The sequence below is a fragment of the Magnetospirillum molischianum DSM 120 genome, assembly GCF_000294655.1.
GTDB lineage: Bacteria > Pseudomonadota > Alphaproteobacteria > Rhodospirillales > Magnetospirillaceae > Phaeospirillum > Phaeospirillum molischianum.
The window spans coordinates 50,395-104,460 of sequence record NZ_CAHP01000060.1; the positions used below are offsets into that span (position 1 = coordinate 50,395).

Annotated in this window: 70 protein-coding genes (2 of these 70 cut by a window edge); 67 read left to right on the forward strand and 3 right to left on the reverse strand. The window is 59.5% G+C overall.

Annotation, left to right across the window (positions count from 1 at the left end; genetic code table 11):
• The 21 genes from PHAMO_RS17770 to PHAMO_RS17865 all read left to right on the forward strand — a co-directional run.
• On the forward strand, positions 1-2,327 hold the 3' portion of the coding sequence (locus PHAMO_RS17770) for a host specificity factor TipJ family phage tail protein (RefSeq protein ID WP_002731379.1). 1,936 nt of this gene lie to the left of the window's left edge; only the last 2,327 of its 4,263 coding nucleotides appear in the window; its start codon lies off the left edge, out of view; its stop codon occupies positions 2,325-2,327.
• An 82-nt stretch (positions 2,328-2,409) separates the two neighbouring features.
• Entirely contained in the window at positions 2,410-2,853 is a 444-nt protein-coding gene (locus PHAMO_RS17775) for a hypothetical protein (RefSeq protein WP_002731381.1), read from the forward strand.
• A 33-nt stretch (positions 2,854-2,886) separates the two neighbouring features.
• Positions 2,887-4,434 carry a hypothetical protein gene (locus PHAMO_RS17780; protein ID WP_002731383.1) on the forward strand — a complete coding sequence of 516 codons (1,548 nt, stop codon included), beginning with the start codon at positions 2,887-2,889 and terminating at the stop codon, positions 4,432-4,434.
• 63 nt (positions 4,435-4,497) lie between these two features.
• Positions 4,498-5,460, forward strand: coding sequence for a hypothetical protein (locus PHAMO_RS17785; protein WP_002731384.1), 963 nt, complete (start codon positions 4,498-4,500; stop codon positions 5,458-5,460).
• Position 5,461: 1 nt separating this feature from the next.
• Positions 5,462-6,202 carry a hypothetical protein gene (locus PHAMO_RS17790; RefSeq protein ID WP_002731385.1) on the forward strand — a complete coding sequence of 247 codons (741 nt, stop codon included), beginning with the start codon at positions 5,462-5,464 and terminating at the stop codon, positions 6,200-6,202.
• Positions 6,203-6,204: 2 nt separating this feature from the next.
• The gene (locus tag PHAMO_RS17795) at positions 6,205-7,497 is read left to right on the forward strand and encodes a radical SAM/SPASM domain-containing protein (protein WP_002731386.1); all 1,293 of its coding nucleotides are present in this window, start codon (positions 6,205-6,207) and stop codon (positions 7,495-7,497) included.
• Positions 7,498-7,588: 91 nt separating this feature from the next.
• Positions 7,589-7,945: a hypothetical protein gene (locus PHAMO_RS17800; RefSeq protein WP_002731387.1), complete on the forward strand. Its 357-nt coding sequence runs from the start codon at positions 7,589-7,591 to the stop codon at positions 7,943-7,945.
• 17 nt (positions 7,946-7,962) lie between these two features.
• A complete protein-coding gene (locus PHAMO_RS17805; RefSeq protein ID WP_002731388.1) occupies positions 7,963-8,493 on the forward strand; it encodes a glycoside hydrolase family 108 protein in 531 nt (176 codons plus the stop codon).
• Positions 8,494-8,559: 66 nt separating this feature from the next.
• Complete coding sequence (locus tag PHAMO_RS17810) at positions 8,560-9,105, forward strand: 3TM-type holin (protein ID WP_162136979.1); 546 nt, start codon at positions 8,560-8,562, stop codon at positions 9,103-9,105.
• A gap of 82 nt (positions 9,106-9,187) precedes the next feature.
• A complete protein-coding gene (locus PHAMO_RS17815) occupies positions 9,188-9,913 on the forward strand; it encodes a PhoH family protein (protein WP_162136980.1) in 726 nt (241 codons plus the stop codon).
• A gap of 71 nt (positions 9,914-9,984) precedes the next feature.
• Positions 9,985-10,785: a hypothetical protein gene (locus tag PHAMO_RS17820; protein WP_002731394.1), complete on the forward strand. Its 801-nt coding sequence runs from the start codon at positions 9,985-9,987 to the stop codon at positions 10,783-10,785.
• Between the two features lie 56 nt (positions 10,786-10,841).
• A complete protein-coding gene (locus PHAMO_RS17825; protein WP_002731396.1) occupies positions 10,842-11,108 on the forward strand; it encodes an LSm family protein in 267 nt (88 codons plus the stop codon).
• A 2-nt stretch (positions 11,109-11,110) separates the two neighbouring features.
• On the forward strand, positions 11,111-12,475 hold the full coding sequence (locus PHAMO_RS17830) for a DnaB-like helicase C-terminal domain-containing protein (protein ID WP_002731397.1): 1,365 nt from the start codon (positions 11,111-11,113) through the stop codon (positions 12,473-12,475).
• Between the two features lie 2 nt (positions 12,476-12,477).
• On the forward strand, positions 12,478-12,867 hold the full coding sequence (locus PHAMO_RS17835; RefSeq protein ID WP_002731398.1) for a hypothetical protein: 390 nt from the start codon (positions 12,478-12,480) through the stop codon (positions 12,865-12,867).
• The gene (locus PHAMO_RS17840; protein WP_002731399.1) at positions 12,867-13,250 is read left to right on the forward strand and encodes a hypothetical protein; all 384 of its coding nucleotides are present in this window, start codon (positions 12,867-12,869) and stop codon (positions 13,248-13,250) included. Before PHAMO_RS17835 ends, PHAMO_RS17840 begins: the two co-directional genes overlap by 1 nt.
• A gap of 70 nt (positions 13,251-13,320) precedes the next feature.
• The gene (locus PHAMO_RS17845; RefSeq protein WP_002731400.1) at positions 13,321-13,656 is read left to right on the forward strand and encodes a hypothetical protein; all 336 of its coding nucleotides are present in this window, start codon (positions 13,321-13,323) and stop codon (positions 13,654-13,656) included.
• The gene (locus PHAMO_RS19655) at positions 13,653-13,895 is read left to right on the forward strand and encodes a hypothetical protein (protein ID WP_155801878.1); all 243 of its coding nucleotides are present in this window, start codon (positions 13,653-13,655) and stop codon (positions 13,893-13,895) included. Before PHAMO_RS17845 ends, PHAMO_RS19655 begins: the two co-directional genes overlap by 4 nt.
• Positions 13,892-14,995, forward strand: coding sequence for a hypothetical protein (locus PHAMO_RS17850; protein ID WP_002731401.1), 1,104 nt, complete (start codon positions 13,892-13,894; stop codon positions 14,993-14,995). Before PHAMO_RS19655 ends, PHAMO_RS17850 begins: the two co-directional genes overlap by 4 nt.
• An 84-nt stretch (positions 14,996-15,079) precedes the next feature.
• Positions 15,080-15,535 carry a hypothetical protein gene (locus PHAMO_RS17855; protein ID WP_002731402.1) on the forward strand — a complete coding sequence of 152 codons (456 nt, stop codon included), beginning with the start codon at positions 15,080-15,082 and terminating at the stop codon, positions 15,533-15,535.
• 9 nt (positions 15,536-15,544) lie between these two features.
• The gene (locus PHAMO_RS17860) at positions 15,545-16,312 is read left to right on the forward strand and encodes a hypothetical protein (protein WP_002731403.1); all 768 of its coding nucleotides are present in this window, start codon (positions 15,545-15,547) and stop codon (positions 16,310-16,312) included.
• 19 nt (positions 16,313-16,331) lie between these two features.
• The gene (locus tag PHAMO_RS17865) at positions 16,332-17,783 is read left to right on the forward strand and encodes an ATP-dependent DNA ligase (RefSeq protein WP_002731404.1); all 1,452 of its coding nucleotides are present in this window, start codon (positions 16,332-16,334) and stop codon (positions 17,781-17,783) included.
• 236 nt (positions 17,784-18,019) lie between these two features.
• Here PHAMO_RS17865 and PHAMO_RS17870 read toward each other — a convergent pair whose 3' ends face one another.
• From PHAMO_RS17870 to PHAMO_RS17880, 3 genes are all read right to left on the reverse strand, one after another.
• Positions 18,020-18,922 (reverse strand): replication initiator protein A, encoded by a 903-nt coding sequence (locus PHAMO_RS17870; protein ID WP_162136981.1) that lies wholly within the window; start codon positions 18,920-18,922, stop codon positions 18,020-18,022.
• Positions 18,923-19,085: 163 nt separating this feature from the next.
• A complete protein-coding gene (locus tag PHAMO_RS17875) occupies positions 19,086-19,718 on the reverse strand; it encodes a tyrosine-type recombinase/integrase (RefSeq protein WP_002731406.1) in 633 nt (210 codons plus the stop codon).
• A gap of 297 nt (positions 19,719-20,015) precedes the next feature.
• Positions 20,016-20,429 carry a helix-turn-helix domain-containing protein gene (locus PHAMO_RS17880; RefSeq protein WP_051002477.1) on the reverse strand — a complete coding sequence of 138 codons (414 nt, stop codon included), beginning with the start codon at positions 20,427-20,429 and terminating at the stop codon, positions 20,016-20,018.
• Positions 20,430-20,907: 478 nt separating this feature from the next.
• Here PHAMO_RS17880 and PHAMO_RS17885 point away from each other — a divergent pair, with 478 nt between their 5' ends.
• The 46 genes from PHAMO_RS17885 to PHAMO_RS18105 form a co-directional block, all read left to right on the forward strand.
• Positions 20,908-21,135, forward strand: a complete 228-nt coding sequence (locus PHAMO_RS17885) for a hypothetical protein (RefSeq protein ID WP_002731408.1) — start codon at positions 20,908-20,910, stop codon at positions 21,133-21,135.
• A 108-nt stretch (positions 21,136-21,243) separates the two neighbouring features.
• Positions 21,244-23,355 carry a cobaltochelatase CobT-related protein gene (locus tag PHAMO_RS17890; protein WP_002731409.1) on the forward strand — a complete coding sequence of 704 codons (2,112 nt, stop codon included), beginning with the start codon at positions 21,244-21,246 and terminating at the stop codon, positions 23,353-23,355.
• Positions 23,356-23,474: 119 nt separating this feature from the next.
• Positions 23,475-24,650: an AAA family ATPase gene (locus PHAMO_RS17895; protein ID WP_002731410.1), complete on the forward strand. Its 1,176-nt coding sequence runs from the start codon at positions 23,475-23,477 to the stop codon at positions 24,648-24,650.
• A 10-nt stretch (positions 24,651-24,660) separates the two neighbouring features.
• On the forward strand, positions 24,661-25,290 hold the full coding sequence (locus tag PHAMO_RS17900; RefSeq protein WP_002731411.1) for a sigma factor: 630 nt from the start codon (positions 24,661-24,663) through the stop codon (positions 25,288-25,290).
• Complete coding sequence (locus tag PHAMO_RS17905; RefSeq protein ID WP_002731412.1) at positions 25,287-25,898, forward strand: hypothetical protein; 612 nt, start codon at positions 25,287-25,289, stop codon at positions 25,896-25,898. Before PHAMO_RS17900 ends, PHAMO_RS17905 begins: the two co-directional genes overlap by 4 nt.
• Positions 25,899-25,902: 4 nt before the next feature.
• The gene (dnaE, locus tag PHAMO_RS17910; protein WP_002731413.1) at positions 25,903-29,274 is read left to right on the forward strand and encodes a DNA polymerase III subunit alpha; all 3,372 of its coding nucleotides are present in this window, start codon (positions 25,903-25,905) and stop codon (positions 29,272-29,274) included.
• Between the two features lie 88 nt (positions 29,275-29,362).
• Positions 29,363-29,560, forward strand: a complete 198-nt coding sequence (locus PHAMO_RS17915; RefSeq protein ID WP_002731414.1) for a hypothetical protein — start codon at positions 29,363-29,365, stop codon at positions 29,558-29,560.
• Positions 29,561-29,573: 13 nt separating this feature from the next.
• A complete protein-coding gene (locus PHAMO_RS17920; protein ID WP_002731415.1) occupies positions 29,574-29,759 on the forward strand; it encodes a hypothetical protein in 186 nt (61 codons plus the stop codon).
• Between the two features lie 128 nt (positions 29,760-29,887).
• Positions 29,888-30,424, forward strand: coding sequence for a hypothetical protein (locus PHAMO_RS17925; RefSeq protein WP_002731416.1), 537 nt, complete (start codon positions 29,888-29,890; stop codon positions 30,422-30,424).
• A 123-nt stretch (positions 30,425-30,547) separates the two neighbouring features.
• Complete coding sequence (locus tag PHAMO_RS19770) at positions 30,548-31,453, forward strand: hypothetical protein (protein ID WP_002731417.1); 906 nt, start codon at positions 30,548-30,550, stop codon at positions 31,451-31,453.
• A 64-nt stretch (positions 31,454-31,517) separates the two neighbouring features.
• Positions 31,518-32,459: a 5'-3' exonuclease H3TH domain-containing protein gene (locus PHAMO_RS17935; protein ID WP_002731418.1), complete on the forward strand. Its 942-nt coding sequence runs from the start codon at positions 31,518-31,520 to the stop codon at positions 32,457-32,459.
• The gene (locus tag PHAMO_RS17940) at positions 32,446-32,856 is read left to right on the forward strand and encodes a hypothetical protein (protein ID WP_002731419.1); all 411 of its coding nucleotides are present in this window, start codon (positions 32,446-32,448) and stop codon (positions 32,854-32,856) included. Before PHAMO_RS17935 ends, PHAMO_RS17940 begins: the two co-directional genes overlap by 14 nt.
• A 43-nt stretch (positions 32,857-32,899) precedes the next feature.
• Positions 32,900-33,085, forward strand: coding sequence for a hypothetical protein (locus tag PHAMO_RS17945; protein ID WP_002731421.1), 186 nt, complete (start codon positions 32,900-32,902; stop codon positions 33,083-33,085).
• Between the two features lie 48 nt (positions 33,086-33,133).
• Entirely contained in the window at positions 33,134-34,189 is a 1,056-nt protein-coding gene (locus PHAMO_RS17950; RefSeq protein WP_002731423.1) for a RecA family protein, read from the forward strand.
• A gap of 45 nt (positions 34,190-34,234) precedes the next feature.
• Entirely contained in the window at positions 34,235-34,600 is a 366-nt protein-coding gene (locus tag PHAMO_RS18775; protein ID WP_002731424.1) for a DUF1653 domain-containing protein, read from the forward strand.
• Positions 34,600-35,007 (forward strand): hypothetical protein, encoded by a 408-nt coding sequence (locus PHAMO_RS17960; protein ID WP_002731425.1) that lies wholly within the window; start codon positions 34,600-34,602, stop codon positions 35,005-35,007. Before PHAMO_RS18775 ends, PHAMO_RS17960 begins: the two co-directional genes overlap by 1 nt.
• A gap of 67 nt (positions 35,008-35,074) precedes the next feature.
• Positions 35,075-35,536, forward strand: a complete 462-nt coding sequence (locus PHAMO_RS17965; RefSeq protein ID WP_002731426.1) for an ASCH domain-containing protein — start codon at positions 35,075-35,077, stop codon at positions 35,534-35,536.
• A 43-nt stretch (positions 35,537-35,579) separates the two neighbouring features.
• Complete coding sequence (locus PHAMO_RS17970) at positions 35,580-35,921, forward strand: hypothetical protein (protein ID WP_155801879.1); 342 nt, start codon at positions 35,580-35,582, stop codon at positions 35,919-35,921.
• 159 nt (positions 35,922-36,080) lie between these two features.
• Positions 36,081-36,632 (forward strand): hypothetical protein, encoded by a 552-nt coding sequence (locus tag PHAMO_RS17975; RefSeq protein ID WP_002731429.1) that lies wholly within the window; start codon positions 36,081-36,083, stop codon positions 36,630-36,632.
• 196 nt (positions 36,633-36,828) lie between these two features.
• Complete coding sequence (locus PHAMO_RS17980) at positions 36,829-37,545, forward strand: hypothetical protein (protein ID WP_002731430.1); 717 nt, start codon at positions 36,829-36,831, stop codon at positions 37,543-37,545.
• A 314-nt stretch (positions 37,546-37,859) separates the two neighbouring features.
• Positions 37,860-38,903: a metallophosphoesterase gene (locus PHAMO_RS17985; protein ID WP_002731432.1), complete on the forward strand. Its 1,044-nt coding sequence runs from the start codon at positions 37,860-37,862 to the stop codon at positions 38,901-38,903.
• Positions 38,903-39,142 carry a hypothetical protein gene (locus PHAMO_RS17990; RefSeq protein ID WP_040567801.1) on the forward strand — a complete coding sequence of 80 codons (240 nt, stop codon included), beginning with the start codon at positions 38,903-38,905 and terminating at the stop codon, positions 39,140-39,142. Before PHAMO_RS17985 ends, PHAMO_RS17990 begins: the two co-directional genes overlap by 1 nt.
• Positions 39,142-39,354 carry a hypothetical protein gene (locus PHAMO_RS17995; protein WP_002731437.1) on the forward strand — a complete coding sequence of 71 codons (213 nt, stop codon included), beginning with the start codon at positions 39,142-39,144 and terminating at the stop codon, positions 39,352-39,354. The genes PHAMO_RS17990 and PHAMO_RS17995 overlap by 1 nt, the downstream gene beginning before the upstream one ends.
• Positions 39,344-41,281 carry an AAA family ATPase gene (locus PHAMO_RS18000; protein WP_002731438.1) on the forward strand — a complete coding sequence of 646 codons (1,938 nt, stop codon included), beginning with the start codon at positions 39,344-39,346 and terminating at the stop codon, positions 41,279-41,281. Before PHAMO_RS17995 ends, PHAMO_RS18000 begins: the two co-directional genes overlap by 11 nt.
• The gene (locus tag PHAMO_RS19660; protein ID WP_002731439.1) at positions 41,274-41,444 is read left to right on the forward strand and encodes a hypothetical protein; all 171 of its coding nucleotides are present in this window, start codon (positions 41,274-41,276) and stop codon (positions 41,442-41,444) included. The genes PHAMO_RS18000 and PHAMO_RS19660 overlap by 8 nt, the downstream gene beginning before the upstream one ends.
• Complete coding sequence (locus PHAMO_RS18005) at positions 41,437-41,808, forward strand: ProQ/FINO family protein (RefSeq protein WP_002731440.1); 372 nt, start codon at positions 41,437-41,439, stop codon at positions 41,806-41,808. Before PHAMO_RS19660 ends, PHAMO_RS18005 begins: the two co-directional genes overlap by 8 nt.
• Positions 41,805-42,071 (forward strand): hypothetical protein, encoded by a 267-nt coding sequence (locus PHAMO_RS18010; RefSeq protein WP_002731441.1) that lies wholly within the window; start codon positions 41,805-41,807, stop codon positions 42,069-42,071. The genes PHAMO_RS18005 and PHAMO_RS18010 overlap by 4 nt, the downstream gene beginning before the upstream one ends.
• Entirely contained in the window at positions 42,064-42,495 is a 432-nt protein-coding gene (locus PHAMO_RS18015) for a hypothetical protein (RefSeq protein ID WP_002731442.1), read from the forward strand. The genes PHAMO_RS18010 and PHAMO_RS18015 overlap by 8 nt, the downstream gene beginning before the upstream one ends.
• On the forward strand, positions 42,495-43,082 hold the full coding sequence (locus PHAMO_RS18020) for a hypothetical protein (protein ID WP_002731443.1): 588 nt from the start codon (positions 42,495-42,497) through the stop codon (positions 43,080-43,082). The genes PHAMO_RS18015 and PHAMO_RS18020 overlap by 1 nt, the downstream gene beginning before the upstream one ends.
• A 70-nt stretch (positions 43,083-43,152) precedes the next feature.
• Positions 43,153-46,641, forward strand: a complete 3,489-nt coding sequence (locus tag PHAMO_RS18780; protein ID WP_002731445.1) for a putative ribonucleoside-triphosphate reductase (modular protein) — start codon at positions 43,153-43,155, stop codon at positions 46,639-46,641.
• Positions 46,642-46,811: 170 nt separating this feature from the next.
• On the forward strand, positions 46,812-47,030 hold the full coding sequence (locus tag PHAMO_RS18030) for a hypothetical protein (RefSeq protein WP_002731446.1): 219 nt from the start codon (positions 46,812-46,814) through the stop codon (positions 47,028-47,030).
• Positions 47,031-47,032: 2 nt separating this feature from the next.
• Entirely contained in the window at positions 47,033-47,236 is a 204-nt protein-coding gene (locus PHAMO_RS18035) for a hypothetical protein (protein WP_002731448.1), read from the forward strand.
• A gap of 3 nt (positions 47,237-47,239) precedes the next feature.
• Positions 47,240-48,160, forward strand: a complete 921-nt coding sequence (gene thyA / locus PHAMO_RS18040) for a thymidylate synthase (protein WP_002731449.1) — start codon at positions 47,240-47,242, stop codon at positions 48,158-48,160.
• Positions 48,161-48,176: 16 nt separating this feature from the next.
• Positions 48,177-48,692: a dihydrofolate reductase gene (locus tag PHAMO_RS18045; protein ID WP_407635478.1), complete on the forward strand. Its 516-nt coding sequence runs from the start codon at positions 48,177-48,179 to the stop codon at positions 48,690-48,692.
• An 11-nt stretch (positions 48,693-48,703) separates the two neighbouring features.
• Positions 48,704-49,006, forward strand: a complete 303-nt coding sequence (locus PHAMO_RS18050) for a hypothetical protein (protein WP_002731452.1) — start codon at positions 48,704-48,706, stop codon at positions 49,004-49,006.
• Positions 49,006-49,431, forward strand: coding sequence for a dUTP diphosphatase (gene dut / locus PHAMO_RS18055; protein ID WP_051002479.1), 426 nt, complete (start codon positions 49,006-49,008; stop codon positions 49,429-49,431). The genes PHAMO_RS18050 and dut overlap by 1 nt, the downstream gene beginning before the upstream one ends.
• 2 nt (positions 49,432-49,433) lie before the next feature.
• Complete coding sequence (locus PHAMO_RS18060; RefSeq protein WP_002731454.1) at positions 49,434-49,736, forward strand: hypothetical protein; 303 nt, start codon at positions 49,434-49,436, stop codon at positions 49,734-49,736.
• Positions 49,736-50,344: an AAA family ATPase gene (locus PHAMO_RS18065; protein ID WP_002731455.1), complete on the forward strand. Its 609-nt coding sequence runs from the start codon at positions 49,736-49,738 to the stop codon at positions 50,342-50,344. Before PHAMO_RS18060 ends, PHAMO_RS18065 begins: the two co-directional genes overlap by 1 nt.
• Positions 50,345-50,443: 99 nt before the next feature.
• On the forward strand, positions 50,444-50,986 hold the full coding sequence (locus tag PHAMO_RS18785) for an Nmad5 family putative nucleotide modification protein (RefSeq protein ID WP_002731456.1): 543 nt from the start codon (positions 50,444-50,446) through the stop codon (positions 50,984-50,986).
• Positions 50,986-51,294 carry a hypothetical protein gene (locus tag PHAMO_RS18075; RefSeq protein WP_002731457.1) on the forward strand — a complete coding sequence of 103 codons (309 nt, stop codon included), beginning with the start codon at positions 50,986-50,988 and terminating at the stop codon, positions 51,292-51,294. The genes PHAMO_RS18785 and PHAMO_RS18075 overlap by 1 nt, the downstream gene beginning before the upstream one ends.
• On the forward strand, positions 51,291-51,746 hold the full coding sequence (locus tag PHAMO_RS18080) for a hypothetical protein (RefSeq protein WP_162136982.1): 456 nt from the start codon (positions 51,291-51,293) through the stop codon (positions 51,744-51,746). Before PHAMO_RS18075 ends, PHAMO_RS18080 begins: the two co-directional genes overlap by 4 nt.
• Positions 51,737-52,294 (forward strand): 3'-5' exonuclease, encoded by a 558-nt coding sequence (locus PHAMO_RS18085; protein WP_002731459.1) that lies wholly within the window; start codon positions 51,737-51,739, stop codon positions 52,292-52,294. Before PHAMO_RS18080 ends, PHAMO_RS18085 begins: the two co-directional genes overlap by 10 nt.
• Positions 52,291-52,494, forward strand: coding sequence for a hypothetical protein (locus PHAMO_RS18090; RefSeq protein WP_002731460.1), 204 nt, complete (start codon positions 52,291-52,293; stop codon positions 52,492-52,494). Before PHAMO_RS18085 ends, PHAMO_RS18090 begins: the two co-directional genes overlap by 4 nt.
• Complete coding sequence (locus PHAMO_RS18095) at positions 52,491-52,943, forward strand: hypothetical protein (protein ID WP_002731461.1); 453 nt, start codon at positions 52,491-52,493, stop codon at positions 52,941-52,943. Before PHAMO_RS18090 ends, PHAMO_RS18095 begins: the two co-directional genes overlap by 4 nt.
• 350 nt (positions 52,944-53,293) lie before the next feature.
• Positions 53,294-53,680 (forward strand): hypothetical protein, encoded by a 387-nt coding sequence (locus PHAMO_RS18100; protein WP_002731464.1) that lies wholly within the window; start codon positions 53,294-53,296, stop codon positions 53,678-53,680.
• Positions 53,677-54,066, forward strand: the 5' portion of a protein-coding gene (locus tag PHAMO_RS18105) for a hypothetical protein (protein ID WP_002731466.1). 39 nt of this gene lie beyond the right edge of the window; 390 of the gene's 429 nt are visible here — the first part of the coding sequence; it begins with the start codon at positions 53,677-53,679; the stop codon falls past the right edge of the window. The genes PHAMO_RS18100 and PHAMO_RS18105 overlap by 4 nt, the downstream gene beginning before the upstream one ends.

Here is a 54,066-nt window from a genome sequence, read left to right on the forward strand (position 1 = left end):
TGAGCGCCATCGCCTGCACCGTCGGCGACCTGGTGTTTGTGCAGCACGACATGCCGAAGTGGGGCGACGCTGGCAAGGTCGAGGCCGGCTGCACGTCTAGCTTGATCAAGCTAGACCGCCCAGTCACGATGGTCGCCGGGCGGCAATATAAGTGCCTGATCCACTTTGATGCCCTGAAGCGCTACACCGGCATCGTGCATCACATTGTCGGCACTTCGGTTTTCGTGTCCGGGATCGACGACGCCACCTTGAAGCACTGCCGGCGGTTCGTCAGCAATGGGCATGATATCGCCGTTCTAGGGTTGGTGAAGCAGAACCCCTATGTCGAGGTTATCCTCGACACCACGAGCGGGTTGGCCACCGGCGCGTCGTTCGAGCTGTGGGATACCGACGTTCTCGAGGATCGCTCGGTCGTCGGCGCCGCCGCAAGCGGGGAGGTGACAGAGATCACCCTCGCCACGCCGCTGAGCCAGGCGCCAGCCCAGTTCGCCAACTGGATGTTCGGCGAGAACACCAAGATCAAGAAGCCATTCCGCGTGCTTTTGATCGCCGGCCAGGGCGAATACACGCGGACACTGAGCTGCCTCGAATACAACGAGTCGGTCTACCAGGACCCCGAGCACGCCACGCCGACGCCGAACTATTCAGCGCTGCGCGGGGGCATCGGGCACGTTCTCGACCTAGCTGCCGTCGAGGAGCTTTATCAGGTCGGCAGTGCCGTCAGGACGCGCCTGAACATTGGCTGGACACAGCCGTTGACCGGGCTCTATGGCGGTGCCGACATCTACCTGTCGATCAACAATGGCGAATATCGCCTGATCGACAGCGTGGTCGGCACGGTCTATTCGATGGATGTCACCGACGGCGATCGGATGTCGTTCGTCGTGGTGGCCAAGGATGCGCTTGGCGTGCGCGCCGAGCGCATCACGGCCCCGAGTGTCTGGCATCTGGTGCTCGGAAAGACCACCCCGCCGGCGGACGTGACCAACTTCTCCGTTCGGAAGGTGCCGGGCGGCATCGAGTTCACCTGGAGCCCGATCCCCGACATCGACCTTCGGGGATATGAGATCCGCGAGGGCCTGTCCTGGGATGATGGCGTCGTGATCATGCACGACTTCATGGGAACCCAGTTCACCGCCGCGAAGGCGGCCGCCGGCGCCTTCGCCTGGCACATTCGGGCGAAGGACACCAACGGGAACTACTCGAACGGCGTCGCCACCTGCCGTCTCAACGTGCCAGCACCGAGGTCGGTGCGCGGCTTCAACGTGGTCAAGAACATCGACACCCTTCATTTCGTGTGGCTGCCGAACAGCGAGGTGGACATCAGCCACTATGAGATCCGCGAGGGCGCGACGTGGGCTTCCGGCATCGTCATCGGCCGCATTCAGGGCGCCCAGCACACGGTCCCGGCGGCGACCGGCGGAAATCGTTCGTTCTGGATCAAGGCGGTGGATAGCGCTGGCATCTACAGTGATCAGGCTGCGTTCACGATGACCACGGTGGCGATCAGTGATGACCACAATCTGATCCTGGCCAAGAATGAGTCGGCTAACAGCTACCCCGGCACCAGGCTGAACATGGACACGAACGGTAGCGATCTCGTCATGAGCGTTGGTGCTCAGCACGGCGAATATATCCACAAGATCGAGTTGGCGACGCAGAATACCGGGCGGGTGATCATCAACGACGCTTTCGACGCTATCATTGTGGATGGGAAGACCTGGGGCGACGCCGGGTTTAATTGGGCAAGCGCGGACTCGAACGTGCCGTGGATCAGACCGGGCATCCTCGACACCATCTCGATCGAGCGGCAGATCGCCATCTGGAGCGGGTTGCAGGCGGGCGAGATCGAAGCGTGGTCGATGAACGGGATGGTTGTCGGCATGAAGGGGACAGCCGCCGTGACGAACTCGAAGATCACCTTCGAGCAGGGTCGCTTCAACCAGGGCGCCCTGATCGGGGATACCTCGGCTCTGAAATACGACTACACGGTGCCGGACGCCTTCAACATGACGTTCTGGATGAAGCCGAAGCAGACCAGCGTGGGCAATAGCTTCCGCGTCGTCACCCTGTCGAAGACGGCAGGCTACATGCGTCTGGAGTATGACGATCAGCTCCGGTGCTTTGTGCTGGACTGCTCTGACGGGGTTCTGCTGCGCACAGATGCCCTTGATTTCGGGCCGGGGGACTTCCTGTTGTTCGCCCTTGTTCAGACCCCCGCGGCCCGCAGAGTGCATGTCGGGCGGGCGCGGGGGAGGGCAATCGTTACCGGGTCGGTAACGAAGCCGGCGATCACCGGGTTCGACACGATCCAGTTCGCCGCGTAGGTTGTAAAGTCAGCGCTGACTTGCTAACACCCCTTCGATAGCGCATAATAGGGGGCAGCGCTGACTTGCCAAGGAGACATTGATGAACGACACCCTGAAGATGCACGGCGCGATGGAAGCTGTGCTCGTCCGCGCCAACGGCGATGTGGAAGTGATCCGCAAGGACAACATCATCGTGGATGTGGGCTTCGATTTCATCGCCGACGCCATCGGGAAGGTCGCCAGCCGCCCGAACGTGATGGGCTACATCGCCGTCGGGACCGGCTCGACCGCGCCCGCCACCTCTCAGACCGCCCTGGTTACGGAGCTGGCCCGCGCCGCCGCCACCTATTCCCACACGACCGGCACCAAGACCTTCACCTTCACCACCACTTTCGCCGCCGGCACCGCTACCGGCGCCATTCAGGAGGCTGGAGTGTTCAATGCGTCCTCGTCCGGCATCATATTTGATCGCGTGACCTTCTCGGTGGTCAACAAGGGCGCGGACGACAGTCTGACCATCACCTTCACCTTCACCATGTCGTAATCGTCAAGTCCGCGCTGACTTGAAAGGATAGACATGACGACGACCGAAAAGACGCTCGGCGCCAGCTATACTTGGTCCTCCGCAGATTTCGACTACAATGATCTGCGGAGTTCGACCAAGACCTGGGCCGAAGCAGCGGCGTGGAACAGCAGCGTGACCGAGACGCAAGCGTTCGCTATTGCGGAGCTTGGTTCCCGTGGCGTCACGAAGCCATTCTATCGCTCGCTTTCGGTCGTCGATGCTTTAAATCGGCTGACCGCCTTCGATCGCAAGTTCAGCGAAGCCTTCACCACGGCCTCTGCGGTGGCGAAGGCTTTTGGACTTGCGATCTCGCAGGTTCTTGCTGTCGCCGAGATTGCCGCTAAGACGCCGCTGAAGCCGTTCGTCGAAACCTTCGGCGTGGTCGTTAGCTACTGGAAAAGCATCGGCGTGAACCCGATCGAGATGATCCGGGTGGCGGACTCTATCGCCATGCTGCGGGTCTATTCCCGCGTCTTCGACGAGACATTGGCACTGGCCGAACTCGGCTCTCGCGGCGTCACCCGGCCCATTCGGGAGGCTTTTCGCGTCGTTGATCAGGCGCCGGCCAAGAGCTTCTCGAAGGTCAATCTGGAAACACTCGGGTTCGCCGAAACCTACACCGACATTATTGCCTTCATCGTGAAGGTGATTGAGTCAATTACCATCTCGGAGACACCTGGGAAGACCTGGAGTCATCCCGTAACCGAGAGTTTTGGCGTCTCCGACACAAAGGTTACCAAGATAGCCGGTCTGGTAAAAAACGAGACCCTGACTGTCGCTGAGGCATTCAGGTCACTGAAGACGTTCTATAGGGCGCTGCTGGAGAATTTAGGCGTCACAGACGCGCGCTCCAGCGGCGTCTACAAGCCGATCCACGAGACGATCGAGGTGGGCGAGGGTGTTGGCAAGAGCGCCGCCCTGTCGAAGGCCGAAGCGCTGGCAATTGCCGATTTGGCGACGCGAGCGTCGGTGTTTCAGCGTGAGTTTCAGCGCACCTTCAGCGTGTCGGAGGCTGTCAGGAAGACGGCAAGCCTTCGCTTCAGCGAGGTTTGGCGGATCTACGATCGTCTGGTGCGAAACGCAAACGCAGTTCTGTCCGACGTGAAGATGACCAACGCGGCTGACATCTCAGTGGATGACTTCGACGATTTGCTGGATCGTCTGGCCCCGCCTGGCTACCAGAGCTTCAACACGTTCGTCGCTGGCGACTACACCTTCCAGAAGGCATTGGTGCGGCACGTTCTGCGCACCGAGTCGAGCGATCGGCCGCGGATCACGACGCTGAGAACAACGGTTGATCTGCCCGACGTGTTCGATCGCGGCGAACTGTGGCTGAATGCCGTCGAAACCACCATTCCGTTCAATCGGGTGTTTAATGCGCTGCCCGAGGTCACAGTATCGCTGAAGGCGGGGATCGCCGGCGACCCTACGGCTGGGATCACCGAATTCGCCGTCCCCAGAATTACCGAGATCGGGATCGGCTACTTCAAGGTCAAGCTGATGACAAGCGCCGGGACGCTGACGCCTGGGCGGGTCTCCTGGGCCGCTCACGGCTATTGACGGGTTTGTCTTGACCTCCTCGCGAGGCTATAATAAAGTCAACGCTGAGTTTAAAGGTGGGCCATGCAGAGCTATACCGAGATCACCGACACCATGACACTGACGGCCTCCAGGCCCCTGCTGCTAAACAACGACAAGTCGATTATGTCGTGCTTCAGCGGCACCGCGTTCCCGACGATCAATCTTCAGGTCGGTATGCTGTGCCTGCGCACCGACACCTGGCAGCTCTGGCAGCTCAAAGACGCGACGCCGACCTGGGTGCTGATCGCTGACATTTCGAAAACCTATCTTTCTAAGGAGACGGCCGACACCTATTACGCCGCTCTTGCGCACAATCACAATTCGACCTACGCCGCTCTTGTGCACAATCACGATGGCGGCGCTATCACCGCCGGCACGGTGGCTTCTGCGCGCTTGCCGGCGCCGCTTCAGCAAATCACTGCCGCTGTAAATTGGGGGGCGGTGACTATCGGCGGCGTGAATGGCGGTTGGGCTGGGATCAATTTTTCCGGCACGGGAATGTATTTCCTCGTGGGTGGGGACTCTCACGGTTTTTGGACAGGCTCCGCTTGGAAATGGCATGTCAATAATGGCGTGCTGAGCGTAGGCGTCGTTCCCGTCGCCAATGTTTCCGGTCTGGGCAGTGCCGCCACCTGCAACACGGGGACAGCCGTCGGAAACGTGCCTGCGGTGCAGGCTGATGGAAAACTGCCTGCTTCCGTGATCCCGGTGGATCTGTCGAGTCGCGTCGCCAAATCAGGCGACACCATGACTGGTCAGCTCAATGGAACGGTTTTCAAGTCAACCGGGGCATCGTCTGCTTCGACTGGTTTCAAAATTAGCACTGGGGCGGATCTAGGAGCCTTGTTCAAAGACATTAATTACACCGCAGTTCAGACTGTTTCCATCTCCAATCCTGAGGGATGGTGCGGACAACCAACAAGCTTGTCTGTTTCCGGTGGTATTTCGGGGAACAATTTGAGTCTTGGGATTAATTGCAACTGCCTTTGCAATTGCGGAGGCTGAGATGATTTTTTTCTGCAAAAATTCAGCGTCCAACGGTTTTCACGTTGCCGTTTCAAATCTGGATGACGGTATCCGGGTCGAGCTTCATCTTCCTGATGAAGGTGGAAAATTAAACCGTGTTGCCGCAAGGGATTTTCATTACGAAGATTGGCGAAATCTTCGCGGTTGGTCTGACCGTGCCTCGTGGATGATCACCTCGGATTGCGTTATGAACGGAGCGACGCCGTTTAATCTTTATGAGAGATCCTGGCCCTTTCGCACGAGCGCGGTGGAAACCACGTCAACGATTTCGTGCTTTACCCCGGTTGTCTCTGTTCTTGTGCCGACGGCAACGGCGCCCGTGAGTCGCTGGTCGTATATTGTTTTCGCCGCAGATCGAAGCAAAGTTGTCGGCAGCTTTCCGATTGACGAAGAGGCGTCTTCTGGCGACGAGGTGAGGGAGCGAGTTTCCCCTAAGCTGGTATTTGAAAATTTCCCTGACGCGCTGCCGAGTAATGGCTTTGTCGATCTCTCGCTCAAATTGGTCGATTTTGCCGATAAGCCTGTTGAACTGGACGCAACGGCCGAAGTGTCGGCGACTGGAGGCGTTTTGTCGTGCTCGAGACCTCAGATCAAGAGCGGGCGCGGGACTGTTCGATGGTTTGGCGCTTACACGAGTCCCGGTGACGTTCTGGATGTAAAGGTGGGGTTCAAGCTTTTTTCTGGAACCGACAAGCGGTCTCTGAAGGTGATCGAGGGGTAGCGATGGAGCCGATTTTTCACGAGGTAACGCTTCGGGATCGGGGTGGAAAAGATGAAGTTTTCCGTTTCGACAGCGCCAACATGCGTTTGCTTGATCAATTTGGCGTTCTGATCGAGCCAAAGATTGACGCTTCTCTTCCGACCTTCGGAAGTTGTGGATCGAAGCCTGCAAGGGTTATTTCTCCGACGGCTCCCGGACGAAAGAGTCGCGATCTTTCATATATCAAGCTGCTGCTTGGCTTTTCTTGCAACTTCAATTGCACCTATTGCAATCAGAGGTCTCAGACGCATGATGGCGCAAGCACGGGTGATCCCGAGGCGTTCGTCGAGGGGATGTCCAAGTGGTGCTCGGGCGGGAGCGATGATCTAGGTTCTGGTCTTCGCATGAGCCTGTGGGGCGGTGAGCCATTCGTTTATTGGAGCGTTTTGAAAAAGATGGTTCCCGCGCTGCGGCGACGCTACCCGCATATCGCCCTGAGCATGGTGACGAATGGGTCGCTTCTGACCCAGGAGCGCGTGAACTTTGTGTGCGAAAACGACATCAATTTGATGATCAGCCATGATGGACCTGGCCATTATCTTCGAGGAGTTGATCCCTTAAAGGACTCCTCCATTGTGGAGCTGATTTGTCAGCTTCTTGATCGTCGTGGCAAGGAGAAGGTTGGCTTCAATTGTGTTTTGACCAGGGAGAATTGCTCCCTGTCGAGAATTCACGATCACATCGCTGAAGCTCTTGGTCGTGAAGATTTTGGGTTCTCGACGGAGGGTGTTGTTCAGACTGAGGACGACGGTTCTTTTTCGGTTTCCCCATCGTCGAAGGAAAATTACGAGGATATTTATTTGACGCTGCTGAAAGATGCCATCGAAGGGGGCGCTCTCAAGGCTGGAACCTACAACCTCGAATATATCGGTGCCCTGAGAGCCTTTTCGGAGCACCCGGAAATGAATGCGTGGGGTCAGCGCTGCGGTTTGGACCGGGATGACGTGTTGGCGGTTGATCTTGCTGGCAATGTTTTAACTTGTCAGAACGAGATTGATCCCTCAATGCGAATTGGCCACGTAAACAATCTCGACGCGGTGCGCTTGAATACCAGCTATCACTTTATGGCGCGCGAGAGTTGTGTTCGTTGTCCTGTAGTGCAGCTTTGCAAAGGCGGCTGTATGCATCAGACGGGAGTTGCTTGGGAAACGACCTGTCGCAATCATTACCACTATCATCTTTCTGTTCTGGCCACGGCGATATTCTCCATGACGGGCAAGATTTTAGTAGGGATTTGCTCTGACGATAAGGCGTAAAGTCAGCGTTGAATGATCGCTTTTAGCGTGAGATAATGAACGGGCCGCGGCGGTGCTCGCGGCCCGTTCACTCATTTGAGAGGAGACCGCAGTGTCCGACCCGCAGCAGAACACTGCCAGCGCTGTTCTGATCGGCCTGGGAGAGCTGAAGGGCCAGATGACCTCGCTTCAGGCGTTCCTGGCTTCGCACACCGAGCGAATGGATCGCCAGGACGAGCGAATGGATCGCCAGGACGAGCGAATGAACGAATTCAGCCGGAAGCTGCACGAGCACAATCAGGCCGACATCACCACCCATGAGGCAGTGCAGGAGAAAGTCAGCAGGGCGAAGAGCGAGCTGACCGAGCGCATCACCAAAGTCGAGAACAAGATCGCCTACTGGAGTGGCGGGCTTGCCATCATCTCGCTGTTCATTGGTGTTCTTCTCAAGAAGCTGGGGCTGGTGTGATGGACAGGATCAGGCAAATGGCCACTGAAATCGTGGTTCGCGAGGGCGGCCTGAGCAAGAACAGGAACGATCGCGGCGGCATCACCAATTTCGGGGTGTCGCTACGCTACGCTCGCGGCAAGGGGCTCGTCATGGATCTGAACCATGACGGCGTGGTGGACGAGAAGGACATTCTGCTGGTTACACCGCCCCGGGCCATCGAACTGTTCGTCGAGGATTTCTTCACGGCTCCGCATTTCGACAAGCTGCCTGAGAGCGTGCAGGAGCAGATGTTCGACATGGCGGTGAATTTCGGCCCCGGCGGCGCCGGCATCGTGCTCCAGAGGGCTCTAAACGCCCTTGGCTATGGTCCCCTGGCCGAGGACGGCGGGGTTGGTCCGAAAACCCAGACCGCAGCAACTCTTGCCGACGCTGCCGATCGCCGGGGTCTGGTCAACGGCGTGGTGGCAGCCCGCATCGCTCGCTTCAATGCCATTGCCAAGAGCGACCCCGGCCAGATTGAGTTTCTCGCTGGCTGGATCAAGCGCGCCAACAGCTTCAAGGTCTAGGAGATTGCCATGTTCCCACTGATCCCGCTCGCCATCTCCTTGGCTTCCGAGTTCGCACCGAGGTTGGTGAGCTGGATCGCCGGCGACGAGGCTGGCGAGGTGGCCCAGAAGGTCGTCGATGTCGCTAAGCAGGTGACGGGCGTCGAACGGCCCGAGGACGCTCTGTCGGTGCTGAAGCAGAAGCCTGAACTGGTCGTGCAGCTTCAGCTCGGCTTGGCTCAGGTCGAAGTTGAACTCTATAAGGCCGAGACTGAACGCCTCCAGGTGATCAACGACACCATGCGCGCCGAGGGGAACTCGACCGATCCCTGGCAGCGCCGCTGGCGACCCACCTGGGGCTTTGTGACAGCCGGCGCCTGGGGTGTGGAGGCTCTGGCTATTGTGGGCTCTGTGGCCGGCGCAACGGCTGCCACGCTGATGGGAAAGGCGGCTGACGCCAAGATCCTGTTGGACGGGGTGAGTAACCTGATCAGCGCGATGGCGCTGGCCTGGACGATGGCGCTGGCCGTTCTCGGCGTGCAGATCACCGCCAGGTCTCAGGAGAAGGGGGGCGGCGGCCCCGGCGGCATTGTTGGGATGGCGAAATCCCTGTGGGACGGCGGGAAGAGATAGATTTTGGCTACACGATAAAGTCAGCGTTGAGTTACAATAGGCGATGGGGCAAAAGCCCTCGCTCAACGACCGGGGAAAAGAAATGAAGCAGCGTCAGGCCGCACCCAGAGGAAAGAATGGGAGGGGCCTGCCGCCCCTGTCTTTCGAAGACATGCCGGCACCGCCCGTCAGGGCGTCCAAGAAGCCCTTTGGAGCCATGAACGAGGCCCAGGGTCATTATCTCTCTACCATTGACGTGAACACGATCGCCTTCGGTCTTGGCCCGGCGGGCACTGGCAAGACCTATTGCAGCGTCGGCGCCGCGGCCGAAGCGTTCAGGGCCGGGGAGACGCGCAAGTTGATCTTCACTCGCCCGGCCGTCGAGGCAGCCGAGGAGTCAATGGGCTATTTGCCTGGTGAGCTGGATGAGAAGTTCGCACCCTATTTCGCTCCCGTTCGCGAGGTCCTGAACGAGCGGCTGGGTCAGTCCCGGGTGGATTATGAAATTCAGGCGGGCAAGATCGTGGCACTGCCACTGCCGTTCATGCGCGGGCACACCTTCAAGGACGCCTGGGTGATCTTCGACGAGGCCCAGAATGCCACACCCAGTCAGATGAAGCTGTTCCTGACCCGCATCGGCGAGCCAGTCAAGGTCATCATCGAAGGCGATCTCGATCAGATGGACATCGAAGGTCCGAGCGGGCTTGAGGACGCCATTCGGCGCTTGCGGCACATCAAGGGTGTTGGCGCCTATGAGTTCACGGAGGACGACATCGTGCGCTCAGGGTTCTGTCGGGAAATCGTGAAGGCTTATCGCAAGGCGGCCTGATTGCCGCCCGCGCCCCGTCCCCGAGCGCGCTATATCGGGGCATCCCTTCGGGGACGGAATGGAGAGATCAGATGGACGCAACGACAACTCGTCGGCTTTTTGGCCCGTTCTACGGCTGCGACTTTACGTTCGCGGCGATGGAGAAGATGGCTCTGCGCAAGGTCAGCCCGTCTGGTCCAGCGACCAAGAAGGCGATCGAGGGCGAGGATGAGAAGGTCAAAGTCACAAAGAGCCGCCCGCTGGTCACGGAAAAGATGTTCCTGGCCGAGGCTGAACTGATGCGCTCGAAGTGGTTCGACTATCGACGTATGCACCCGGTTCAGGCCACCTTCCTGTTCGCTCATTGCTACACTCTGGGCGTCAAGCGCGCATGGCGGAAATACATTGACCACGAAGCGGCAGAAAGGGCGCGTGGGCTCGCTGACGAGAACGTGTTCAAGCTGGAGCCGGGTGGTTTCACTGGCGTCTGGAAGGCTCGTCAAACCGCCGACCTGATGGGACTGCCTTACGACTTCTTCGTCAATCGCCAGATGGATCTGGCGCTCGACGGCTGCTGGAACCAGGTTCCGCGACCGTGTCATCTCTACGACCCCGATCGGCTGGCTAACGTCTCACTGGCTTGGGACGAGTGGACCGAAGCCAAGCTCCAGATGGCGAGCGATCCCTGGTATCTGCTCGTCAATTATGTCGGACATCGGAACCAGGACGCTCATCAGGAATGGCTGATCTCTCAGGCCAAGAGGCGCGCCCGGCCCGAGTTCATTCTGTCCACGATATGTTTTAAGGAGCCGATGCTACTTCCCGAGCGCGCCGTCGCTGTTTTCGGGGATAGAAAGATCGAGATCGCTCGTGAAATTGCCTCTTCCAATTAAGTCAGCGTTGACTATACTAGACGAAACGACGCGAACCGAGCGAACGGAGATAGATCATGACCCAGCGCCCCACGCTTACCCTTTCTCAGAAGGGCGACAAGCCGCGCAGGCCCTTCCGCGCTCCCGTCTGGAGCCACCAGCTTGACCTGAAGGATCTGAAGGGGAAGCGGATTAAGCTGATTTTTTCCGACGACACCATCGTAATCGGCACTCTGCTCGAAGCTGACCAGTTCACCTTGAAGGTGAAGTATGGCGAGGGTGACGCACAAGTGGTCTTCTTTAAGTCCGCCCTGGTTGGTTTTGCTCCCTTCGTGGGGGCGTAGGCATGTCAAAACCGGCCCTGGCACTCGTTCCTCCATCGCCGGCAGAGGAGGAAGAGGAGGCGAGAACCTACGAGTTCAATGACGCCTTTCAGATCAAGATCGCCGGTATGGTGTTGCGCGATCCGCTGTTCAATCAGCGGACGGACGGGCTGGTCAAACCCGAATACTTCACCAACGCCGGCGTCGCGACGCTGGTGAACATCGCACTCGAATATTACGGGAAATATAAGCGCTGCCCGGATGTGGTGACGCTGACGAATATCATCAGGGATCGTCGCGCGGCGAAACTGATCCGCAGCGATGTTCTTGATCTGATCAAGGAGACTCTACCGCAGGTAGGGCGCGCCGATATTTCGGATCGCGACTATGTGGTCGATCAGGTTGCGGTCTTCGCCCAGCATCAGGCGATGGAGCAGGCGATCATCAAGTCGGTCGATCTGATCGAAAAGCGCGACTTCCAGGCGATCAGGAAGCTGGTTGAGCAGGCCATTCAGGTCGGCGCCAGCGCCGACCTTGGCGGCGTGGATTATTTCGAGAACATCGAAGCGCGAACCCAGCATCGTCGTGACCTGCTGTCTGGCGCCGCGGCGACTCGGGCGATCACCACTGGCATTCCCGATTTGGACAAGGAGCTTGCGCACGGTGGCTGGGGGCGCAAGGAGCTGAGCCTGATGATGGGCGCGGCCAAGGCGGGCAAGTCGATGTCGCTGTGCGACTTTGGTCAGGCCGCCTGTCTGGCTGGCTACAATGTGCTTTACGCCACCCTGGAAGTGTCTGCAAAGATCATCGAGGACCGTCTCGACGCCAATTTGGCCGACATCGCCGTGCGCGATCTGAAGATGCGTCCGAACGACGTGGAAGCGGCGATCAAGGCAAAGAAGCCCAAAAAGGGCATCTTCAAGATCCACGAGTTCCCGACTGGCACCATGAAGCCGTCAGACCTGCGCCGGTTGCTTGCGCGCTATCGCTCGCAGGATATTCGGTTCGATCTGATCATCGTGGACTATGCCGACATTATGGCGCCTGAAATTCGCTCGGACAGCCCGATCGAGAATTTCCGCACCATCTACGTGGATCTGCGAGCCATTGCCGGCGAGGAGGATGCGGCCATGTTGACCGCAACCCAGACCAATCGCGAGGGCGCGGGCAAGTCGGTGGCGAAAATGACCGACGTGGCCGAGGACTTCAACAAGATCCGCATCGCCGACGTGGTGATTTCGATCAACGCGACCGACGAGGAGAAGTCGATTGGCGAGGCTCGCCTGTTTTTCGCTGCAAGCCGCAATCAGGCTGACGGGTTCACCCTGCGCATCAAGCAGGATCGGGAGAAGATGAAGTTCATCACCAAGGTTCTTGGAAAGGAGTGACGATGAAGTTGTTCGTGCCCCCGCTGGGGACCAGACTGCGGCTCACCGCAGACTGGACCTTTCCTCTTTTCAACGAGCATCGCAATTACGCGCTCATCAAGCGGCTTGAGCTGATCTGGCCTGAGTCTACCACGTCGTATGACCATTGGCATCGAACCGAGTTGAGTCAGGACGTGACGCTGCCGGTGGGGACCATCCTGACGGTGGATCGGATCTATATTCGTCAGGGCCAGGACAATTTCGACAGCATGACCTTCACGGTTTTCGACTGCCCCGATATGCGACTGCGCAGTAAGTCGAAAGGCGGGCCGATAGCCGGTCGCGTTCGCTTCTGGGCCAAGCTGGAAAACATCAATGGTCTGGAATGCGAACTGTTCGAGGAGGTTGCCTGATGGGCAAGCAGACCATTTGCGTGGATTTCGACGGCGTAATTCATGCCTACACCAGCCCGTGGTCCGGCCCCGCGGTGATCTCCGATGGGCCGGTGCCCGGCGTCATTGAATGGCTGGTTCAGATGTCCGAGCACTTCTCGGTGGCGATCTACTCGTCGCGCAGCAAGCACGAGGTCGGTTACGAGGCGATGCAGGAATGGCTTTACGAGCACATGCAGGCGGCCGGCTACGGCGCTCGTCAGTTTGCCGCCCTGAAGTGGCCCACCGAAAAGCCGCCGGCGGTTCTCTATATCGACGATCGGGCTTGGCGTTTCGACGGCCCCGGCACCTTGCCGACTCCCGAGCAGGTGCAGACTTTCAAGCCCTGGAATAAGGCGGCCTAACGCCGCGCGACACGCCGGGGTGTGCTGGGGCACAGTTCGCTAGTTCGCTAATTCACGGATCGGAGGGAACATGAGCGTCAAAATTGGCGACACCCTGTATCGTCACGACCCCTATCGCACGCGCCCGGAGGATCGTATCGAAAAATTCACCGTCGTCGGCGAGACGCGGGTGAGCTGGATTGTCGAGCGTTATCGGCGGGAGATCAGGGTCAGCAAGAGCGATCTGACCTACAACGAGCCGCCCTATGGGCGGCGCCAACTCTACACTCGTGCGCAGATCGAGGAGCTTGAGTGGATAAAGGCCAACAGACCGAAAATCATTGATTGCGTAACGAAAACTGACAACATCAGTCTTTTGCGCGCCATCGTGGCGGTGATCGAGTCTCATGACACGAGGGCGTCATGAGGACATGCTTGGATTGCGCCCTGTCGTATCAAGAGATTAGGGCTGTCGGTGTCGGCGTCGTGTTCATCGGTATTCGCTGCGCTCGCAAGTCGAGTGGATGGAAGGACCAGGTAACAGGCGTCTGGCGCGTCGCCGGCTTGCTGAGCGCTTATCGGCAACGCCGATTGCCGAGTTGGTGGGATCGCGATCGCTGTGGTCCCGAGGCACGCTATTTCCGCTCCAAGGAGAAGACGGAATGAGTCGTGAGAAATCCCAAGAGCTGCTTGAAGCCATCGACATGGAATATTACCTCGATCGCGAAGCCATCGAATATCGGGCGGGGATGGGTTCGTCTGGGCCGCAGCTCAATCTGCGAACTTGCCCCGTCTGCGGCGGTGATGCCTGGAAGGTCTATATTGGCGCCGAGACGGGCCTGGGGAACTGTTTCCACGGGTCCTGTGGTGCGACCTTCAACAAATATTCCTTCATCAAGGCGCACCTGGGCAATCCGCCTGCGGCAGTCGTTCGAGCCCACATTATCGACGTGGCGCGAGAGATGGGCTGGCGCCCGGCCAGGAAGGTCGCCAGAGCGGTAGAGATGGATGCTGGCTGGGAGCTGCCTCACAGCATTCCGCTGCCGACCGAGGATGGTCAGAACCTCCAGTATCTCGAAGATCGCGGCGTGACCACCGAATTGGCGGCCTATTTTCATCTTCGCTACTGTCATGACGCTTGGTTCAACTACACCGACTCCGAGGGTAAGCGGAAGGGTCAGCACTTTGGCGGCCGGGTGATCGTCCCGGTGTTCAATATGGCCGGCAACCTGGTCACGTTCCAGGGTCGTGACATCACCGGCGCCGCCGATCTGCGCTATCTGTTTCCGAAGCAACTGCCAGCGACGGGGCGCTATCTCTACAACGCGCACAACGCGGTGGGCGCCAAAGCCGTGTGTGCCGGTGAGGGCGCTTTCGACACGATTGCCATCAAGAAGGCGTTCGACATGGAGCCTGGCCTGCGCGATGTGGTGCCGATCGGAACCTTCGGCAAGCACCTATCTGGCCGTCTGGAGGCTAACAGCCCAAGTGGGGATGACCAACTCGGGGCCGTGATCGAGCTGAAGACCAGGGGTTTGGTCGAGTGGACCACCATGTGGGACGGCGAAGTGGCTGCTTTGGAGGATGCGGTCAAGGCTGGCGAGCAGATCAGAAAGGTAGGCGTTCGTTCGTTCGTCGCTCTGCTGCCGAAGGGGCGCGATCCCAACGAGGTGCCGCCGGCCGAGGTGATTAAAGCTTACATGCGTCGTATCGAACTGACCCCGGCGAACATGGTCAAGCTGCGTCTCAAGAACCCTTATCGGTGAAAGAGCGGCAAGTCAGCGTTGACTATTGATCCGCCGTCAGCGTGTCAGATATAACGATTGAACGGAACGAAGCACGAGGGACGCATGAGCGAGTTCACATACAGCGTTCGCACGGTCGATATGAAATACCGGAGCGGGACGAAAGAGTATCATCTTGTTCTCGTTCAGAGAAACGACGGGCAGGGTATCGCCGTTGCTCGATGGAATGGTGACGGAAAGTGGGGTCAGATCCAGGTTGAAAAGGGTTCGATCGTAAAGATCCTTCAGTTTTTCAACAGCAAGTTCAACGAGAAGACTGGCGCGGGCGGTTATTTCGTCGAGGCTGACAATACTAAGTCGGAACTTACTTCGGCCGGTATGCTTGCGGCCCTGGGTCGCTATCAGACGAAGCTCGATCGCAGCCTGATCACCTATTTGGTGGGAACTGGCCCCGAGCCGTCTGACGAATTCAATGAGGATTTCGTCGAAGAGTCAGTGGTGCCGAAGAGGGCTCCGGGCGAGTCCACCGCCGTCATCAATCGCAACTGGGGAACCTGGTAGGAGGCAGTTATGCAGCTCAGACCGTTCAAGCGTCACGCCGAGAACCACTACCGCTACACCTGCCCGGTGCTCGGGGTTGAACGCAGCTATGCCGACGACATGGCGCTCTATGAGCAGCACATGAAGGGGCAATGCGTTGGCCCGGCATTGATCCACACCATGATGCGGGCCTCGAAAGATCCAACGATGCACATGCTCGCCTATGAGGGTGAGCGGGGCGAAGAGGTTTTCTACGAGGCCGACCCAAACGCTCCCGTGAAGACGCTGCCGAAGGTTATTGTTGATCGCATCAAGTCAATCTTGATTGTTGATTGCTTCCACGCCCCGGGCCTCACGGAAGAGGACAAGTTGTTGATCGCGGAGATCAATGCTGGCGTGGTTCCGGCCGACGCACGGAGCGAAGAGCGGCCGAAGGCGGCCGGTGGTCGGGGGCGGGTCAACATGGGTCAGCGGCGCGTTGAAAAGCCCGCTGCGTCGGCACCGCTGGCCGAAAAGGAGGAGGCGCTGAAGGTTGGCAGCTACGCCGACGCGTTGAACAAGGCGATCGAGCGCGAGTGCAAGACGGAAAAGCCCGTTCAGCCCGCTCAGGCAGCTCAGGAGCCCGTTCGGCTCGCCGTCGCCCCCTCGGTGCCCCAGAAGAAGGAAAAGCCCACCAGCGCCCCGAAAATGGGCGTCAGCGAGCCCACGAAGCCGGCAGAGGCCCCGGCGGGTAGTGCTCCCAAGATGAGCCTGCTCGAAATGGCCAAGCGCATGAAGAAGCCGGCCGAGGCCGCCTGAACAACAACGGAGATAGACCGTGATCGGAAACGACATCATCGCGATCCTTGAACAGATCGCCGCCACCGCCTCCCGTAACGACAAGGAGGCGATCCTCGCGAAGCACGCTCGCGACCCGCTGTTACGTCGGGTGCTGACCTATGCCTACGATCCATTCCGCACCTACGGTCTCAAGAAGCTGCCGAAGGTCGCCAAACGCGGTGAAGGTCAGAAGTTCATCGGCGATGAGGGGCCGATTTGGGCGGTTTTTGACGCCCTGGCGGGCGGCGTTCGGGGTGCGAAGGCTGAGAAGCTGGTTTCGGACTGGCTGACTCTGCTCGACGGCGACAATGCCACTCTGTTTGAGCGCATTCTGCTGAAGGATTTACGTTGTGGCATTAGCGAAAAAACCATCAACGGCGTGATCCCCGGTTTAGTGCCCAACTTCGCTTGCATGTTGGCTCACAAGTTCCAGGCGAAACGGATCAAGAGATGGCCGGTGCGGGCCGACATCAAGGAGGACGGCTTCCGCGTTCTGGGCTTTGTTCAGATTGGTCGCACCGGCGCTGATGGCACGATCTACGATGAGAAAGTCGGCTTCTTTTCGCGGTCGGGCAAGCCCTATACCACGATGGATCACTTGAAGGCTCCACTCTTGGAAGCGGTCAAGAAGCTCTGCGCAGACTGGCAGAGTGGTCATTTTGCGTCCGACATTGACACGCGCTATGTTCGACACACGAACGCTACTCTGGATGGTCTTCGTGTGGTGGTCGAGAGTGAGGTGGTCTCGAACGACAGCTTTGCCGAGACCAGTTCTGCGCTGCGGAAAAAAGATGGTGTCGCCGAGGGCGCGTCGATGTTGGTCTTCGACGTGGTGCCGATGAGTCTCTTCGATGGCGACGATCAGAGTAATCCAGACCTGGGTGATTACAAGGTTCGGCATCGTCTTGTCGCCGAGCTGATCAAGCGCGTCCCCGTCGGCGCCAAGATCCAGCATATGCCGTCTTATCTGTGCGGTTCCGAGGAGGAGTTGATGGCGCTCTATGAGCGCGTCCGTGCCCGGGGCAAGGAAGGCATCATCGTGAAACCGCTCGATGGTATCTATGAGCGCAAGCGCTCCTATTCGTGGCTCAAGATCAAGGCCGAAGAGACGGTGGATCTGGTGGTCAAAGGCGCCTATGAGGGCGAAGGCAAGTATCAGGGGATGCTTGGCGGCCTGCTGTGCGATTTCGAGGGCGTTGAAGTTCGGGTCGGCGGTGGTTATTCGGACGAGGAGCGGAAGGAGTTCTGGCGTCTCTATCAGCACGATCTGAAGGCGGCTGAAGCTTGGGGCTGCGTTGGCGAGCCGCTGTTGTTGGGGACACTGGTCGAGGTCGAATATCACGAAACGACGCCTGACGGCAGTTTGCGTCATCCTCGGTTCGTTCGTCGGCGTCTCGACAAGCCGGTGGCCGACGGTCCCGGGGCTGGGATTGAGCTGGAAGCTGCTTAATTGCGTGGGGCGCTCTCTACAAGGGGCGCCCCATTTTCACGTCCAGAAGCGCGTGGGAGGGGCGTTAAGGGGTTAGATTAAATGGGTGTTAGAAGAGTTAAGGGGTGCGCAAGCTCTTGGGGGAAAAGCGGAATTTGACGTATTTGCATCCGATGTTCCGAGCCTCTGCATCCGATGTTCCGATACCCCACTGCATCCGATGTTCTGAGCCTCTGCATCCGATGTTCCGAGCCCATTCACATATCCACAGCCTGGGGTGTGAGCACCTCCGCTTCGTTCTTCCGCATGAAGCGCACTACGATCCGGTCGTTTCCGCCGTAGCGGGGTGGAATGTCGTAGCCGTCGGCCTTGAGGCCCTTTATCATGTCTGAAGTGGCATCGAACATCAGGTGCATTCGGTAGCCTGGCAGGCTGTCGCGCTCAATGATGGTCTTCAGATCAACTTTGAAGTTCCGCAATGGACCTTCTGCGCCGCATTTTTCACGCAGCCGAGCCATGCCAATGTCCCATCGCGGTTGATAACCGCAGTGCTTTCGCGCCAGTTCGTAGAGCCGTCGCTCCAGGCCCATGGTCAGTTTGAAGTAAGCTCGGTCGATGGACAGCACTCGACGCTCTTTGACGACGGCTCGAAACATCCATTCATTCAGCCAGATTTCGACGCCGGCCATGATTGGCTTGCTATTTTTGTCGAGGCGCTCTACGACCCGAAAATTGTCGATCCAGCCAAATCCACGGCGCTCACGCTCCTCGGCGGACGTTAGATTGGTGAGAATGGTGGTGGCACGCAGTCGCTCCAGGGCGTCCAGTAGCAGCTCGTAGGAGCGCTTTCCGGTTCCGCGCTGGCATACCTTGAGAATATCGTAAGCTGGCACCACGATCCGGCGCTCTGCTGGCATCCCGCGCTCGATGCGCTCGTTGATGATCGAGGCTGCGTAAATCAGGATGTCCTTGTCCCAGATCGTGGCGATGCCAGCAGAGCCCGGTTTGATTTCGATCTTCACCTTGCCGTCGTTGTAGACCATCGGCGTGGTGCGAGGCTTTTTGGTCAGGCAGAAGAACGGAAACTCCATCGTCGCCCGCTCATCTTTGATGGGTGCATTCATCAGACTGTCGAGAAACAGATCAACTTGGTCAGTCATGTTGCATCCGATGTTCCGCGCCTGCACCCGATGTTCCGACTCCTCGCACAGGTTGAGCATGGAGTCGAGTCGTATATGCACCCGATGTTCCGAGCGTGTTAATGCGCGAACTGCATCCGATGTTCCGTGCCTGGGGACGCGACGGTGCACCCGATGTTCCGTGTCAGATCAGATTGACCACCTTCATCTTGGCTTCCTCGTCGCCTTCAATGTAGCGCTGGGTCGTGGCCAAGTTGGAGTGGCCCAGCATCTCCTGCACGTCCTTCAGCGACCCGCCAGCTCTGGTGATGGCCCGAGCTGTCTTGGTGCCGAAGGTGCGTCGGCCCGAGTGTGATCGGCAGCCGATCAGACCGGCGCGGCGGAAGAGCTGCTGGAAGAGGCGCACGATCGACCGAGACAGCATCGGCTCGGGTATTTCGGCTCCGTGATCGACAGCCGTGATATCGGCCCGCTCGCTGCGCACCAGCGGGTCCTGGTAGCTGCCGGGCGCAACCCGGTAATAGTCAATGATGGTCTGCCGCAGCTCGTCGGAGATCGGGACGGTGCGTGGGCGAGAGGCGCCCTTGGACTTCAGACCGCCCTTGATCACCGTCTTGTCAAGGTGAATGTGGGTGTCGATATCGCCGCCGGGCGTCTGGATGTGCCAGCGCCGCAAGCGGGCAATCTCTTGGGCGCGAAGTCCGGCCTTGAAGCTCAGCAGCACCATGAGGCGATTACGCTCGGGCCATCTGGTGCTCTCGCACGCCAGCAACACTGTGAGCAGCTCGTTGTCCGTGAGGATTTTGGCCTGGGCCATTTGCGAATTCTCCCATTCGCGCTCACACCATTGCTTAGCTTTGGGGGTTCCGTCTGGGGTTGATGGTGCCATTGATTTATCATGTGCGCAAGCACCGACTGGCGATGGTTTATTGAAACCATCGCCAGTCGGTGAGACGGCGCCTTCATCTCCGCCGCACGGCCAAAAGGGATTGGCTTGCGACGACACTACAGGTCGATGCTTTGCATCGGGGCTTGAGTGCCAGGTTCAATCGGACAAAGAAAAACCGCTGGGCAGAAGCTCCAGCGGTTTTTCTATTGGGCCGTCGAAAACCAATCAGGGTTGGTCGGCACGACGAAACGCCTTTGTCAAGTCGTGCTTCACGTCTTCATTCAGACGAGGATCGGTATTGCCTGAAGCCTCGCGAATGAAGCTGAGGATCTCACGTTCGTTGTCGGTCATGGTCGCACCCAGCGAACGCTCTATCAGACGAAGATAGAACGGGTGGTAGTCGTTGAACCAAATCTGCATGAAGCGAGCAGGATCGACACCAAGAACGATCGCGAGCGGTTCGATCTTATCCATCGGAAGCCGCGCATCGCCCTTCTTGATCATGCTGAGCATCTGCGGGCTGGAGAAGCCGGCGTCCTTAGCGATCTGACGCTGCGGCGCGCCGCTCAGCTCGATCTGCTTGGTCAAGTAATCCTGAACGCTCGGGAGACTGTGATTGCGAGCCTGATTGTCAGCCATCACTTGCCTATCCCTTGCATTATCATCCTCGTGATTTTTCTTGTGTCCGACAACACGCATGAGACCCCCTCATTCCGTTACGCAATGCCTTCGAGCAACGCTTGTGCTCATGAGATAAGTGTATCAACGATGATTGATTTCTACGTTGGCGAAATGAGTCGTAACACAGGACACCTATGACAACAAGTCAATTCAGCGTTGACCAATCACCGGCCGGTCAAGAGCGATTTAAGCATATGTCTCAGTCGGAAGTGAGGGTGTGAACCAATGCCTAATTGCAACATTTCGGAAGCGTTTATGAAACTCGGTTATGGTCCGTAACGCGCGTGTTGACCGATATAGAGCTTACTGGCAGAGAGCGATTATCCGCTGTTCTGAAAAGCTCACGAGTTATAATCAGCGCTGACTTGACAGGGTGCATCGCTTATGCGAAGGATGCACTAGGGAACTGATTTTGAAGGAAGTGTCGGAGAGAAGAATGACTAACATCACCCATGCCGCTGCCGCTGATTTCACTCCCCCCGCGCCTTTGGCGATCAGCGAGGCGCGGTTTTGCCAGTTGTTCGACGAGCTGCTCGAGGTGAGGAAGCTTGTTAGCGGGGGCCTGTGCGTTCACTCCGGGTTGCATCCCGAACATGGGAAGCTGATCCTCGTTTCCACCAGCATGGGCGATTTCGCCAGCTTGGCGGATCGCCTCGTTTCATAAGCCGATCTTCATTCATCTATGAATGACACGAGCAGTTGCCGCTATAGGGGCTGCTCGTGTTGTTTTATAAGAATACATCATTCAACGCTGACTTTCGGATGAAACAAGATGAACAACGACGTGATGATCCTTCGAGAGAAGGTTGTTCGGTTGACACAGATGCTCTCTGACCGGGGCATTATCGTGACCCAGCGAGGAACCGAAGCCTATGTCGAGTCTGACCCCCGCACGGGCCGCCCGAAGCGGGTGAACCTGCCCTTCGTTCCCGACACTGCCAGCGAGGATCTGATCTCCGCAATCGAGGGCTTCCTCGACCATGAGGTTGCTCACCTGCTGTTCTCCGACTTCATGGTGATCGGCGAGGCGCATCGCCTGGGGACTCGGATCGCCATTCTCCACAACATCGTCGAGGACACCTTCGTCGAACGCAAGATGACCGAGAAGTTTCCTGGCTCGGGTTACAATCTGGCCGTTATGGGGCACTTCTTTTCGGAAGAGGTCAATCGACCTCTGTTCAAGCAGGCGATGATGAATAAGGACCAGGAGGCCATCCTCGGATCGTTGATGGTTCCAATGATGCGCGCCTGGGCCGGGCAGCAGGTCTTCATCGACTTTATGGAAGGTAAGTGGGAACTGGTCGAGAAGATCGTGGCCAGGATCGGAACGCTGAAGGATCGCGTTCCGCTGGTTCAGTCCTCCAAGGAAGCTCTCGATCTGGCGCTCGCGATCGAAGCGGCGATCTACCCGCCGAAGCCGAAATCCTCGACCAAGGGCGAAAAGACCCCGTCCATTCCCAAAAACAAGGAAGAACCGACCCCGCCGGAAGAACCGCAGGCGGGAGAGGGTGACGAAGGCGACGGTCATGGCTCGACCGAACAGGAGACGTGCGACAGTGAGTCCGAAAGTGAGCCGGAAGATATTGATGCTGGCAACGACGAGCCGGCCGGCAATGATGACACTTCTGGCGACGCCGCTGCCGATGAGAGCGATGGTGTCGCGGATGACGAAGGAGATGCTGACCCCGAACCCACAGGTGCCGCAGGAAGCACCGAACCTGCCGGCGGTGACGACGCCGATCCCGAGCCCGTCGCAGACGCCGATCTGGACGAGGATGACGCGGAAGGAGACGGAGATGGTGGATCGGGCGGGCCAGGTGATGGCGAGGAAGACGGTGAGCTGAGCGACGGAGAGACCGCCCCTGGCTGCGGTGGCTTCGAGGATTTGCCCGAGGACTTCCTCAGTCGGACGATCGACTTTGACAAAAGCGTCGGCGAAAAGATCAGCGGTGACGCCGCCGACGCCATGCGGTCAGCCGAATACAGGCTGTTCACCAAGGACTTCGACATCGTAGACCTGTTCGAGGTTCCCGAGGATTTCGACATGCGCAAGGTCGTGAAAATGGACGATCGCACCAGGTCGATGGTTGGTGTCATGCAGAAGGATTTGGAGCGCATGATGGCCGCCCAGAGCAAGGTCATCAAATCCGCCGGGCAGCGGAAGGGGCGCGTTCACGGCGCGTCACTTCATCGCCTGGCCGCAAACGACGCCCGCGTCTTCTACAAGAAGGAGGAGCATCGCTCGAAGGAGACGGCCGTAACACTGCTGATCGACTGCTCCGGTTCGATGACGGGTTCGCCGATTGAGACAGCCTGCACCGCAGCCTATGCACTCTCTTCGGTTTTAGAGCGGATTGGCGTTAAGCACGAAATTCTCGGCTTCACCACCAAGGGGCTCGGCGGCGAAATCCCCGGCTTGACCCCGGAAATGATCTTTGCCGAACAGCAGCGCGTCGGCTTCCGCTTCACCCGGTGGGAGGCTCTTTACATGCCGATCTTCAAGGAGGTTCATGAGCGGCTGACTCCGCAGGTCAAGGCTCGTCTCGCGGCGGCACCGAAGACCCGCGGTCTTCTCCAGAACAACATCGACGGCGAATGCGTCGAGATCGCCACGCGCCGGTTGTTGTCGCAGCGGGCCGAGCGCCGGGTGCTGATCGTGCTCTCCGATGGCAACCCCGCGTGCAACGGCGACATGCGGGCGCTCTATGAGCATCTGAAGCGGGCTGTGAAAAACGCCGAAGTTCGGGGCGTAGAGTGCATTGGGATCGGCATCGAGGACGACAGTGTGAGACATTTCTATCCGAAACATGTCGTTCTCAATCGGTTGGATCAACTTCCGGGCGAGATCATGGCGCAGCTCAAGAGCATTCTCGCCCCCATGTGACGGCAATACGCACCCCCCTTCCGGTAAGTCAGCGCTGACTATTGCTTGACCGGAAAGGGGTGCGTATAGTGTCCCCATGACAAGCGTAATAAGCGCGAAACGGAACGGAGATAGACGACATGAGCGAGAAAATCACCTGCCAGATTTGCGGTGAGCAGGTTCACGTCATTCAAATTCACCTCAAGGAGAAGCACCCCGAGGTGTCAGTTAAGGATTATCGCGAGCAGTATCCTGATGCTCCGCTTGTTTCCGAATTCGCCGCTACGAAACTGCGCGCCGCTCAGGAAGCCAAGAACAAGACTGCCGAAGAGTCGGCACCGGCGAGCGTCGTCACTGCGGCGAGCGTCGTCACTGGCGGGTTTCGATCCGAGCGTCGGCCAATGCACGAGGTGTTCGGGCTGGGCAAGGTTAAGGCGGCTATGAACGGCAAGGGCGATCCGGTGATAATCACGACCATTGCCGCGTTCGAAGGCTTCGAGGATTTCGTTCCCGATGCCGACTCCAATTACGTCTTCAACATTGACCTGCTGAAGCGCTGCCTGCTGGGCCTCGAACTGAGCATTCCGACCTACCTCTGGGGTCATGCGGGCACCGGCAAGTCCACCATGTGGGAGCAGGTTCACGCTCGGACCAAGCGACCGATGCTGCGCGTCCAGCACACCATCAATACCGAAGAGGCTCACATCGTGGGGCAGATCCTCGCAAAAGAGGGCTCGACCTATTTCGAGCCCGGCCCGCTGTCGGTGGCGATGCGCTACGGTCTGACCTACCTGGCTGATGAATATGACCGCGCCCTGCCCGGCGTGCTGTCGGTTTACCAGCCGGTCCTCGAGGGCAAGCCGCTGGTGATCAAGGAAGCGCCCCCGGAATGGCGCATCGTTCGGCCGCATCCGAATTTCCGCTTCGTGGCGACCGGGAACTCTAACGGCGCCGGCGACGAGACGGGGCTCTATCAGTCCACGATCCTGGGTGACGCATCCAATTTCGAGCGCTTCGGCATCGTCGAGGAGGTCCGGTATATGCCCAAGAGCCAGGAGTCTCTGATCCTTCAGGGGCAGGCCGAGATCGCGAAAGAGGACGCCGAAAAGCTGGTCGATTTCGCTGCTGAAGTTCGCAAGGCTTACGAGGGCCAGCGGGTGAGCAACACGATTTCGCCGCGCGCCCTGATCAACGCCGCCCGGCTCGCGATCCGTCTCGGCAGCTTCCGCGACGGTATCCAGCTCGCGTTCACCAATCGGCTTACCCGTGTGGACCAGGCGGTCGTGGACGGGTTCGCCCAGCGCGTCTTCGGCTAGGAGAGGGGCGATGGACGTTCAGCCCCCTCCCCGCTTCGAGGACTACAAGCGTCTGATCAGCCTGTGCGCTTTCAAGGCGCACAGGAGACTGGTCGCCGCCGGATGCAGCACGACCTTTGACGACGTGTTTCAGGAAATGAGCCTGACCTTTGTTCGGGCGGCACGATCGTTCGATCCAAACAAGGGCGTGGCGTTCTCGACGTTCCTGGTGCGCGCCTGCTGGAACAACGTCAATCGCATGGCCAAGGGCGAAGTTTCCCATGTCGGGCTATCCCTCGATAGCCAGAGTTGGGGCGAGGATGGAGACGAGGAGGGTTTGCACGAGCAGTTCGCCGACGAGAACGCGGTTAATGCCGAGGAGGCGCTCGAAGAGGCCCAGCACCGCGAGAGAATCTTGAACGATTTGTCGCCGTTGACCCGCAGGTTCGTTGAGCTGTTGGACTCACCACCCGACGCGGTGATCCGCGAGCTGGTTGCTCTGAGGGCGAGGGCCGAATTTGCTCGTCGGCGTGGTATCGAGCCGAGCCCGGTTCCCAAGAGTGTCACTAGCGCCTTTGTGGCGCGGGTGATGGGATTGAGCCTCAGCGAGCGCACGAAAGTTTATGGCGAACTGGCGCGGGTTGTGCGGAGGGCGGCATGAGCTGGAACCCTCATAAGGACGCACCCGATCTGGCGCTGGCCTGTTTCGGTTCGGCGGTTGCGCACCATCCGGCATCCCCCGAGTGCAGCGGGTGCCCCTATCTTGCCGATTGCGGTTCAATTGCGGAAGCGACCCGACGCCGGTTGGAGAAGGAGCTTGGGCTCGACAATTTGTCGCCGACAATCAAGAAGCCCAAGAGAGCGGTTACGCCGTCCACCTCGTCGGCTTCCGCGAGCCCGGCGTCGGCGAAGCGCGAGACGCTGAAGAAGGCCGACGACAAACCGATGCCTGCGATCAACATGACGGGGTTGTCGGTCAGGACCGTCGCATTCGTCAAGCCCGTGCTGCTGGCCAGGATCGACATTGAGGCTGCACTGCGTTTGCGGACTAACCCGTTCTCGCTCGGCAGTTCGTTGGGGCACTGGCATGTCGCACTCGACATGTTGTTCGCCGGCAACTTCGCCCGCGGTGATCTGATCGCGGCATTACAGTCCCGGTGCGGTGTCGATCTCGCGGGTGCTCAGGCGCGGGCCGACGCGATCATTCAGCTTTTCATTCATCTGAATGCAGCCGTCGAGCGCGACGGTCGCATCTTTTTGTCGGAGTAATCGAATGCCGCTGCTCATTGGTGCCAGGTCGCATTTTTCGATCGGCGAGAGCACCCTTCAGGTAAAGGACGTTGTGAAGCACGCCAAGGCGCTGGGGTATTCTGGCGTGGCTCTGGCGGACACGATGACGGTCTCGGGGCTCGTGGAGCTGACCAGCAAGTGCAAGGAGGAAGGGCTCAAGCCAATTATCGGCGCCCGCCTGCGGATCGTTGACGACCCGACCTATAAGAAGCCCGCCCGGTCGTCTGGCGAGAAGGCAAAGGACAATCGGGAGTGGTATCCTAAGCTGTTCGCGCGCACCGAGGAGGGCCTGCGCCGGATCATGCGGCTGTTGACCCTGGCCAACTCCGAAGATCGCTTCTATCAGGTCGCTCGGCTCGGGTTCGACGACTTGATGCGGGAATTGATCGGGGGCGGGGATCATCTGATTTTCACGTCTGGGGACGCTTGGGGCGCGTTCCATCACCCCGGGGCGCGGGATATGCTGCGGGAAGTTTCGGGGCGTCTGGGGGCTTCCCAGACGTTTCTCGAATTGGCCCCAGTCGCAACTCCGCTGTTCGACACCCTTAATCATCACGCCCTGGTCGCGTCGGCCGAGTTGAACCTGCCGACGCTCGTATCCTACCCAGCCTTCTATCAGGGTGGCGGGGCGGACACTCTCGATGTGCTGAGCGCCATCAGCCGCAATGTGAAGATCGCCGACCGCTGGGCGTTCAGGCCCGCGTCGCGCGATCATCACGCGCGCAAGCTCGCGGATCTGATCGGATTGATCAAGGGGGCAAAGGATCGCATCGAGGCGCGCTATCCCGGTCTCGATCAGGCCGGCTGGAAGGAGGGCCTTGTCAATCAGGACAGCTTCGCGGAGCTGGTCGGCTACACTTGGGAGAAGATGCCTGTCAGCTTGCCCAAGATCGCCGACGATGAGTTCGCCAAGTTGGTTGAGGAGTGCAAGGAGGGCTGGAAGCGGCGCTTCTCGCGTCCGGCCTTCGGGCATCGTCCGAACGCCGACGAGTTGGCTGAGACCTACCATCCCAGGCTGAAATACGAGCTAGGCGTCTTGCGCGACATGGGGTTCGCTGGCTACTTCCTGGTGGTGCAGGATCTTGTCATGTGGTCGAAGCGCAACGGGATCGCTGTAGGCCCCGGCCGTGGGTCAGTCGGCGGGTCGCTTGTCGCCTACCTGCTGGGGATCACCGATGTCGATCCGATCAGGTTCGGCCTGCTGTTCGAGCGCTTCATCAACCCCGAGCGTTTGGACCTCCCCGACGCCGATCTCGACTTCATGTCCACTCGTCGGCATGAGGTGGTCGCCTACCTGGTTGAGCGCTATGGCGAAGACAAGGTGGCGGGGATCAGCAACTACGCCGTTTTGCAGGCTGCGTCCGCAATCCGCGATGTAGGCCGTGTGACGGGGCTGACCGACGACGACATGCGAGCGACCAAGCTCATGCCGAAGGAGCACGGGCAGCCGGTGCCGCTGGAGAGGGCCGTCACAATGGTTCCCGAGATTGAGTCGTTCGTGACGAAGCACCCGGCGATCTACGGGCACGCCATCAAGCTCGAGGGCGTCATGCGGACACTGGGGCGCCATGCCGCCGGCATCGTCATCGCTGGCGAACCGCTGGTTAATCGGGCCGTCGTCGAGCGCCGGAAGGACGGGGCGACGGTGAATTGGGACAAGCGGGTGTGCGAGGATTTCGGCCTGGTCAAGATGGACATCCTCGGGCTCTCGACCTTGGACGTGCTGGAGCTGGCGCGCGAGCAGATTTTCAGGCTGCGCGGGAAGAAGATCGACTTTTTCGACCTCCAGCTTGACGATCCAAAGGTGCTGGAGAACTTCGCCCGCGGTAACACGGTCGGCGTGTTCCAGTTCGAGTCGGGCGGCATGAGGAAGCTGCTGAAGGATCTTGGGGCGAGTGGGACGATCACCTTTGAGGAGATCACCGCGGCGACTGCGCTCTATCGTCCCGGGCCGATGGATGCGGGCCTGAAGGATCAGTTCGTTGAGATCAAGCAGGGCATTCGCTCCGAGAGCTACGACCACCCCAAACTGATGCCGGCTTTGCGTGAGACGTTCGGCGTCATCGTCTATCAGGAGCAGGTCATGCAGGCCGCGGTGGACCTGGCTGGGTTCACAAAGGCCGACGCCGATCACCTGCGCAAGGCGATGGGCAAAAAGGACAAGGAGAAGATGGCCAAGCAGCGCGACAAATGGGTGCGCGGCTGCGTGGACAACTCGGGCATGTCCGAGGAGGAGGCTGGGCGCCTGTTTGATCAGATCGAGGTGTTCGCCGGTTACGCCTTCAACAAGTCGCACTCGGTCGAATACACGCTGATTTCCTATATCAGCATGTGGCTGAAGACCTACTATCCGGCCGAGTTCTATGCGGCGGCGCTGACCGTTCAGAGCCAGAGCACCTCACAGGATCGCGAGAACAAGCTGGCCAGCTTGCTCAAGGACGCTGGCAAGAACGGGATCGAGGTCATTGCCCCGGACATCAACGTGTCGAGCGACCGCTTTGAGATCCTTAACGACGCCATTCTCTGCATTCCCTTCAATGCCCTGAAGGGAATATCGGACAACACTGCGGGGGCGATCTTGAAGGCGCGCGAAAGTGGCCCGTTCAAGGACGTGGACGACTTTCTTGCTCGGGTCGAAAAGCGCAAGTGCAACATCCGGCACCAGGACATTTTGCGCCGGGTGGGAGCGTTTGCCCGCATTGAGCCCGGGTCGTTGCCGGCTAATCATCCCGATCGGCTGAAGGATCAAATGGAGCTGATGCCCGGCCTTGTCTCGCGCAACATCAAGGCGGATCGCGACATCGACATGGGTGCCGCGACGGTTGAGGCGATCAAGGAGTTGGTGCGCGAGTATCGGGCCGTCGATGACGGCATTCATCCGAAACCGTTCCTGGGCAAGCGGTCGAAATTCATGGTGATCGCCGACGCGCCGAATTGGGCCGAGGAGAAGCACGATCAGATCACCGCAGGCGATGGCTTCGCTTATGTCGAGGAAGCCATGACGGCGGCCGGTCTCGTTAAGTCCGACGGGTATTGGACGACGCTGGTGAAGGCTCCCAAGCGGGAGAAACAGCTCACCAACGACGAGATCAACACCTACGTTCCGTTTCTCCATCGCGAGATCGAGATCCTCAAGCCGCCGGTTATCGTGTGTCTGGGCTCGGCGGTGGCAAAGCATTTCCTGGGGGCGCTCAAGGGCGGCATTATGGATCACGCTGGCAAGGTGATCTTCGATCCCACCCTTGACGCCTCGATCGTCGTCGGGATCAACCCAGGGATGATTAAGTTCGACCCGGCCAAGCAGACGGTGCTGAACGACGTGTTCAAATCGGTCGCTGATATGGTGAGCGATTAGCCTGGCTTGACGGGTGAGTCCGAGCCTGCCATCATCCCGAATTAGCGAATTAGCGAATTAGCGAATTAGCGTATTCGCGGGACGGAGGATGATGGTGGAACTGGTCGATGAGAACGTCCAGGCGGTTTTGCTCGATACCGCCATGTGGCGGACAGTGCTTGAGGGTCTTGAAACGGCCGCAACGCTGTTCGCCGAGCATAATGTGGTAGCGGATGTCGGCCTGGCACAGTCGCTCGCCGACGCTCGGGCCGAAATTCGCGGACAGCTTTGTCTGTCTATAACATGAGGACAAGACTGCAATGAAACATGACGACATGGTCGGAGAAACCTATCGTTCCAATGGGCGAACCCATCGCGTCATTGGCGTGAATGAAGACTGCCCGGATTTCGTTCTGGTCGAGGACTGCGAGACGGGGGAGATTGGCGCGCAGAATGCGGACGCCGTGCGCGTCCTTCTGCGTCAGGCGCTTGTCGCCGTCGAATAGCAAGGGGCGTTCGCGCCCCTTCATTTTGCCGCGCAAGGTAAATCAGTTCTGACTTGATATTTAATCCCAAGCAACGCTATATTCCCCCGTGAGCGCGACACAGCGCCCCAATGAACGGAGATAGACCCGTGAGCGACGAAACCACTGCCCCCAGCGAGCCCAAAAAGCCCCTGCTGGACGCCGAGCAGCTCCAGAAGGATCTGGCCTTCTCGGATCATGACATTTCCGCCGCGATGATGCGGCAGGCCAGCCTGTTTGCGCACTATGCGGTGATCGCCGCTCAGGCGCAGAAGCGCTACGACACCGCCAAGCTGGCTGCCGACATCGTGGAGTCCCGCGTGGACAAGCGTCTGCGCGACGAATACGCCCAGGCCGGCGCCAAGATCACCGAGGCCGCCCTCGGCAAGGAGATTTTGCGCGATCGCGAATACGTCGAGGCCCAGAAGAAGGTCAACGACGCCCGTATGATCGCCGACCTGGCCAAGAATGCTCTGGAAGCCTTCAAGCAGCGCAAGGATATGCTGGTGCAGATTGGCGTGGCGCTGCGCGAGGAAGCCAAGGGCGAATTGTTCCTCAAGGGTCCTGCGGCCCGCGAGGAGGCCCAGCGCGATGTGACGCGCGACCGGGCCGCCCGCCTCGTGTCGGAGAACCGCGAAGCCGCGTAATTTCTCCTACGATGGCAAGTCAGCGTTGAATGTATAATTCACGTTGAAGCGCTGATGGGGCAATACCCGAGAGGGCAACCCCATCGGCAAGAACCAAAGCAGAAAGCTCGAAAGGCAAAAAGCATGTCGAAGAACCTGATGGACATTATCAAGCAGAAGAAGCAGGGCATTGCCGCTGCGTCGGGGCGTCGTGAAAAGACGGTGAAACCGCCGCCGGGCAAGAGCCGCTGGCGCATTCTGCCGACCTGGAAGAAGGACGGCGATCCGACGTTTTTCCATGAGTTCGGGCAGCACTTCATCAAGGATCAGACCGGCGAACTGAAGGCAGTCTATGTCTGCACCGACAAGACGTTCGGCAAGCCCTGCGAGCTGTGCGATGCCGTCGCCAGCGCGATTTCGTCGGCGACCGACGACGATTTGATCAAGGCCCTGACCGAGGCGAAGTCGAAGACTCGCTATCTGCTCAACGCCATCCAGCCCGATGGCGAGAACGCCGGCGAAGTGGTGATCCTCGATCTCTCTCCCACCACGTTCGAGAAGATCCTCGACGTGATGGAAGAGCACGGTGCCGAGATGATCGACCCCGACGCCGGGATCGACATCATCATCGAGCGCAAGGGCAAGGGACTGAACACCGAATATTCGGTGGTGCCGGCGGCGAAGTCCAAGCCGGTGAACAAGACCCTGTTGGCTCAGCTTAACGATCTGGATGCCTACGTGAACCAGGAATACGAGGCTGGTCTCAATAAGGCGTTCCAGGCCCTCTCCGCGGTTTCCGGTCGCGCGGCGCTCCCGTCTGGTGCTCGGGCCGCCCTGACCGGGCCGAAGGATAAGCCGGCCACCCCTGCGCCGAAGGAGGACCCGAACGTCATCGACGGCTCCTTTACCGTCGAGGATGAAGTGCCCTTCGAGGTCGCGCCGAAGGCGTCGGTCGAAACTGTCGTCGCGGCGAAGGCGACCGCTGGTGACAGCTTCAACGAGGATCTCGGTGACGACGACATCGAGAGCCTTCTGGCGGACCTGGACTAACACCAGACCACGCCTCAGCGGAGGGGCTTCGGCCCCTCCCTTTACTTCCATCACGGAGCCTCAGATGCCCGGCATCATGCTGATCGACGGCAATTCTCTCGGTTTCGCTGCGCAGTCAACCTCCAAGTTGACGGCCGGCGAAATGGAGGTGCAGGCGATCTTCCATTTCCTAAAGAGCCTGCGGATCACACTGCTGGGCTACTCGGGGTTCAAGCCGATCGTCCTGTGGGATGGGCGGTCTTGGCGCTACGACCACTTCGCCGGCTACAAGGCGAAGCGGAAGGAAGACCCCAAGGCCATTGCTGAGAAGGAGCGCTACAAGGCTCAGAAGCCTTGGATTGCTCGGGCGACCCGGACCCTTGGCGTCAACCAGATGATGGCCATCAACTGGGAGGCCGATGATCTGGCTGGTCTGCTGACCAGCAAGGCTCGGTCCCGCGGCGATAGCGTCGTTTTGATTTCGGGCGACAAGGATTGGCTCCAGCTCGTCGAGCCGGGCGTTCTGTGGTTCGATCCGATCCGCGAGGTGAAGATCACCTATCGGGATTTCCAGACCCAGACCGGCTACGTCAATGGCCGCGCGTTCCTTCAGGGCAAGGCTCTGAAGGGCGACTCCTCCGACTGCATTCCCGGCGTCGGCGGTATCGGGGACAAGGCGGCGCCGATCCTTCTGGAGAAGTTCGGTTCCGTCGAGAAGTTTTGGGCCGCGGCCGAGACGCCCGGCTTCGAGCTTCCCGAGGAACTGGCTCGCTATCGGAAGAAGCTGACCGAGTTTTGCGCCCCCGAAGGGCGGGATCGGTTCGCCTTCAACATGATGCTGATGGATTTGAAGACCGCCGAGCGGCCGAAGCCTGAGCGCCTCACGCTCGACAAGGGCGCGTTCGACCGGGCGGCGTTCCGCTCGATTTGTGAAGACCTGTCATTTCACTCCTTGCTGCGCGACTTAGACAACTTCTGCGCAGCCTTCAACAACAACCAGAGAGACAAAGACAATGAAGCTGCTTAACCAGAACGAATTCGACACCCTGTTGGCTCGTCGCGTGAACCTGGTGGCGAAGACTCTTCAGGATATCGCCAATACCACCGACAACAATCCGACCCTGATGGATCAGGCGCGTTTCGACAAGATGCAGGAATTCATCGGCGCCCATCTCCAGAGCGCCATCGACGTGATCACCGCCGCGATGAACCGTCCGCAGCCCGTCGCTCTCGGCGCTTTCACCCTGGGCGAGCCGAAGGTGCGCAAGACCCGTCAGAAGCGCGCCGAGAAGGTCGAGCCGGCGGCGGGCGCCGAGGGGCAGTCCGGCGCCGTCGTGACCGAAACCAGCGCTCCCGTCTCCGCTCCCGTCGCCGACGACGAGCTGGGCGATCTGGAAGCGCTGCTCGCGGACGAAGCCGCGTAATCACCTCCTCCCAACACCATAAATCCGCACGAAAGGTAAAGTCATGACTGAATTGAGCTTCACCGTTGGTCAGAAGGTTTCCTTTGATGTTCGCAATCCCCGCAACGGCGCCATCACCACTCTCGAAGGCATGGTGAGCGACGCCACCCTCGTTCGCGGTCGCATCGAGGTCAAGAACGCTTGCGGTCAGGTGTTCAAGCCCTTTGCCAAGCATGCCCGCGCGATCTGACCACCGGGAGGGGCCTTGCGGCCCCTCCCCTTCTCGAAAGGATAGACCATGAGCAAGTCCCCTGCCGACGTGCTGGCCGAAGCCCTCCTGAAGACGGTCGGCGGCAACGACGAGGTGCAGGAGGTGCGCGGCTGGATCGACACCGGCTATCCGCCCCTCAATTACGCGATCAGCGGTTCCTACAACGGTGGGATGCCGATGGGGCGCATCATCGAAATGTTTGGTCCGCCCAGCTCGGGCAAGACCGCCATCGCGACCAACGTGATGAAGAACGCCCAGAAGGCCGGCGGCTTCGCCATGTTCTTTGATCACGAGCGCTCGTTCGACAAGCGCCTGGCTGAAAAAATGGGCCTTGATACCAGCCCGGGCAGGTTCCTGTTCAAGACGCCTCGGACCTACGAGGAGTCCACCACGATTGCCATCAAGGCGGCGAAGACCATTCGCGATGCCAAAGCTCTCCCCGAGGACGCGCCCATCGTGGTGGTGTTTGACTCGCTGGCGTCGATGATCCCGCAGTCCAAGGCGGACAAGGACGCCACCGACTTCAACATGAACGACAACACCGCCCTGGCCCGCGCCACCAGCGCAAACTTCAACGCCCTGGCGCTGCACGCCGAGGAGATGAACATCCTTATCATCTTCCTGAACCAGGCGCGCACCAAGATCGGCGTGATGTTCGGCGATCCGACCACCACGCCGGGCGGGAACGCTCCCGAGTTCTACGCCTCGGTTCGCATCAAGCTGGGTCGCTCGATGCTGACCGCCGGCACCGGCGAGGACAAGACCAAGATCGGGCAGCGGATCGGCGCTGAGTGCGTCAAGAACAAGGTCAATCGTCCCTTCCTGAAGGCGTCCTGGGATTTCCTGTTTCAGCCCGATGGCACCGGCAAATTCGATGTGGTCGGTTCCCTCGTGGACTACCTGGTGGCGGTCGGCGCCCTGGAGAAGGGCAAGGCTCACATCACCTGGACCGACGGCAAGAGCTACTTCCGCAAGGCCCTGGTGGAAAAGCTGGAAGCGGACCCCACCGGCGTCGAGCAGCTCAAGGCCCTGCTGCCCGCCGTAGGTCGCGACCTCGATGAGGCGCTTCTGGAGGCTGCGTGATCAAGTGGGGCGCCTTCGGGCGCCCCACTTTCGACGGAGGATCGGATGTTCAAGCTCAAGCACAGAGGGACCGGGCAGTTCGTGGCGTCCGCGAGCGAGCGCGAGGTTCATTTTGACAACACCGGCAAGGTGTTCAAGACCCGCAATCTGGCCCGTCAGTTTCTCGGGCACTATGGCATCGAGGACGTGGAGATCGTCTCGGCGTCGGGCGCTCAAATCTATCGGCACGTCGCCACTGGCAAGCTCTATGAGCTGGTCGGGATCGGCATTCATACCGAGACGGAGGAGGAGATGGTGGCTTATCGCCCCCTCTATCCCTGCGAACACGAGATGTTCTTCCGTCCGAAGACGATGTTCTTCGGCGAAGCGGCCTCGGGAAGACCCCGTTTCGAGAAGGTGGAGGGACCCTGATGCCTCACGTTTATCTGTCCAACGAAGAAATTGACGCCATCTTGCGGGTTTCGCCTGGGCTTGACTTGAGCAAGAGCGTTGCCGACGACTTGGTGCGGCGTCTTTTCAAGGCCCTTGCCGAGCCTAGCGAGCGCGAACTGGCCATCGTTTCCATCGCTCGCGAGCAGCATCATGTCGATGGCGAGGTCGAGATCGACGATCCCGCCGATGGCATCGCCACAATCAGCGAAGGAGACGGCAACGGTGCCTATGTTCTCGCCTGGGTGTGGGCCGATTTCTCGGGCACCGAGTTGAATAAGGAAGGGGATGACAGGTGCAGCGAGTGTGGCGCTTCGCTTGAAGACGGCGAAGGATATGACGGCAAGTGCGGAAATTGCGCCGATCGCGAGGAGAACGAAGACGAGTAGCGCTCTTCACCTTCGCTAATTCGCTAACCCGCGCTATGTTTGAAGCAAACAAGCCGGGGAACGGAAGATGAAGGCATTGAGCGTTTGGCAGCCCTGGGCGCTGCTGCTGGTGACGGGACACAAGAGGATCGAAACCCGCCCCTGGCCAGCGCCCAACGGTCTGATCGGTCAGGAAGTTGCAATTGCGTCGTGCAAGAACCTTCGCACCGAACAAAGAGTTGCCTACGCCGCCCCAGACTTCCAGGTGCATTACGCAGCCACCGGGCTCCCGCCCCTCGCAGAGCTACCTCGCGGCGCGGTCATCGGCAAGACGAAACTGTTGGATTGCAAGCTGATGACAGATGAGCTGATCGCTCGCATCCCTGACCGGGAGCGCGCTTTCGGCATTTACGCCCCGGGCCGCTTTGCCTGGTTCATGGGCGAGCCCATTAGGTTCAACAACCCCGTGCCGGCAAGCGGCCGGCTCGGACTGTGGGATTGGGATCATGAGCAAGTCCGCGCCTTTGAAGGCAAATCCGTTCAAATATAAGATCCAGCATGTCAAGAAGGGGCGTCGGCTCTACGGGGGCATTGTGACCTTCGATGACGGCCGGAAATGCTACATCGCCTATCGGAAGCAGGAGGAAATCTTCCGTCACGGTTGCTCTTCGATTTCGGAGGCGATCCGTGACGGCAAGGCGGCCTGGGCTTTCGACATCGACACGATCCTCGAGATGCGCGCCAAGGGCATCAAGGCGATGGGCGTCATCGTTCGCGAGACTGGTGACATCTGGATGACCAAGATTGAATGGCTGACCGACAGCACCAAGGCGAAGGTGCTGAACTACAGCGCTCGTGGCGGCGCGCTTCAGCGCTATCTGCCATTGCGCTTCTTCTGGCGCAAGCGGGGAAAGCTGATCCTCAAGCCGGCCTGAATAATCAATCAGCGTTGAATGATTTTGCCGCTTCACATGCCCCACGGGGCGCGCTATAACGGGGTTGTTCAGTCAGTGATGATTGAACTCTGAAGAGAGACCAAACGATGAATGTTGCCCAGAGTGCCGGTGTCTCTCGAACGGAAAGAAGGAGTTAGAATGTCGATTTCAGCAGCAAAAGCTGTCGCGCCTGTCGTTACGACCGCGCCGAGCGACGTGATCAACGACATTGCAGACGATCTGATCATGCGCCACAAGTCCTATGAAGACGCAGCGCAGGAATTGATCAAGAAGTTGATCGGGTCCACTCCCGTCAACGGTTACATGCGCTTGCTGATAGAAGACGGCGCTCTCGCGAGAATTCACAACGCGGCAAAGCGCAAGCGTGAAATGCTGGGGCGTTCGCTGCCGAAATCCGCGATGCCTGCCCCCGCGCCCACCGGATCTCGTTCGTTCTCCAGTCTGGTCAAGGCTTCCGTCGTGACCACCGGGCGGAAGTTTCTCGACGAGTGGCTGGTTGAAGGTCGTCGGCTTGGCGATCTGACGCTCGAAGAGGTTCGTGCCCAGGCGGAACTTTCACGCAGCAGGGCCAAGGGGCTTGAGCGTCGGGCCAAGTTCTATTTCGCCATCGCTGATCTCGGCTCTCCCACCGCCCTGGTGCGTGAAGTGCTGACGGACGAAATGGCCGGGAAGATTTTGGACGCTCTGTAGTCACGAGTTAGGTCTTTGGAGACCAAGCACAGAATGTTGCCCAGCACCATCGCGTCTCTAAAGACCTTCAGATTTTGAACCAGTAGCGCATTGTTACCCAAGGATGACGTGTTCGACCAATAGTGACGCGCTGCTACGGATTTCATGTTACCCAGAAACCGAGTGCGGCGCGTCACTACAGAACGGAGATAGATCAATGAACCTGAGTGATCTCGTTATTCAGATCCAACTCACCTACCGCCAGCGCAAGCAGCTCCAGATGGCGCAGAACCGTATCGTTCTTCAGCTCAAGGCGCTCGCTCGCGCCGCCGTGGATGGTGACAAGGATCGTGCCGGCGTGATCGTCGATCGACTGATCGCCAACAAGGTCCAGAAGGCCGAGGACGTGGAAATCGCCGTGGGTCTGTCACAGAATTACGGTGCCCTGTTTGCTGCGCACGACGGCATCGCGAGCGACTGCGCCAAGCTTGGCAAGGAGCTGGAGAAGCTGGCGAAGAAACTCCCGGTTGCCGAATGGGTCGCCACTCAGCGCGGCGTTGGCATGACCAATCTCGCCAATATCATCGGCGAGGCGGGCGACCTGGCCAACTACAACAATCCCGCCAAGCTGTGGAAGCGCATGGGGCTTGCGGTGATCGGGACCGAGCGACAGCGTAAGGTGGCCGACGCCGAAGCGGCGCTCGTTCATGGCTACAACCCCGTCCGGCGCTCGGTCATGTGGAATGTCGGCACCTGCATCATCAAGGCCGGTGGCGCCCTTAAGACGCTTTACGACGAGCGCAAGGTCTACGAGGCCGGCAAGAGCCCGGATATCACCAAGATGCTGGCCCATCGCCGCGCCCAGCGTTACGTCGAGAAGCGCGTTTTGCGCGATCTGTGGCGGGCGTGGCGGGGAGAGTTTGCGACGGCATAAGCCGATCGCGGGGCGAGACCAGAGAACCCATGTTGCCCACCCCAACGGTGTCTCGCCCACAAGTTTCCGACGAAAGTCGGAGGAAGATTGACCAACCAACCCCCGTTCCCCATGCCGAGGCTGTCAATCTTCCATAATTTAGCGACCAGACTCGCCATGTTACCCAAAATCAGCGTGTCGCTAATCGTTGTGAAGAGAGTTGCGCCAAAAGGCAAATGTTGCCCAGGGGCCACCTGCGCAACTCTCTTTACTTGCCGCTTTATTCTATGTTTATTCTGCATTAAGTTAAGTCATTCTTGATTTGAGGGACGAAGATGAAAAGACCCTACGCCCTACTTGCGGATTTGCACTTCCACAACTGGTCTACCTTCTCGACGACCAACGCTGATGGGGTCAACTCCCGCCTTGCCATCCAGTGCGCTGAGATGCGCCGGGCCGGGCAGGAGCTTCTGGCCGCCGGTGGAAATCTGATGGTGCTGGCCGGCGACATCTTCCACGTCCGGGGCTCAATCAGCCCGACCGTGCTGAACCCCGTCCTCGAGGTGGTGCGCGATCTGCGCGGCGCTGGTGTGGGGATCGTTGCCCTCCCTGGCAATCACGATCTGGAGGGCAAGGAGTCCGACCGCGTGGGGAATGCCGTGCGCGCCCTGGCTGACGCCGGCGTGCGTGTTTGTGACGAGCCCGAAGTGATCGACCGTCTGGCCCTGGTTCCCTGGCATTCCAGCACCGCCGATCTGTTGAATGCCCTCGACGATCTGAATGGTCGCGTGGGCGCCGGCGATTTCGATGTGATCCTACACGCTCCCATCGACGGCGTGATCCCCGGTCTGCCCTCTCACGGGTTGACTGCCGAGCAACTCGCTGGCTTTGGCTTCCGTCGCGTGTTCGCTGGCCACTATCACGACCACAAGGACTTCGGGAACGGCGTCTTCTCGATCGGTGCCACCACTCAGCAGACCTGGGGCGATGTCGGCACCCGAGCCGGCTTTCTGATCGTCAGCGACGACGTGAGATATCGCGCTTCGCACGCCCCGTCCTTCATCGACATCACGCCCGACACCCCGCCGGCCGACATCCCCTTCCTCGCCGACGGCAACTACGTCCGCTTGAAGCTGGAGGATGTGACCGAGACCGAAATCAAAATTGCTCGCGAGGAGCTGATGGGTATGGGCGCCAAGGGTGGCGTGATCCACGCCACCCGCAAGACCGAAGTTTCCCGCACCGGCGTCGCCGCCAAATCGGGCGTCACCCTGGAAGCTTCCGTGACCGCCTATGTGGTCGCCAAGAGCTTCGATCGTCCGACCGAGCTTGCCGCCTATTGCGACTCCATTCTCACCGAAGCCAGGAGTGCCGCCTGATGAAGACCCGTATCGTCAATGAACCCGCCAGCCGCTCGACGACCGTCGGTCAGATCGAAGACGATCTGGAGCCGATTGCGGTCTGCCCCGGCTGTTGGGTCTGTCGCCAACTCGACGAGCCGGCGATCGAAAGCAATCGTCTGATCCACTGCGCCCCGGCCGACATCGACCCGACCACTGTTCGTCTGAACGTGGATGTGATGGGGTCCGGTATCGTCATTTACGCTCGGAGGTTCTAATGGGCAAGCCTCGCTTTTGCCCATACTGCATGTCGGGGGACATCAAGGATGGAACCGGCGCCTTTCTTGAAATGGGCGAATACCTGAATGGTCGCTTCGAGTCTGAGGGCGACGCCGATGGTTTCGTGTGCGACACCTGCGGCGGTGAGTTTTGGGTCAACGGCCCGAACATGCCGACTCGCATGAAAGAAGAGGCGAGCGATGCACGTTGAGACGTTGACCATCGAGAATTTCCTCACCATTGGCGAGGCAAAGCTGCACCTGACCGATCGCGGTCTGGTGCTGATCCAGGGCGAGAACGCCGACAACACCAGCGCCAATTCGAACGGCGCGGGCAAGTCGTCGATTGCTGACGCCATCTCGTGGGCATTCTTCGGGACCACCGCCCGCGGCGAGAGCGGCGATCGCGTGATTAACCGTTTCGTCGGAAAGAACTGCCGCGTGGCGGCGGTGGTTCGCGACGGCGACGAGCTTTACGAGATCGCCCGTCACCGCAAGCACAAAGAAGGCAAGAACGGCCTGGTGGTGAAACAGCTCGCCCCAGCGCCGAGCGACCTGACAAAGGGCACCGACAAGCTGACCCAACTTGAAGTGAACCGTATCCTCGGATGCTCGGAGGAGGTCTTCAATTCGGCAGTCTATGCGGGTCAGGAGAAGATGCCCGATCTGCCGGCGATGACCGATAAGCCACTCAAGCTGCTGATCGAGGAAGCGGCCGGTATCACGATCCTCGAGAAGGCGTATGAGGTGGCTCGCGCTAAGCAGGCCGTCACCGAGCGCGAGGCTTGCGACGCGCAGGCCCAGCTTGATCGCATTCAGGCTCGCATCGACTCCACCGAGGACGAGGTGGCTCGGTTGCAGGGCCAGCAGCGCGCCTGGGACGAAAAGCGGGCTGAAAGTGTTCAGTCCGAGTCTGAAACTGCCAAAGCCCTGGCTGATCAGGTGAAAGCGCTCGATGCGGATATTGCGACTTTGGATGAGCCTGGCGTTCTCGCCCAGCTCGACGAGGTCGAGAGCAAGCTGAAGGAGGTCGTCGGCGAACAAGAGGAAAAGTCGCGCCTCGAGCGCGAGCTGGCCGCCGCCGATCGGCGGATCGCCGTCGTCACCGCCGAGATCGACCGGCTGACCAACGACGCCAAGCGCCGGAAGGCAGAGGTTGATGCGATCGACAGCCGGATCGGAAAGCCGTGTGGCGAGTGCGGCAAATCCTATGAGGCGAGCGATCTGACCGAGGCTCGGAAGATCGCCACTGGGAAGCTGCGCAAGGTCGTCGATGAGGTCAAGACGAAGAAGGCAGAAGCAAACACCCTCCGGGAAGCCCGTGCGGGGCTCGCTGAGGGGCTTTCAACTTTCGTCGCGGGGATGACAGACATTAGCGCTGCCACGGGGTTGCAGGGGCGTCTGTGCGCGAAACTGCGGGACATCGAAGCGAAGAAGGGGGAGCGCTCCCGCATTGCTGATCGCACCCGCCAGCACATCGCGAATGCAAAGAGACTGAAGGACGAGCAGAACCCCTTCGCTGCCTTGATCGAGAAGGCCGGGCGGACCATCGAGGAGCTGGTTGAGGAGATCGGCACCAAGCAGGCGACGCTTGAGGCTGCTCAGGCTCGCCTGGCGCTGGCCCAGAGCGCGGTGAAGGTGTTTGGCCCTGCCGGCGTGCGCGCCGAAATCCTCGATACCGTGACGCCCTTCCTGAACGCGCGCACGGCCCATTATCTGGGCAGCTTGTCCGACGGCAACATCACCGCCACCTGGTCCACGCTCTCGACCACCGCCAAGGGCGAACTGCGCGAAAAATTTGCCATCGACGTGACCGACGCCACCGGCGCTGAGAGCTTTGGCGGGTTGTCGGGCGGCGAGAAGCGCAAGGTCAGGCTCGCGTGCTGCCTCGCGTTGCAGGACTTGGTGGCGTCGCGGGCGACCAAGCCGATCAATTTGTGGATCGGCGACGAGATCGACACTGCTCTCGATGTGGCGGGTCTTGAACGACTAATGGGCATCCTCGAGGAGAAGGCGCGCGAGCGGGGGACCGTGCTCGTGATCAGCCATAATGACCTCAAGGATTGGTGTCGTCAGCAGGTGATCGTGAAAAAGGAGGGCGGTCGGTCCTCCGTTGACGGAGTGCTGTGTCATGCGTAGCCCGTTGAGCGAACTCCTTGATAAGGAGGCTTGGCAGCAGCTTCAGGACGAGGCGCGCACTGCCAACGACTTACAAAAGCAGGGCATGGCGCGCACGGAAGCGCTGCGCTGCGCCAAGAGACTGATTGAAAAATCGAAGAAGGAGACTTCGTGTCATGCCTAAGAAGATCGACAAGAAGCAGGTTCGCGAGGATCGCGAGGCCCTGGCGAATGCCTTCCCGCGGACGTTCATGAGCAAGGGCGTTTCGGTGAAGCATCCGCTGGAGGTGGGAATTCATCGCCGGCTGATCGCCATGGGTGTTCGCGGACTCGACGGTGAGAAGATGTCGGCCAAGCGCGTTCGGGCGGCCGTCGCCGATTATTGCAGCGGGCCGAAATATGCCTGGGGAATGCTGTTTACCCCCTATCGGATCAATCTCGAAGGCAAGGTCGTCAGTTCTGTAGCCCAGGAGAACATCGAACACGCTCGGGCTTATCTGATCAGGCGCGGCTTGATGATCCCGGTGGCCGAGGAAAAGTCGGCGTGAACGTCGATGCTATTCTCGCTCGGGCCGATGCGGTTCTAAAGCGTCGTCGCGAGCGCGACAGTGTTCTCGAAGCGCGGCTCGGCCCCAAGCTGACCAGCAGTGAATGGATCGAGTGGGTAGCCAGGCAGCTTTGTCGGCGTAATCATCTCGATCCCGACCTGATGCTGACCGGCATCAAAGAGCGGCCTGTGCCGCAGTGGTTTCTCTTTGCCCAGGTGGCGAAAATCGTTTTGGAGAAGATCGAGGAGAGGATGAATGGTTGATCAGACGGCCGTTGATTGGCTGAATGCGCGCCTGAGAGCGGAAGCCGGACCCATCTACACCCAGTCGGCGCCGGCCAAGCTCACCTTCAAGCAGCGTGACGGCAGCTTCACGAAGCATCCGCTGATCGGTGGCGAACAGATGCGGCTCGTCGAAGTCTACATGGGCAAGCGAAAGGGCGCGATCCTGTGCTTCGAGCCGATCGGTGATTGGGGCAAGTCCGAAAGCGATCCGATGAACGACATGGTTCGGGCGGAAATCCCGCTGAATGAGATGCCGGCGTTCTTCGACTTGTTCGGCGTGACCATTGGTGAACTGAAGAAGGGGGCGATTTTGCCGTCTCTGGACGCCCTTTCCGGCGCTACAATCAGCAAGTCAGCGCTGAGTGATCGCTACAGCGACAATCCGATTTGGGGGACATGGTAATGAGCAACATCATCAAGGTCGTCGGCTTCGACCCTTCGCTGGCCAATTTCGGCATGGTCGCTGCCGACCTGGATATCGACACGCTCAAGCTGAAGGTCACGGGCTTCAAGCTGGTCGAGACCGAGAAGGACAAAAGCAAGCAGGTTCGCAAGGGCTCGGATGATCTGCGTCGGTGCCGGGAGATCATCCAGGCGATGCGTGGCTGGGCCGACCCGGACTTCGTGGCTTTCGGCTTTGCCGAAGTCCCCTCTGGCGGCGCGAAGAGCGCGAATGCCCTGAAGGCCCTATCGATGGCTACCGCGATCTTGGGCGCCTGCCCGGTCGAGCTGGTTGAGGTGAACCCCACTGAGGTCAAGCTCGCCACCGTCGGCAAGAAGACCGCGGCCAAGGAGGATATGATTGAGTGGGTGATCGAGCGTCACCCCGAGGCTCCCTGGTTGACCTACAAGCGCCTGGGCAAGGTGGAGTTCAACGCCAAAAACGAGCACCTGGCCGACGGCGTGTGTGCGATCTACGCCGGTCTTCAGAGCCAGCAGTTCAAGCACAGCCTCGCCATGATGCGCTCGGCACTAAAGCTGGCTGCTTGATTATGTCAAGTCTGTAAAGTCAGCGTTGACTTTGATAAACTCTTTCCCCTTTTGACCAAGAGAGGACCGCATGGGTTACGTTTTCAAAATCCGCCCCTTGCCGGAAGCGCGCAGCTACTTTGCCGGCATCGGCAAGGCGGTCGCCGATCGCACTGTGAACCGCAAGATTACTCGTCGTCTGGACCTTCCCAAGCAGGTCCCCTTTTCCATTCCCCGTGACGACTCGACCTCGCTGGACGCGCAGATTGCGGCCCTGGCCAAGTCCAACGGTCACGCTTTTGAGGGTGACTATCACGTCGAGTTTGGCGACGACGAGGTGGTTCAGGGCTTTTATTGGGCCATCGGCGAGATCGTGACGGAGGAATGGGCAGACGTGGCCAGGCGCGTCGCGCTGGGTAACGCCCTGCTGCATCCGAAAAAGGACGCCCCGTTCGTCGGTGGCTTCCTCGACACCAACGTCTCATTCACCTCCGAGCAGCGCATCGAATTCGATCGGATGCACCATCATCTGCGGCAGGCGTCCCTGTTGATGTCCGGCCGCCACCTCCAGCACGGCGATGAAACCCAGCCTGATCGTCCGATGGAGGTGTTCACGAATTGTCTGGAATATTCGACCCGTATCCTGACTATGGAGTATGGCCCTGTTGAGATCGGCAAGATTGTCGGTCAGACCGTGACGGTCATCGCCGGCGACGGTCAGCCACGTCCTGCCATGATCAACGCTCACGGCGAGCAGGATCTTTACGAGATCACCTTTCGCTCGCTCACTGGTGGCGGTGGCAAGTTCCGCCGCACCGTGAAGGCAACCGCCAATCACCGCTGGAAACTGCGCGACGGCTCCATCACTGCCTCGCTGAAGACCGGCGATGTGCTGACTCCCATTCATGCGGATGTTGGCATGAACGAGGCGGCAGTGGTTCACGGCTTGATCTTCGGTGACGGCACGGCTCACAAGGGTCGCCGCGACAATTATCGTCCCGGCATTTCACAGGGTCGCACCTACGCCAGCATTCGCGTTTGCAAGCAGGATGCGGTGCGCGATGAGGTTCATGGATGGCTGGACGCCGCCGGTTATCGCTACACCACGCCGCCCCACGCCAACGGTGATCGCGTCTACTATATCGGCAAGTTCGAGCACGCGAAGGAACTGCCTTTCACGCGCGACCCCGAATACATCGCCGGGTTCATTTACGGCTGGTGGCTGGCTGACGGCTACAAGGGTCAGGATCGTTGCCTGGAAATCTCGACCTCCAGTGAAATGGCGGCCGAATGGTTGGATGAGCACGCAGCTTACGCCGGCTTCAATGTGACCATGCACCGCGTCATGGAGCGCAAGGAAGGCGATGGCTCCTTCGCCAACGGCAAGGACTTGCATATCATTCGCCTTCGCAAAAACGTGGAGTGGAAGGTCGAGTCCATCGAGCACCTGGGCAAGGCCCCGGTTTATTGCCCCGAGGAGCCGGTCACTTCGACCTTCGTGCTCGCCAATGGGTTGCTGACTGGCAACTGCTCTAGCTCGGCCCTGTCCACCATTCTGTTCAAGCTGCTGCTGTCTGGCTCGGGCGTCGGTCGCGCCTATGACGACGACCTGATGGTTGTGGACTTCAATCACATGCCTATTATCGTTCCGGTGATCGACTGGAGTCACAAGGACGTTCAGAGCGGAGAGATCACTGGCTACCTGACCGAGCGCGACGCGCGTCATCTCTATGCCGGCCGCGAAATCCACTATTTCCGCGTTCCTGACAGCCGCGAAGGCTGGGCTAAGGCGATCGAGCAGATCGAAAAACTGGCGTTCCTGCGCAAGCGCGAAGCGGTGCTGATCCTCGACTTCTCTGACGTTCGCCCCCGCGGCGCCGCGATTATGGGGATGCAGGGTCGCCCGGCTTCCGGCCCCGGGCCACTGATGCAGGCGATCGGCAACGTCGGCCGGCTGCGCGACGCCGGCATGAAGCCTTGGCGCGCGACGATCTACGCCGATCACTATCTGGCCGAATGCGTTCTGGTCGGCGGCGCCCGCCGGGCCGCTCGTATGGCGACCAAGTTCTGGAAGGACGCCACGATCTTCGAGTTCATCGAGCTGAAGCGCGGCGGCTTCCTGTGGTCGTCCAACAACTCGATCACGATCGACCAGGAGTTCCGTGATCGCGTGGAGAACGTCTGGGGTTGGGTTCAGCTCAACCCCGGCGAGGACCCGCTCAAGGCTCGGTCCCTCATCGGCTGGCCCATCTTCGATAAGTGGGATCGGCACGCCTGGAAGGTCATGCAGGAGGCCCTGAAGGCGTCCTACTTCGATGGCACCGGCGAACCCGGCTTCATCAACGTGGATATGCTGACTCAGAACGACGAGGGCATGGAGGTCTACGCCGACGGCATCTTCGCTGAGAGTGCGAAGTATCAGCTCGACGAGGAGACCAAGGAGATCGGCAAGGAGATCCTGCGGCGGGTGATGAACATGCCTTACCGCATGATCACCAATCCGTGTGGCGAGATCACCCTGTTGGTCCTGGGTGGCTACTGCGTCATTGCCGACGTTGTGCCTTTCCACGCCCAGGATTTGGACGACGCCGAAGATGCCTTCCGCACCGCGGCTCGGGCGCTGATCCGCACCAACCTGATGGACAGTCTCTACAAGCGCGAAGTCAACCGGACGAACCGTATCGGCGTCGGCATTACCGGCCTGCATGAGTTCGCCTGGAGGTTCTTCAAGATCAGCTTTCGCGACATGGTGAACCCCGTTTTCCACGGCGGGCCGTGCGGGTGGGGCGTCGATCAGCTTGAGCTGATGGCGACCGACATGGACCCGAGCGTTCGCGCTGGCGCCTTTTGGCTCACTCTGTCCCGGTTCAAGCGGGCCGTCGTGGACGAATGCGAACGCTACGCCTCTGAGCTGGGCGTGACTGTGCCGCATACCAACACCACGATCAAGCCGGCCGGCACCACGTCCAAGCTGTTCGGCCTGTCTGAAGGCGCTCATCTCCCGGCGCTGCGCGAATACCTGCGTTGGGTCCAGTATCGCAACGATGACCCGTTGATTGCGAAGCTGGAAGAGCAGGGTTATCCGGTGCGTCGCCTGCGGACCTACTCGGGAACCACCATCGTCGGCTTCCCGACCGCGCCGGTGATCTGCCAGCTCGGAATGGGCGACAAGCTGGTGACGGCGCCCGAGGCGACCCCGGAGGAGCAGTTCGAGTATCTGCGCCTGCTGGAGCGCTTCTGGATCATCGGTGTCAAGGAAGACGGTTTTACCCCGCTGTCCGAAACCGGCAACCAGGTCAGCTACACCCTGAAGTATGATCCGAAGGTGGTCAGCTTCGAGGACTTCCAGCGCGCCATCATCGAGGGCCAGTTCACCGTCCGGTGCTGCTCGGTAATGCCGTCGGTGGATATGACCGCCTACGAGTATCAGCCCGAGGAACCTGTGACCAAGGCGGTCTATGAGTTGATCAGCGCCGCGATCCGTTCGGGCGAGGATCAGGAGGTCAAGGAAGACGTGGACTTCGCGCATGTGGATTGCGCAAGCGGGGCTTGCCCCGTTGATTTCAACAAGGCTGCCTGAAGGAGGTGATTGTCATGGCCAAGCCGAAGCGCAAGGGCGGGGGTCGCTGCTGATCAATCAACGCTGATTTATGCCGCTTGCTGCGTCAAGTCAGCGTTGATATTATCACACCCATGAGCAACCCGCCCCGAGCAACGCGGGGCGGGAAGCCAAAACAAACGGAGGAATAGATGGGCGAACGTCATTTTGAAGCCAAAACACAGGGGCATGACCCCGAGGCTCGCGTCAAGCAAATCGCCGGTCTGATCCGCTCCCTTCCCTATCGCGAAATGAAGCAGTTGGGTGAAGAAATTTGCCATCACATCACCGAAAGCGGCGCTGTCGATGAGCATAACCAGAGCGACGTGACCGAAGGTTTGTTGCGCTGGGCCGAAGGGAAGGTGTCCTGATCATGATGACGCTTCCTGAACAGATCGAAAATCGGATGCTTTCAGGTGAACCGTTTACCTATGGCGATTTGTGCAGGTATTTCGACAACGGCGAAAAGCATGGTCGTCTTATTGACCAAATCATTCAGAGACTTCGCAAGAAGGGGATGATCGCGTTCACCAGGGTCGGCCGTCAGGTGATCTGGAAGCGTGTCGAAAAGGAGTAAGCCGTGCAGGAATATCTCAACCTTCTTAGTCAGGTTCTCAGTTCTGGCACCGAGAAAGACGACCGCACCGGCACCGGCACCCGGTCTGTATTCGGCGCTCAGATGCGCTTTCGGCTCTACAATGGCTTCCCGCTGCTGACCACCAAGAAGATCCACTGGAAGTCGGTCGTTCATGAGCTGCTGTGGTTCATCAAGGGCGACACCAACATCGCCTATCTGAAGGAGAATGGCGTCTCGATTTGGGACGAATGGGCCGATGAGAACGGCGATCTGGGGCCGATTTACGGTGAACAGTGGCGCTCCTGGCCAGCATATCCGCTCGATCCAATGGGGCGCTTGAGCATCGACCAACTTGGTGACGCCATTCACACGTTGCGCACCAATCCCGACAGTCGGCGTATCATTATCAACGCCTGGAATGTCGGCAGCCTGCATGAGATGGCTCTGGCGCCGTGTCACTGTCTGTTTCAGTTCAACAGCCGACCCATTGCGCATTATCATCGCGTGTCTCTTGGCGCCGGCCTGGGCGTTGTCATGCCCACTGGTGCGTCGCCCGACGAGGAAGCGAATATTCTCGACGAAGCTGGCATTCCGCGGCGGATGCTGGATCTCCAGCTCTACCAGCGCTCGGCGGATCTGTTCCTCGGCGTGCCGTTTAACATCGCTTCCTACTCGCTGTTGCTGTTGATGGTGGCCCAGGTTACGGGGCACACGCCAGGCGAATTCGTGTGGACCGGCGGCGACGTGCATCTTTATCTGAACCATTTCGAGCAGGCTCGCGAACAGATCGAGCGGCTGCCTCTCTTTCTTCCCGACCTGCGCCTGAACCCCAAGGTTCGCGAGATCGACGATTTCAAGTTCGAGGATATCACGCTGATCGGCTACGACCCGCATCCGGCAATCAAGGCGCCGGTAGCGGTCTGAGGAGAGCAACATGCGTTTGAACATCATCGTCGCCGCTTCGCAAAATGGCGTCATCGGCTATCGAGGCGTCATGCCCTGGCACATTCCTGATGATCTGCGTCACTTCAAGGCGACGACCATGGGCCACCCGGTGATCATGGGCCGCAAGACCTGGGAGAGCATTGGCGAACAGTTCGGCCAGAAGACCTGGGAGCGTCTCGGTAAACAGCTTCCTGGGCGTCTGAACATCGTTCTGACCAGCGCCAAGGTCGGAATGGAAGTTGGATCGCCCTTCTTGGTCAATAGCCTTGAGCGGGCGCTGGTCTGGGCGGAAGCCGCCGGCACTGGTGAGGCGTTCATCATCGGCGGCGCCGCGATCTACGAACTGGCGATGCCGCTCGTTGAGCGGATCTATCTGACCGAGGTTCACAGGAATGTCGTCGGGGATGCCTATTTCCCCAATATCGACCGCACGGCCTGGCGCGAGGTTTCGCGCGAGGATCGTGAAACTCACAGCTTTGTCGTCTTCGACAGGGCCATTGTTCACGCCTGAAAGGAAAAGTCATGACTGAATTGACGAAAAACGAGAACCTGCCCAGCGCCCCCGAGGGCGGACAGTTGCCGATCAGCATTTACGATCTGGAGACGAGCCCGGTCGAAGGTTTCAAGCCGGGGTTCTACTACTCTCTGGCCAAGGCCGAAGAAAACCAGGACGCCGCCGAAATTCGCATCTGGGGTCCGTTCGAGAACGCCGAAAAAGCTGGCGAGGCTGGCGCCCTTCATTTTGCCCGTATTCTCGCCGCCGTGATGGGCGTGCAGTTCGAGGACTCCACTGACGAAGCCACCCAGGAAAAGGAAGCCGCTTGATGTTCGTCATCCCGTTCAAGAAGCTCGACCCTGCCGCCGTCATTCCGAGCTATGGCAGCGCTGGCGCCGCCGGCATGGACCTGTCCTCGATCGAAGAAACCATCGTCGCCCCCGGTGATCGTCGGCTGGTAAAGACTGGCATTGCCGGGGCTGTCCCGTCGGGCTTTTACGCCCGCATAGCTCCGCGTTCGGGCCTGGCGCTGAAGCACGGGATCGACGTGCTGGCCGGCGTGGTGGATGAGGACTATCGGGGCGAAATCGGGGTGATCCTGATCAACACCGGGCAGACTTCTTTCGTCGTCAAGGCTGGCGATCGGATCGCCCAGCTCATCGTCGAGCAGATCGGCCGCCCGGCGCCGATCGAGGTGGATGATCTGCCCGACACGGTTCGCGGCGCCGGCGGTTTCGGGTCCACGGGGGTCTGATCATGATTAACGTCATCGCCTCCATCGTTCTGACTTTGGCCCTGGCTGTGTTCTGCGCCGAGGCCGAAGCGAAGGGCGGTGGCGGCGGTGGCGGCGGTCATGCTTCGGCGGGCGCTCGCGCGTCCGTCAGTTCGGCCAAGCCCGCCACCGCCAGTTCCTCCCACCCCAATACCTCGGCGAAATCCGCTTCGACTGACAGTCTCTCCGGTTTCAGCTTCCCGGCTTGGTTCCCGTCCGCTCACGGCGGATCGTCGAACTGCACCGACGGCGCCGGTAAACACGTTCGCTGCGGAAAGGACGACTGATGCTTGGATTGATCGGCGCGCATCGCACCGGGAAGACCACCCTCGCTCGCGAGTATGCAGCCAGGTCTGGTCTTCTCTTTATTACCTCTAGCTCGACCGCAGTTCACGCCGAACTTGGCATCCCGATGGACGCCGATCTCGATATGCAAACCCGCCTGAAGGTTCAACACGCGATCCTCGATAGAGCCGAAGAAGATATTCACCGGGCGTCTGGCCCCTTTGTCAGCGACCGGACTCCTCTCGACATGGCGGCGTATCTGCTGGCTGACGTTGGGCGCTCTAACGTCAGCCGGGTCGAGATCGACGCGGCAATGAAGTATGTCGAGCGCTGCTACGACATGACCAACACCTACTTCTTCCGCTTGGTTCTGGTGTCGCCCGGCATCCCTTATGTGGTTGAGGAAGGGAAGCCTCCGTTCAATGTCGCCTATCAGGAGCACCATCACGCCCTGGTATCCGGCCTCGCCTACGACGAGCGCTGCGAAGTCAGCCTGGATGTGCTCCCGCGCGATTGCCTCAGTCTCAAGGAGCGTCTGAGCAGTCTGGACGAAATCGCCAAGGACGTTTCGAAGGAGATCGCCAAGGATCGCAATCTCTATTTGCACTGATCGGCAAAAGCGGGTGGTCAAGTCAAAATTGACTAGACTGCCCGCACTTCTCGACGCTATATTTCCATTAGAGAACAACGCACAAGCGAGGAGATAGACATGAATAAGCTGACCAATTTCGACCGAGATCAAATCGTCGGCGCCGTGCTGAAGGACGCCTTCGACGCTCGCAATCAAGCGCACCAAGACGAAGGTTATGCGCTAGGCATGTCCATCTACGCCGACGTATTTGGCGAGAAGATGATCGGACAAATGAACGCTCTGCCTGATGGCTGGTTGCCGACTATCAAGGTCGTCAAGGTGATGATCGCCGGCGCGTGGACCGAACTGGTCTTGAGTGATTTCGTTCGGGTGCTCGCCAGCCGTAACGGTCACTGCCTCAAATCCTATGAGGCTACCGATCCGCTGGCAGAGCGCTTCACTGCATGGGCGAATGCTGGCGAGGAAATCAGGGTCCAAAAGAGCGAACTGCGTAACAAGGTTCGCGCTCTGGTCTACTCTGTCACCACCGTCAAGAAGCTGATCGAGGTGTGGCCCGAAGCGGTCAACTACCTGCCGAAGAAGACCGTCCCGGTCAAGCTGCCGGCGGTTTGCGGCTCTGATTTGAACTCGCTCATTGCCGACCTGAAGGAGGCAGCGTGATGGCCCAGGTCGTCAACTTCACGCCTCGCGCGTCGAAAAAGTCATCTCCCCGTCGTTTAGGCCCGGCGAGGCCGATGAGGATCGTTCACGCCACTCACGGCGATGGTCGCTTTGGCACTGTGGTCTTCAATGATCGCGGCGAGGCCAAAATGATCGCTCACCAGAGCGATCCCTATACCGAAGAACAGAAGGCGTCGGCTCTCCCTCACGAGATGCCGACCGCCGACGACATGCAGGTGTTGCCCACCGGCTACGCCCGGCACCTGGAGGTGCAGAAGCGCCGGGCGGCTTTCCGGGTCGTTTCGTGATGGAACCCCGGCTCCCCACCCTGAAGGAGGAACTCGACCGTAAAGTTCTCGATGCGGTCGAGGCAATTCTCTGGCGCCTGGAGTCGAAGCAGATCAACCAGGCACAGGCGTCCGAAGCCGCCAACGCTCTGTTCACGGCCACCGCCGGTCTGATCGACCGCGAAGTGCTCAATGTGATGTGCGCCATTCGCGACCATGACGAGACCGAGTATGTCGAGCGCGAGGTGCTAACCAAGCCGGGAGCGATGGGGACGGGCGTGACCATCATCGAGCGTCCGGTTGGTGCCGCCGTCGTGCGGCTCATGTCGAAGCTGGGGCATGACGGCTCTTTTGGCGTGAACAAAATCTACAGGTTCGATGACGCTCAGCATCCAGCGGAGGCGGCCTTCGATGCGAAGACCGCCTTGTTGAACCGAATGAAAACCCTTGGCTGGAGCCCGCTATGTCCCTGATCACCTTCCTTGATACCGAAACCACCGGGCTGGAGCAGTCGGAAGGTCATCGCCTGGTCGAGGTCTGCATGAGGGTCTACGACCTCGACACTCGGAAGCTTCGGGTGAACTTCGTTCAGAGGATCAACCCGGAGCGCTCGATCGCGGCTGCTGCCCAGGCGGTTCACGGCATCAGCCTCGCTGAGCTGGCTGGCGAACCGACATGGCCGGCGGTCGCACCGAAGGTTCACAAGATCCTCAGCTCTTCGGCCTGGGCGGTCGCCCACAATGCGGCGTTCGACATGCCATTCGTCGGGCTTGAGTTGGTTCGCATCGGCATGACCTGCCCGTCGGTGAACGTGTTCTGCACGATGGAAGAGGGCCGCTGGGCCACGCCGAATGGAAAACTCCCGAGCCTGAAGGAGCTGTGCTTCGCCTGCGACGTTCCCTACGACCCATCCAAGGCCCACGCCGCCGAGTATGACGTGGATTGTATGGCTCAGTCCTTTTGGCGCGGTCTCGATTGGGGGTTTTTCTCGATCGGTGCAGAGGAAAGGGAAGCGGCATGATCGCGCGTGAAATCGTGACTGAGTTGGAGAGGCTTGGCGTGCCCGACTACTCGATCGAACGAGGCAGAAAGCACCCCAAGCTGCGCATCAACGTCAACGGCGCCAGCAAAATATATGTGTTGCCTGGAACATCTTCGGATCATCGGGCACTTAGGAACGCGATTTGTGGTATAAGAAGGCTCGTAAAGGGAATGGCATGAAGCACGATCCAGAGTTGGCGAACGAATTGCGTGAGCTTGCCAAGTTGAAGCAGCAACTTGGCCAAGAGGACGAGGCTGTTCTCTTAAACAGGTTGGCTGGCATGGCCGACACGGAACCTTCGATCTCTTTTCACGAGCGAATTAAGAGCGCTCTCTGCATTGGTCGAAACGTTCCAACCTACAACAGGATCGTTCTCGGACGGAACGAGAGTTTGCGCGGCAGTCTCTACCTGGGGTGGGTTCTCGTGCCTTTTTGGCTGCCAACTTCGTTACTCCAGATTATCGCCCCGCCGCTCATTGAGATCCTCTCGGCCAGCGTCGCGATAGTCGCCGGCGTTTTCGCCTGGTTGATGGTGCAGGTAATGCTGCTAGTCGCCGCTCCGCTGGGCATGGTGCGTCGGGGGAACGCAGGCGAACTTGCAGACGAAGATGACTTTTCCGCTGCGTGACCGGGTTGGGCCTGTTATAATAATAGGGTCTATCTCTGGTTTGTTGCGAGCAAGCAGCGAGTCAGCACCTCAGCCCCGCCGATAATTCGGCGGGGCTTTCTTTTTGCCCCCGTTCTTTCCCGCCCCAACAGTCCCCGCAATCGTGCCCAGATGAGCAACAGAGCCCCAAAGCCCAAAGGGCGGGGAAAACACCCCTCCCCCTTTCCTGAAGCGCTCAAAGCCCCAGAAATCAGACCGGGCGGCATAGTTAAGTCAGCATTGATTTTCCCGTTGCGTGGCTCCCTTCATCCCGCTATGTTCGCTTTATCAACAAGTCAACGATGACTTGCGAAAGAACAGGAGATAGACACATGAACGTGGTTCGCGCGCGGCTCATTCTGACCCCCGACGCCCAGAAGACCAAGGATCTGTTCGTCGCCGTGCGCGACGCGGTTCGCGATCTGATCGTCAGCGATCTGCCTGACGAAATTGTTCTCGGCAACTTTTTCAGCTTCGCTTTCGGCCCCTTCGCGAACGCCCAGAACAAGGCTCACGTCGCCGCCGTCGAGCTGTTCAACCGCGGCTCGGTCACTCTCGACCTGAGTGCCGAACAGTTCGTCGATCTGCTGATCGAACTCGCCGGCAAGCCGCTGGCCATCACCGAGGTTTCCTGGGTCGAAGACGACAATGCCTGCGAGGGCTGCGAGCAGCGGCGTAAGCCGCACACCTCCATCAATAACCAAGAGGTAGACCCGTGAGCACCAGCATTCTCAAGGTCGCCGGCATCAGTATCGCCGGCTTGGTCGGGATCAGCACCTTCGCCCTGGTGGCGAAGCTGGCCCTGGCTCCCCTCAACATGGCGCACACCGCTGTCAACTCGGCGACCGGCGTGGTCAACAAGACTCTCGATCCGAATAACGTGATCGTGAAATACGAGTGGTTCCACGACGCCAACGCCCAGTATCAGTCCCGGCTGAACCAGATCCACGGTCACAAGGCGTTGATCGCTGGCGAGACCGACAAGGGCGAACTTCAGCGCCTTCGCATTGAGCTGGCGGCGATGCAGCAGAGCTGCCGCGATCTGGCCTTCCGCTACAACGCCAACGCCACCAAGACCAACGTCGGCCTCTTCCAGGGCGAAACC

Bases quoted from the DNA above. Each gene is read 5' to 3' on its own strand.
- PHAMO_RS17890 (WP_002731409.1), top strand. From the start codon at position 21,244: ATGAACAACGACGTGATGATCCTTCGAGAGAAGGTTGTTCGGTTGACA.
- PHAMO_RS18005 (WP_002731440.1), top strand. From the start codon at position 41,437: ATGCCTAAGAAGATCGACAAGAAGCAGGTTCGCGAGGATCGCGAGGCC.
- PHAMO_RS17850 (WP_002731401.1), top strand. From the start codon at position 13,892: ATGAGTCGTGAGAAATCCCAAGAGCTGCTTGAAGCCATCGACATGGAA.
- PHAMO_RS18090 (WP_002731460.1), top strand. From the start codon at position 52,291: ATGATCGCGCGTGAAATCGTGACTGAGTTGGAGAGGCTTGGCGTGCCC.
- PHAMO_RS17915 (WP_002731414.1), top strand. From the start codon at position 29,363: ATGATGGTGGAACTGGTCGATGAGAACGTCCAGGCGGTTTTGCTCGAT.
- PHAMO_RS17885 (WP_002731408.1), top strand. From the start codon at position 20,908: ATGACTAACATCACCCATGCCGCTGCCGCTGATTTCACTCCCCCCGCG.
- PHAMO_RS17990 (WP_040567801.1), top strand. From the start codon at position 38,903: ATGAAGACCCGTATCGTCAATGAACCCGCCAGCCGCTCGACGACCGTC.
- PHAMO_RS17975 (WP_002731429.1), top strand. From the start codon at position 36,081: ATGTCGATTTCAGCAGCAAAAGCTGTCGCGCCTGTCGTTACGACCGCG.
- PHAMO_RS17960 (WP_002731425.1), top strand. From the start codon at position 34,600: ATGCCTCACGTTTATCTGTCCAACGAAGAAATTGACGCCATCTTGCGG.
- PHAMO_RS18030 (WP_002731446.1), top strand. From the start codon at position 46,812: ATGGGCGAACGTCATTTTGAAGCCAAAACACAGGGGCATGACCCCGAG.
- PHAMO_RS19655 (WP_155801878.1), top strand. From the start codon at position 13,653: ATGAGGACATGCTTGGATTGCGCCCTGTCGTATCAAGAGATTAGGGCT.
- PHAMO_RS17995 (WP_002731437.1), top strand. From the start codon at position 39,142: ATGGGCAAGCCTCGCTTTTGCCCATACTGCATGTCGGGGGACATCAAG.
- PHAMO_RS18075 (WP_002731457.1), top strand. From the start codon at position 50,986: ATGGCCCAGGTCGTCAACTTCACGCCTCGCGCGTCGAAAAAGTCATCT.
- PHAMO_RS18085 (WP_002731459.1), top strand. From the start codon at position 51,737: ATGTCCCTGATCACCTTCCTTGATACCGAAACCACCGGGCTGGAGCAG.
- PHAMO_RS17935 (WP_002731418.1), top strand. From the start codon at position 31,518: ATGCCCGGCATCATGCTGATCGACGGCAATTCTCTCGGTTTCGCTGCG.
- PHAMO_RS18060 (WP_002731454.1), top strand. From the start codon at position 49,434: ATGATTAACGTCATCGCCTCCATCGTTCTGACTTTGGCCCTGGCTGTG.
- dnaE (WP_002731413.1), top strand. From the start codon at position 25,903: ATGCCGCTGCTCATTGGTGCCAGGTCGCATTTTTCGATCGGCGAGAGC.
- PHAMO_RS18785 (WP_002731456.1), top strand. From the start codon at position 50,444: ATGAATAAGCTGACCAATTTCGACCGAGATCAAATCGTCGGCGCCGTG.
- PHAMO_RS17855 (WP_002731402.1), top strand. From the start codon at position 15,080: ATGAGCGAGTTCACATACAGCGTTCGCACGGTCGATATGAAATACCGG.
- PHAMO_RS17795 (WP_002731386.1), top strand. From the start codon at position 6,205: ATGGAGCCGATTTTTCACGAGGTAACGCTTCGGGATCGGGGTGGAAAA.
- PHAMO_RS17835 (WP_002731398.1), top strand. From the start codon at position 12,478: ATGAAGTTGTTCGTGCCCCCGCTGGGGACCAGACTGCGGCTCACCGCA.
- PHAMO_RS17965 (WP_002731426.1), top strand. From the start codon at position 35,075: ATGAAGGCATTGAGCGTTTGGCAGCCCTGGGCGCTGCTGCTGGTGACG.
- PHAMO_RS19770 (WP_002731417.1), top strand. From the start codon at position 30,548: ATGTCGAAGAACCTGATGGACATTATCAAGCAGAAGAAGCAGGGCATT.
- PHAMO_RS17875 (WP_002731406.1), bottom strand. From the start codon at position 19,718: ATGGCCCAGGCCAAAATCCTCACGGACAACGAGCTGCTCACAGTGTTG.
- PHAMO_RS17785 (WP_002731384.1), top strand. From the start codon at position 4,498: ATGCAGAGCTATACCGAGATCACCGACACCATGACACTGACGGCCTCC.
- PHAMO_RS17880 (WP_051002477.1), bottom strand. From the start codon at position 20,429: ATGGCTGACAATCAGGCTCGCAATCACAGTCTCCCGAGCGTTCAGGAT.
- PHAMO_RS17905 (WP_002731412.1), top strand. From the start codon at position 25,287: ATGAGCTGGAACCCTCATAAGGACGCACCCGATCTGGCGCTGGCCTGT.
- PHAMO_RS17790 (WP_002731385.1), top strand. From the start codon at position 5,462: ATGATTTTTTTCTGCAAAAATTCAGCGTCCAACGGTTTTCACGTTGCC.
- PHAMO_RS17895 (WP_002731410.1), top strand. From the start codon at position 23,475: ATGAGCGAGAAAATCACCTGCCAGATTTGCGGTGAGCAGGTTCACGTC.
- PHAMO_RS17985 (WP_002731432.1), top strand. From the start codon at position 37,860: ATGAAAAGACCCTACGCCCTACTTGCGGATTTGCACTTCCACAACTGG.
- PHAMO_RS19660 (WP_002731439.1), top strand. From the start codon at position 41,274: ATGCGTAGCCCGTTGAGCGAACTCCTTGATAAGGAGGCTTGGCAGCAG.
- PHAMO_RS17920 (WP_002731415.1), top strand. From the start codon at position 29,574: ATGAAACATGACGACATGGTCGGAGAAACCTATCGTTCCAATGGGCGA.
- PHAMO_RS17815 (WP_162136980.1), top strand. From the start codon at position 9,188: ATGAAGCAGCGTCAGGCCGCACCCAGAGGAAAGAATGGGAGGGGCCTG.
- PHAMO_RS17845 (WP_002731400.1), top strand. From the start codon at position 13,321: ATGAGCGTCAAAATTGGCGACACCCTGTATCGTCACGACCCCTATCGC.
- PHAMO_RS17805 (WP_002731388.1), top strand. From the start codon at position 7,963: ATGGCCACTGAAATCGTGGTTCGCGAGGGCGGCCTGAGCAAGAACAGG.
- PHAMO_RS17830 (WP_002731397.1), top strand. From the start codon at position 11,111: ATGTCAAAACCGGCCCTGGCACTCGTTCCTCCATCGCCGGCAGAGGAG.
- PHAMO_RS17860 (WP_002731403.1), top strand. From the start codon at position 15,545: ATGCAGCTCAGACCGTTCAAGCGTCACGCCGAGAACCACTACCGCTAC.
- PHAMO_RS18775 (WP_002731424.1), top strand. From the start codon at position 34,235: ATGTTCAAGCTCAAGCACAGAGGGACCGGGCAGTTCGTGGCGTCCGCG.
- PHAMO_RS18780 (WP_002731445.1), top strand. From the start codon at position 43,153: ATGGGTTACGTTTTCAAAATCCGCCCCTTGCCGGAAGCGCGCAGCTAC.
- PHAMO_RS17940 (WP_002731419.1), top strand. From the start codon at position 32,446: ATGAAGCTGCTTAACCAGAACGAATTCGACACCCTGTTGGCTCGTCGC.
- PHAMO_RS18100 (WP_002731464.1), top strand. From the start codon at position 53,294: ATGAACGTGGTTCGCGCGCGGCTCATTCTGACCCCCGACGCCCAGAAG.
- PHAMO_RS17775 (WP_002731381.1), top strand. From the start codon at position 2,410: ATGAACGACACCCTGAAGATGCACGGCGCGATGGAAGCTGTGCTCGTC.
- PHAMO_RS17840 (WP_002731399.1), top strand. From the start codon at position 12,867: ATGGGCAAGCAGACCATTTGCGTGGATTTCGACGGCGTAATTCATGCC.
- dut (WP_051002479.1), top strand. From the start codon at position 49,006: ATGTTCGTCATCCCGTTCAAGAAGCTCGACCCTGCCGCCGTCATTCCG.
- PHAMO_RS18095 (WP_002731461.1), top strand. From the start codon at position 52,491: ATGAAGCACGATCCAGAGTTGGCGAACGAATTGCGTGAGCTTGCCAAG.
- PHAMO_RS17820 (WP_002731394.1), top strand. From the start codon at position 9,985: ATGGACGCAACGACAACTCGTCGGCTTTTTGGCCCGTTCTACGGCTGC.
- PHAMO_RS18050 (WP_002731452.1), top strand. From the start codon at position 48,704: ATGACTGAATTGACGAAAAACGAGAACCTGCCCAGCGCCCCCGAGGGC.
- PHAMO_RS17870 (WP_162136981.1), bottom strand. From the start codon at position 18,922: ATGACTGACCAAGTTGATCTGTTTCTCGACAGTCTGATGAATGCACCC.
- PHAMO_RS18015 (WP_002731442.1), top strand. From the start codon at position 42,064: ATGGTTGATCAGACGGCCGTTGATTGGCTGAATGCGCGCCTGAGAGCG.
- PHAMO_RS18035 (WP_002731448.1), top strand. From the start codon at position 47,033: ATGATGACGCTTCCTGAACAGATCGAAAATCGGATGCTTTCAGGTGAA.
- PHAMO_RS17950 (WP_002731423.1), top strand. From the start codon at position 33,134: ATGAGCAAGTCCCCTGCCGACGTGCTGGCCGAAGCCCTCCTGAAGACG.
- PHAMO_RS18020 (WP_002731443.1), top strand. From the start codon at position 42,495: ATGAGCAACATCATCAAGGTCGTCGGCTTCGACCCTTCGCTGGCCAAT.
- PHAMO_RS18065 (WP_002731455.1), top strand. From the start codon at position 49,736: ATGCTTGGATTGATCGGCGCGCATCGCACCGGGAAGACCACCCTCGCT.
- PHAMO_RS17780 (WP_002731383.1), top strand. From the start codon at position 2,887: ATGACGACGACCGAAAAGACGCTCGGCGCCAGCTATACTTGGTCCTCC.
- PHAMO_RS17945 (WP_002731421.1), top strand. From the start codon at position 32,900: ATGACTGAATTGAGCTTCACCGTTGGTCAGAAGGTTTCCTTTGATGTT.
- PHAMO_RS17825 (WP_002731396.1), top strand. From the start codon at position 10,842: ATGACCCAGCGCCCCACGCTTACCCTTTCTCAGAAGGGCGACAAGCCG.
- PHAMO_RS17980 (WP_002731430.1), top strand. From the start codon at position 36,829: ATGAACCTGAGTGATCTCGTTATTCAGATCCAACTCACCTACCGCCAG.
- PHAMO_RS18000 (WP_002731438.1), top strand. From the start codon at position 39,344: ATGCACGTTGAGACGTTGACCATCGAGAATTTCCTCACCATTGGCGAG.
- PHAMO_RS17900 (WP_002731411.1), top strand. From the start codon at position 24,661: ATGGACGTTCAGCCCCCTCCCCGCTTCGAGGACTACAAGCGTCTGATC.